The organism is Nocardia jinanensis (assembly GCF_014645735.1).
Lineage (GTDB): Bacteria > Actinomycetota > Actinomycetes > Mycobacteriales > Mycobacteriaceae > Nocardia > Nocardia jinanensis.
This window is the reverse complement of the sequence record NZ_BMMH01000035.1, coordinates 1-43,833: the sequence shown is the minus strand read 5'-3', so window position 1 is coordinate 43,833 and position 43,833 is coordinate 1. Positions and strand designations below refer to the sequence as shown.

The 43,833-nt window shown below is 67.8% G+C and carries 45 protein-coding genes; 22 read left to right on the top strand and 23 right to left on the bottom strand.

The features are described from left to right. Positions 1–526: 526 nt before the first annotated feature. Positions 527–1,195, top strand: a complete 669-nt coding sequence (locus IEY68_RS33790; protein WP_189094658.1) for a hypothetical protein — start codon at positions 527–529, stop codon at positions 1,193–1,195. Between the two features lie 746 nt (positions 1,196–1,941). Here the strand turns inward: IEY68_RS33790 and IEY68_RS33785 are convergent. From IEY68_RS33785 to IEY68_RS33770, 4 genes are all read right to left on the bottom strand, one after another. Then, entirely contained in the window at positions 1,942–2,319 is a 378-nt protein-coding gene (locus tag IEY68_RS33785) for an ASCH domain-containing protein (RefSeq protein ID WP_229719202.1), read from the bottom strand. A gap of 32 nt (positions 2,320–2,351) precedes the next feature. Then, complete coding sequence (locus IEY68_RS33780; protein ID WP_063916461.1) at positions 2,352–3,284, bottom strand: recombinase family protein; 933 nt, start codon at positions 3,282–3,284, stop codon at positions 2,352–2,354. Continuing rightward, on the bottom strand, positions 3,281–3,547 hold the full coding sequence (locus tag IEY68_RS33775; protein ID WP_063000670.1) for a hypothetical protein: 267 nt from the start codon (positions 3,545–3,547) through the stop codon (positions 3,281–3,283). Before IEY68_RS33775 ends, IEY68_RS33780 begins: the two co-directional genes overlap by 4 nt. 151 nt (positions 3,548–3,698) lie before the next feature. Continuing rightward, a complete protein-coding gene (locus IEY68_RS33770) occupies positions 3,699–4,295 on the bottom strand; it encodes a hypothetical protein (RefSeq protein ID WP_189094657.1) in 597 nt (198 codons plus the stop codon). Between the two features lie 432 nt (positions 4,296–4,727). Between IEY68_RS33770 and IEY68_RS33765 the strand changes: the two genes are divergently transcribed. The 5 genes from IEY68_RS33765 (at position 4,728) to IEY68_RS37355 (ending at position 8,291) form a co-directional block, all read left to right on the top strand. Next, the gene (locus IEY68_RS33765) at positions 4,728–5,573 is read left to right on the top strand and encodes a hypothetical protein (RefSeq protein WP_229719201.1); all 846 of its coding nucleotides are present in this window, start codon (positions 4,728–4,730) and stop codon (positions 5,571–5,573) included. A 99-nt stretch (positions 5,574–5,672) separates the two neighbouring features. Continuing rightward, on the top strand, positions 5,673–5,891 hold the full coding sequence (locus tag IEY68_RS33760) for a hypothetical protein (protein WP_063000666.1): 219 nt from the start codon (positions 5,673–5,675) through the stop codon (positions 5,889–5,891). A gap of 76 nt (positions 5,892–5,967) precedes the next feature. Further along, positions 5,968–6,543, top strand: a complete 576-nt coding sequence (locus tag IEY68_RS33755; RefSeq protein ID WP_063000664.1) for a hypothetical protein — start codon at positions 5,968–5,970, stop codon at positions 6,541–6,543. 689 nt (positions 6,544–7,232) lie between these two features. After that, positions 7,233–7,463, top strand: coding sequence for a hypothetical protein (locus IEY68_RS33750; protein WP_189094656.1), 231 nt, complete (start codon positions 7,233–7,235; stop codon positions 7,461–7,463). A 495-nt stretch (positions 7,464–7,958) separates the two neighbouring features. Next, a complete protein-coding gene (locus IEY68_RS37355; protein WP_229719200.1) occupies positions 7,959–8,291 on the top strand; it encodes a hypothetical protein in 333 nt (110 codons plus the stop codon). A gap of 72 nt (positions 8,292–8,363) precedes the next feature. Here IEY68_RS37355 and IEY68_RS33740 read toward each other — a convergent pair whose 3' ends face one another. Then, positions 8,364–8,735: a hypothetical protein gene (locus IEY68_RS33740; RefSeq protein WP_189094654.1), complete on the bottom strand. Its 372-nt coding sequence runs from the start codon at positions 8,733–8,735 to the stop codon at positions 8,364–8,366. Between the two features lie 372 nt (positions 8,736–9,107). Here IEY68_RS33740 and IEY68_RS33735 point away from each other — a divergent pair, with 372 nt between their 5' ends. Beyond that, positions 9,108–9,287, top strand: a complete 180-nt coding sequence (locus tag IEY68_RS33735; RefSeq protein WP_063916460.1) for a hypothetical protein — start codon at positions 9,108–9,110, stop codon at positions 9,285–9,287. 67 nt (positions 9,288–9,354) lie between these two features. Here IEY68_RS33735 and IEY68_RS33730 read toward each other — a convergent pair whose 3' ends face one another. Genes IEY68_RS33730 through IEY68_RS36625 form a run of 8 tightly spaced genes read right to left on the bottom strand, consistent with a single transcriptional unit; the run spans position 9,355 to position 18,183 of the window. Continuing rightward, on the bottom strand, positions 9,355–11,529 hold the full coding sequence (locus IEY68_RS33730; protein ID WP_189094653.1) for a hypothetical protein: 2,175 nt from the start codon (positions 11,527–11,529) through the stop codon (positions 9,355–9,357). A 49-nt stretch (positions 11,530–11,578) separates the two neighbouring features. Beyond that, positions 11,579–14,611 (bottom strand): toprim domain-containing protein, encoded by a 3,033-nt coding sequence (locus tag IEY68_RS33725; RefSeq protein WP_189094661.1) that lies wholly within the window; start codon positions 14,609–14,611, stop codon positions 11,579–11,581. After that, positions 14,608–15,360: a DUF4913 domain-containing protein gene (locus tag IEY68_RS33720; RefSeq protein WP_063000653.1), complete on the bottom strand. Its 753-nt coding sequence runs from the start codon at positions 15,358–15,360 to the stop codon at positions 14,608–14,610. Before IEY68_RS33720 ends, IEY68_RS33725 begins: the two co-directional genes overlap by 4 nt. A gap of 4 nt (positions 15,361–15,364) precedes the next feature. Continuing rightward, the gene (locus IEY68_RS33715; protein ID WP_063000651.1) at positions 15,365–17,152 is read right to left on the bottom strand and encodes a type IV secretory system conjugative DNA transfer family protein; all 1,788 of its coding nucleotides are present in this window, start codon (positions 17,150–17,152) and stop codon (positions 15,365–15,367) included. Next, positions 17,152–17,472 (bottom strand): WhiB family transcriptional regulator, encoded by a 321-nt coding sequence (locus IEY68_RS33710; protein WP_063000649.1) that lies wholly within the window; start codon positions 17,470–17,472, stop codon positions 17,152–17,154. The genes IEY68_RS33715 and IEY68_RS33710 overlap by 1 nt, the downstream gene beginning before the upstream one ends. Further along, on the bottom strand, positions 17,469–17,702 hold the full coding sequence (locus IEY68_RS33705; RefSeq protein ID WP_063000647.1) for a hypothetical protein: 234 nt from the start codon (positions 17,700–17,702) through the stop codon (positions 17,469–17,471). The genes IEY68_RS33710 and IEY68_RS33705 overlap by 4 nt, the downstream gene beginning before the upstream one ends. Continuing rightward, positions 17,702–18,010, bottom strand: coding sequence for a hypothetical protein (locus tag IEY68_RS33700; RefSeq protein ID WP_063000645.1), 309 nt, complete (start codon positions 18,008–18,010; stop codon positions 17,702–17,704). Before IEY68_RS33700 ends, IEY68_RS33705 begins: the two co-directional genes overlap by 1 nt. Next, on the bottom strand, positions 18,010–18,183 hold the full coding sequence (locus IEY68_RS36625; RefSeq protein ID WP_229719199.1) for a hypothetical protein: 174 nt from the start codon (positions 18,181–18,183) through the stop codon (positions 18,010–18,012). The genes IEY68_RS33700 and IEY68_RS36625 overlap by 1 nt, the downstream gene beginning before the upstream one ends. Positions 18,184–18,445: 262 nt before the next feature. On the opposite strand from IEY68_RS36625, the gene IEY68_RS33690 reads away from it, so the two are divergent. From IEY68_RS33690 to IEY68_RS33675, 4 genes are all read left to right on the top strand, one after another. Further along, on the top strand, positions 18,446–18,853 hold the full coding sequence (locus IEY68_RS33690) for a GntR family transcriptional regulator (RefSeq protein WP_063000641.1): 408 nt from the start codon (positions 18,446–18,448) through the stop codon (positions 18,851–18,853). Between the two features lie 236 nt (positions 18,854–19,089). Then, positions 19,090–19,992 carry a hypothetical protein gene (locus IEY68_RS33685; protein WP_229719198.1) on the top strand — a complete coding sequence of 301 codons (903 nt, stop codon included), beginning with the start codon at positions 19,090–19,092 and terminating at the stop codon, positions 19,990–19,992. After that, a complete protein-coding gene (locus IEY68_RS33680) occupies positions 19,989–20,579 on the top strand; it encodes a cysteine hydrolase family protein (protein ID WP_229719197.1) in 591 nt (196 codons plus the stop codon). Before IEY68_RS33685 ends, IEY68_RS33680 begins: the two co-directional genes overlap by 4 nt. Positions 20,580–21,287: 708 nt before the next feature. Beyond that, on the top strand, positions 21,288–22,394 hold the full coding sequence (locus IEY68_RS33675; protein ID WP_063000635.1) for a hypothetical protein: 1,107 nt from the start codon (positions 21,288–21,290) through the stop codon (positions 22,392–22,394). A 24-nt stretch (positions 22,395–22,418) separates the two neighbouring features. Here IEY68_RS33675 and IEY68_RS33670 read toward each other — a convergent pair whose 3' ends face one another. Beyond that, positions 22,419–22,850, bottom strand: a complete 432-nt coding sequence (locus tag IEY68_RS33670) for a hypothetical protein (RefSeq protein ID WP_063000633.1) — start codon at positions 22,848–22,850, stop codon at positions 22,419–22,421. Beyond that, a complete protein-coding gene (locus IEY68_RS33665) occupies positions 22,847–23,662 on the bottom strand; it encodes a ParA family protein (RefSeq protein ID WP_189094651.1) in 816 nt (271 codons plus the stop codon). Before IEY68_RS33665 ends, IEY68_RS33670 begins: the two co-directional genes overlap by 4 nt. 323 nt (positions 23,663–23,985) lie before the next feature. Here IEY68_RS33665 and IEY68_RS33660 point away from each other — a divergent pair, with 323 nt between their 5' ends. The 3 genes from IEY68_RS33660 to IEY68_RS33650 all read left to right on the top strand — a co-directional run bounded on the left by IEY68_RS33660 (position 23,986) and on the right by IEY68_RS33650 (position 27,059). After that, the gene (locus IEY68_RS33660) at positions 23,986–25,188 is read left to right on the top strand and encodes a coiled-coil domain-containing protein (protein WP_189094650.1); all 1,203 of its coding nucleotides are present in this window, start codon (positions 23,986–23,988) and stop codon (positions 25,186–25,188) included. Further along, positions 25,185–26,489 (top strand): hypothetical protein, encoded by a 1,305-nt coding sequence (locus IEY68_RS36620; RefSeq protein WP_063000625.1) that lies wholly within the window; start codon positions 25,185–25,187, stop codon positions 26,487–26,489. The genes IEY68_RS33660 and IEY68_RS36620 overlap by 4 nt, the downstream gene beginning before the upstream one ends. 63 nt (positions 26,490–26,552) lie before the next feature. Then, complete coding sequence (locus IEY68_RS33650) at positions 26,553–27,059, top strand: DUF4326 domain-containing protein (RefSeq protein ID WP_063000623.1); 507 nt, start codon at positions 26,553–26,555, stop codon at positions 27,057–27,059. A 72-nt stretch (positions 27,060–27,131) separates the two neighbouring features. On the opposite strand, the gene IEY68_RS33645 is transcribed toward IEY68_RS33650, so the two are convergent. After that, positions 27,132–27,368 (bottom strand): hypothetical protein, encoded by a 237-nt coding sequence (locus tag IEY68_RS33645; protein WP_063000621.1) that lies wholly within the window; start codon positions 27,366–27,368, stop codon positions 27,132–27,134. Between the two features lie 285 nt (positions 27,369–27,653). Between IEY68_RS33645 and mobC the strand changes: the two genes are divergently transcribed. The 4 genes from mobC to IEY68_RS33625 all read left to right on the top strand — a co-directional run bounded on the left by mobC (position 27,654) and on the right by IEY68_RS33625 (position 31,531). Continuing rightward, positions 27,654–28,070 carry a plasmid mobilization relaxosome protein MobC gene (mobC, locus tag IEY68_RS33640; RefSeq protein WP_063000619.1) on the top strand — a complete coding sequence of 139 codons (417 nt, stop codon included), beginning with the start codon at positions 27,654–27,656 and terminating at the stop codon, positions 28,068–28,070. 6 nt (positions 28,071–28,076) lie between these two features. Further along, positions 28,077–29,906 (top strand): relaxase/mobilization nuclease domain-containing protein, encoded by a 1,830-nt coding sequence (locus tag IEY68_RS33635; protein WP_063000617.1) that lies wholly within the window; start codon positions 28,077–28,079, stop codon positions 29,904–29,906. Positions 29,907–30,442: 536 nt separating this feature from the next. Then, entirely contained in the window at positions 30,443–31,219 is a 777-nt protein-coding gene (locus IEY68_RS33630) for a hypothetical protein (protein ID WP_063000674.1), read from the top strand. Between the two features lie 42 nt (positions 31,220–31,261). Further along, positions 31,262–31,531, top strand: coding sequence for a hypothetical protein (locus IEY68_RS33625; protein ID WP_063000615.1), 270 nt, complete (start codon positions 31,262–31,264; stop codon positions 31,529–31,531). Positions 31,532–31,601: 70 nt separating this feature from the next. Here IEY68_RS33625 and IEY68_RS33620 read toward each other — a convergent pair whose 3' ends face one another. Both IEY68_RS33620 and IEY68_RS33615 read right to left on the bottom strand, forming a co-directional pair. Continuing rightward, positions 31,602–33,194 (bottom strand): DNA cytosine methyltransferase, encoded by a 1,593-nt coding sequence (locus IEY68_RS33620; RefSeq protein WP_063000613.1) that lies wholly within the window; start codon positions 33,192–33,194, stop codon positions 31,602–31,604. Beyond that, positions 33,191–33,982, bottom strand: coding sequence for a hypothetical protein (locus IEY68_RS33615; RefSeq protein WP_189094649.1), 792 nt, complete (start codon positions 33,980–33,982; stop codon positions 33,191–33,193). The genes IEY68_RS33620 and IEY68_RS33615 overlap by 4 nt, the downstream gene beginning before the upstream one ends. A 120-nt stretch (positions 33,983–34,102) precedes the next feature. On the opposite strand from IEY68_RS33615, the gene IEY68_RS33610 reads away from it, so the two are divergent. Further along, positions 34,103–34,300, top strand: coding sequence for a hypothetical protein (locus IEY68_RS33610; protein ID WP_063000609.1), 198 nt, complete (start codon positions 34,103–34,105; stop codon positions 34,298–34,300). A gap of 81 nt (positions 34,301–34,381) precedes the next feature. On the opposite strand, the gene IEY68_RS33605 is transcribed toward IEY68_RS33610, so the two are convergent. The 3 genes from IEY68_RS33605 to IEY68_RS33595 are packed head-to-tail and all read right to left on the bottom strand — an operon-like array spanning position 34,382 to position 35,313. After that, complete coding sequence (locus tag IEY68_RS33605; RefSeq protein WP_063000607.1) at positions 34,382–34,696, bottom strand: hypothetical protein; 315 nt, start codon at positions 34,694–34,696, stop codon at positions 34,382–34,384. A 45-nt stretch (positions 34,697–34,741) separates the two neighbouring features. Continuing rightward, positions 34,742–34,945 carry a hypothetical protein gene (locus tag IEY68_RS33600; protein ID WP_189094648.1) on the bottom strand — a complete coding sequence of 68 codons (204 nt, stop codon included), beginning with the start codon at positions 34,943–34,945 and terminating at the stop codon, positions 34,742–34,744. 41 nt (positions 34,946–34,986) lie between these two features. Further along, complete coding sequence (locus IEY68_RS33595) at positions 34,987–35,313, bottom strand: hypothetical protein (RefSeq protein ID WP_063000603.1); 327 nt, start codon at positions 35,311–35,313, stop codon at positions 34,987–34,989. 22 nt (positions 35,314–35,335) lie between these two features. Between IEY68_RS33595 and IEY68_RS33590 the strand changes: the two genes are divergently transcribed. After that, on the top strand, positions 35,336–35,515 hold the full coding sequence (locus tag IEY68_RS33590; protein WP_189094663.1) for a hypothetical protein: 180 nt from the start codon (positions 35,336–35,338) through the stop codon (positions 35,513–35,515). A gap of 88 nt (positions 35,516–35,603) precedes the next feature. Continuing rightward, on the top strand, positions 35,604–35,786 hold the full coding sequence (locus IEY68_RS33585) for a DUF6011 domain-containing protein (RefSeq protein ID WP_063000599.1): 183 nt from the start codon (positions 35,604–35,606) through the stop codon (positions 35,784–35,786). Between the two features lie 29 nt (positions 35,787–35,815). Here the strand turns inward: IEY68_RS33585 and mobF are convergent, their stop codons facing one another. After that, positions 35,816–40,510: a MobF family relaxase gene (gene mobF, locus IEY68_RS33580; RefSeq protein ID WP_063000597.1), complete on the bottom strand. Its 4,695-nt coding sequence runs from the start codon at positions 40,508–40,510 to the stop codon at positions 35,816–35,818. Between the two features lie 355 nt (positions 40,511–40,865). Beyond that, on the bottom strand, positions 40,866–41,510 hold the full coding sequence (locus IEY68_RS33575) for a hypothetical protein (protein WP_189094646.1): 645 nt from the start codon (positions 41,508–41,510) through the stop codon (positions 40,866–40,868). A 112-nt stretch (positions 41,511–41,622) separates the two neighbouring features. On the opposite strand from IEY68_RS33575, the gene IEY68_RS33570 reads away from it, so the two are divergent. Next, a complete protein-coding gene (locus IEY68_RS33570) occupies positions 41,623–43,068 on the top strand; it encodes a 3'-5' exonuclease (protein WP_189094645.1) in 1,446 nt (481 codons plus the stop codon). Positions 43,069–43,833: the final 765 nt, after the last annotated feature.

Here is a 43,833-nt window from a genome sequence, read left to right as displayed (position 1 = left end):
GCTGATCATCGCCCGACTGGCATCTGTGCTGCTGACTCGCGGATACGGTAGCTAGCCTTCAATTCCGCGTGTCTTCAGGGAGTCCGGTGGGCGGGGGTCGCTACCCCGGTCACCGGCTCCACCTGGTTTTTCTGCTCGGTTCTGAGCAGAAAACTAGCGCGTTTCGGGGTGAAATACCACATCTTGTGTCGAGCGGGTTGCTTAACCCCTCCGTCGCCTGGGTGATGTGCAGCACTTCTGTGTTGGTCCCCATCTGGGCATATTCCGACCCTTCAACCGGCATTAATGCATGGAAGCTATTACGCGGGATGATGCAGATCACACCCCGAAAATTTCGTGTCCGGGGTCACACAAGGGTGGTAGCTCGGCCCGCATCCGGCCTCGCGTACGACCGCGGACCGCCGAACCGCGACCCCATGTCATCACCGCCGCCCGCGCCCGCCTGATTTCCCCGCTCGGGTCGGGTGCACGGCCATATCCTGTTGGGAGCCTGCACGTTTGGCGGATCAGCTACCAGGAGGCGCCGATGGACCACGTGGACCGAATCCCCGACCACCGCCTGTTCCGGCTCCCGCGCGGGCTCATACGTCTGGGTATGGCGCTCATCGTCGTCGCGGGGACCACGGCGTTCTCCTTCACGGCCACCCTGGCGCGGGTGGCCGGCGTCCCCGAGCCGCTGGCGTGGCTGTATCCGGTGACCGGCGGTCTCGTTATCGCGGTGATCGCCTACTCCTGGGTCGCGCTGTCCCGTTCACCCTACAAACGGGTCGCCGCGATGGCCTGGCCGTATCTGGGGCTGCTGGTGGTGTTCTTCGGGGGCAGCGTCGCCGGGAACGTCTTCGTCATCACCCGCCCACCGACACCGATGGACACCCTCGAAATCGTCATGATCGTCTGGCTTCCCCCGCTGTGCGTGCTGGGCTGCCTGTTCAACCACGCCCTCCTCGCCACCATGCCCGCCCGGGCCAGATCCTCCATCCGTGAGGACGGGCTGCGCTCTCAGGCCGCCTTCATCGGCACGATCAAGAAACCCCCTTCCACCCCCACACCGGGCGACCAGGAGGAGGAACAGCCCTGGTGGAACCGGTACGGCTCGACCGACGACCCGGAAAGCGTTGCGGGGGCGCCGGCCCCGGATACGGGTGCGCAGCCTGAACCCGGCGAGCCCGGTACCGCCCCGCGTGTGCAACCCTGAAAATGCGAGAACCGGCCGGATACTGGCCGGCCGGTTCTCGTTTCTCTCGCAGGTATCAGGCGTCCAGCAGCCAGAACCCGTTTCGCGGTCGTCGTGAAGACGATCCCGCGGGCGTCCGCTGGCCACCAGGATGTCGTCCACCCGGCGAGTCAGGCCGTGGTCGATCGCAGCGTCTGCGAATAGGCCTGCGGGTTCGACGGAGAACCGGCCATCGACCTCCATCCACAGGATCGCGTCGATACGCGGGTCGAGATCGTGGTCGGCCAGCAGCCGGTACGCGGCGGCGACACCGTTCCCGCTGGCACCCATGTTCCCTCTCAACATGTCGTGGTTCCAGGTCAGATGCGCCGGATCGCCGTCGATCAGCTCCGGCCAGTCGATCCGATGCTCGGTGCGGGCCCAGTTCGGCCACGGGCCCTCGGGCAGTTCCAGCGGCACGCCGGCCAGCGCCCCGGCCAGCGGGCCCGGCATCTCGAGCAGCAGCTCCACCGGCAACAGGTACCGGGCACCATGCCCGCACGCCGCACCGTCCTCGGCACCGCCGAACGCCGCGATCCGCAGAGCGTCGGCCCACCGCACCGTCTCGCGGGGGAAGTAGGCCCGGCACTCGTCCCAGTCGCTCTGCGCGATCTCGACCACCTCCGGGTCGGCGGTGGCGAGATTGCTCTCCCAGTTCATCACTGGTTCTTCCTTTCCTTTCGGATCTCCGGCGCCCGGTCGAGCGCCGGTAGTTCTACGGGGCGGGGCTACAGCAGTGTGAACTGCTCCACCTCCGGTTCCGGGTCGAGATAGCTCCACTCGATGCGGGTGACCTCGCTGTCCGGGGTGCACCCCTTGTGGCTGCCGCAGAAGAACTCGACGAATTCGGGCGGGCTCATCTCCGGGAAGCCTTCAGCCAGGACCTCATCGGGAGTGATCTCGTCGAGGCGTTCCCGGCGGACCGTCAGCACCCGGACGTCGACGATCCGGACCAGCGGTTCACCGCGGTGCCGGCCCATCACCTTGCGGCACAGGGTCAGCCGGTCCCCGGGTTTGAGTACGTGCCACCCCATGCGCCGGGTGACGGTTTTGCTGCGGGCCCGGACCTGCGGTTCGGTCAGGGCCACCGACATCAGTCGTGCCATCTTTCTCGTTCCAATCGGTTCCCAGCTCCTGGTCAGAGCCGGACGTATTCGCGGAGCTTGCCCTTGACGTGCGGGCGTTCGTCGCCGAGCTGCAGCCCGAGGGTGGGCAGCTGCTTGGCGATCTGGATATCGGTCAGGGGCGCTGTGAGCGGGACATCGGCGTAGCCGCGGTCGTCTTCGTGCCACTGGCCGGCGGGGTCCACCGCGCGGACCCGGGCCACGACCCCATCGACGATGTAGACGATCGCCTTGAGCTTCGACCGTCGCGTCGGGGCGATCGGCCACCATTTCCGGTCGGCGTCGAGCTGCACGGCCTCGGACTGGCCGGTCTCGCCGTAGCGGCGGTTGGTGTCGGGGTTCACCTTGGTCTTGCTGCGGCGGTAGACGATCAGGGCGCAATCGCCCTCGTAGGTGCCGAGCTGGCGGTAGAGGGTGGAGCGGCCGACCTTGAGCGCGTCGGCGATCTGGTCCACGGTGAGCTGGTCCTCGTCGTACATGCGCTGGGCCTGGTCGAGCTGGATCTGCGACAGCGCCCGCGGTCGTCCGCCGACCCGGCCGCGGGCCTTCGCGGCCGCCAGCCCGTCTTTGGTGCCCTCGACGATGAGTTCGCGGTCGTACTCGGCCAGCGCGGCGAGGAAGTGGAAGATCAGGCGCCCGCCGGGGGTGGCGGTGTCGATGCCCTGCTCCAGGACCACGAAGTCGATATCGCCCTCGCCGAACTGGCGGACCAGATCGAGCAGGTGCGCGTGGCTGCGCCCGATACGCCGTAACCGGGTGACCACCACCTGATCCCCGGGCCGCAGCGTCGCCAGCAGCTCATCGAGCTTCGGCCGCGACGACAGCTTGCCGGAGATCTTCTCGACGAACAGGTCCTCCTCGGCGACGCCGGCGGCGAGCAGCGCGTCGATCTGGTGGTCGGTGGACTGGTCGCGGGTCGAGACCCGTGCGTACCCGTAGCGGGTCACTGGAGACCGCCGATATCGCCCTCGCCGAGCTCGCGCCAGTTCCGGCCGGACAGCTCGTTGAGCAGAGCCGTGTTCCCGGTGCTCATCGCGCAACGCAATGCCATGCCCTGCAGCGCATCGGCGAGTGCGGCCAGGTCGTCCGGGGCGTACCCGTCCGGCTGCATCGACAGCGCGGTCATGCGCTCGCCGAGCAGCCGCAGCTGCCCCGCGGTGCGGAACGAGAACCGACCGAGGTCGTCCACCTGCCCGTCATCCTCTGACACTGAGAGTCTCCAAACTCGCAAACACCGTATACGGAACGATGATTTAGGGATTGAGTTACAAGACTCATTCTACCTGGAAGTTCCCGTACGCGTGGATGGTTCGCAAAAACGATCGTTTTCGGAACCCATACCACCCTGCTGAACTTGGTGATCAACGCCTTCGTCGGCTTTGCTCGAGTTGGGCGTGTGTGCGGTATTCGCCCGTATGGACCCAGCGCTGCATGGACAACTCACAGCCGGTGACCAGGGTGATGCCATCGGCGCGTCCGGTGTGAGTGGCTTTACCGCCGCACCCGCAGTAGCACCGGCGGCGTGACCGGTACCGCGGCGGCATCAGCGCACTGGTCCGGTCCCCGGCTGCTGCTGACCCCACTCGCCCGCCGGTCTCGCTGCTTGCGCCGGTGGCCCAGTTGTAGATGGTGTCCCAGTCCAGGTTCGGCAGGTGCTTGCGCAGCATCCCGTGGCGGCCGTCCTCGGTCGGTGCGTCGCTTGCGATCGTGGCCTTGACCCATGCGCGGGCGCGCGCGTCGTCGGCGCCTCGGGTGAGGGTCGCGATTTCCCGCAGTGACGTGCCCTGCCGGCGTGCGAGCTGCCGCACGTTCGAGTCCTGTTCGGCTTGCCGCCGTTCGGCCCACATGGCAACGGCTTCCTCCATCGCCAGCGCGATGAGAAGTAAGTCACCCACCAGCTCCGGGGTCAGCATCATCGCTCGGCGCTGCTCGTCTCGGGTGTGATCTTCTGGATTCATCAGCGTTTCCCCAGTTCAAAGGTGGACGTCCACCTTTGATTCTACCGCTATCGACGGGTGGACGTCCACCGTGAGATGATAGAGAAATGCCTAGTCAGCACCGATTTCCGGTCATGACCGTCCGAGCGGACCCTGAGCTACACGAGCGGTCGAAAGCGGCTGTCGCTGCCATCGATTCGAACCTGAACGCACACGTGGTGGCGTTCCTGCGCTGGCTCGTCCACGACACCGATGAGTTCCCGACTCGGCCAGCGGAACCAACCTCATGAGATGGCACAGCTAGGCGCAGCACGGCGAGCTACCAGTATCGAGACAGGATTACGCGACCTCTCCGGCCGGGGTCGGGGGTGAACCCGCACTGCTGTCTCGAAACCTTGGTTATGAGACGAACGCCCAGAGCAGGCCCGCCCTGCTCTGGGGCATCATCGATCCGTGCTCACGTCCGATTACTTCATCGCCGATGGGTTCGGCTCCGGGTTCGGCGGGACCCAGCAGACTCGCTTCAACCAGAAACTGGTGGTGGCTCTTCGCCGCGGCCCGCTATCCGATCGTCCCGATATCGAAGCGGCCATCCCACTGCTGGATCTCGTACACGATGAGCTGCTGGCCTTCGGCACCCGCGGCGGCGAGCAGCTGGACGACTCGGAACTCGAAGCCGCGCTCTTCGCTCTGCGGGCTGTCACCCAGCGTCTCGGCGTCGACTTCGAACCACCGTTCCGGAACTTCACCACGTTCAAGACGTACTGGATACGCAACGACGCCAGCGGGTCCTGGCACGCGCGACGCATAATCCTTTCCGATCTGTTCGAGCCGGCGCGGGTCAAACTCGTCGCTCTGGAAGAACGCAGCCTAGATGCTCTCGCGGATCCAATATCCCCTCGTCCGCTCACCGGCTGGCCGCGGGTGGACGAGGAGATCCGCGAACTGCGCCGGCGGTTCCAGACGGCTACCACCCCACAGGACTACCGGGCGATCGGCGCTCACTGTGTGGGCGTGCTGGAGGCGCTGTCCCGCACCGTTTACGAACCTGCTCGCCACCTCCGTGACGGAGAAACTGAGCCACCCATCGACAAGACCAAGATTCGGATCGGTCGCTTCATCGACGACTCCGCCCCCGGACCGGGTAACGCCGAGGTCCGCGGCCTCGCAAACAAGGCAGTTGAGCTGTCCCATCACGTCAAACACTCGTCGACGGCGACCCGCCGCTCGGCCGGGATCGCTGCTGACGCCGCTATCCTGCTCGCAAACATTCTGCGGCGACTCGCCGAAGGCACCTGAACTGCACTGGTTGCTGATCACCCCCGGCTTCGAGCACGCGGTGGATAGCATGCGCGATGTACATGGCGAGTTGCAGCCCATCGTGAAGGAGAACTTGGAATGACGGACCTCAGCACTCGGCTCGAACTCGTCCACGAAGGCATTCAGAACTGCAAGAGTGCGACTGCGAAGGTCTCTAGGCTTCGGTCCCACAACGATCCGGCCGTCCAGGAGCTCGCGAACGCGATCCACTTCTTGTCGTTCGGGGTCCAGCAAATTGGCCTCGCGCTCGCCGACCAGGGCCGTGGTGACGATCTCCCGGTCCAACGGCGCCAGTAGCGGGTCGCCCGGTACTGGGTCTCACTCGGTCGCCGACCGGGAGCGCTGCGCCGGCGGTGCGGATACCGTCGGCGCCATGAGTGTGGCAGGTTTCGACGATCTTGAGTTCGCGCGTCAACAGCTGCGTCTCGCTATCGACGAGTTCGCCGATTCCGAGATGACGCCACAGGTGCGGGTTCGGCTGGGCTTACTCGCCTCCCAGGTCGCCCTCGCCGATCTACTGTCGGGCCTTCTCCCCGGTGCCGCGTCCGATAATTCCGATACCGTGGAACCTGAGCTGGCCGCCGATGACCCCGACGAGGTCGTGCGGTGGACTCCTGCACTGTGTGAGCGGATCCTGCGAACTTCGGCGGCCGCCGGGCATCGGCTGGTGCAGGCCCTCGTCGCCGAGGGCGGCTCGGCTTCTGTCGCACGGCTCACCGAGCTGACCGGTGACCCGCTGCTGCGCGCGGCGACGCAGACGCTCAACATGGCGGCTCGGCGAGAGGGCGTCGGGCACGCACTCCCCGATCGGCGGTTGATCCAGGCCTACCGCTACCCGAATCCGGTCACCTCCAAGGTGACCGCCTACTCCTTGCCCGCCGATTCGCTCCCGTCGTTCACCACCGCGGTGGAACGTCTGGGCGAGCTGCACCGCCGACTCCACGAATAGCCGGCGCGTGGGGCGGGCGAGGTGGTGCTCACCAATGTCGTCATCGTGATCCGTCTGGATATTCGAGGGCTACGACAACGAGGTCTACATTCGGTGAAGGTCTCCGAGTTGGAGGAGCTGGCCGGTTTCAAGTCCGCCACCCGCCCCCGGACCCGGATCCAGCATGGCAGCCAGCGTCTGCTTGTACCACCCGAACTGGGATATCCACGACACCGATCACAACCCCCTACGCAGGGCAGATCTTCGTATCGGGTATCCGGAGTCGTCGTACTGTTCACCGGTTCCGGCTGGTGACGAAGTACGTCTTCGGCAAGCGGGTCAACGGTGACGGCTACCAGATCGTCTACAGGTGGTCTACAAATTCCGCACCGAGCCAGGGCGATTCGGTGAGCTTTCGGAGGCCGGTTCATCCCCCGGTGAGCTGGCCTTATGCTCGAATCGGCCGATTCGCGGTTGGGATCGCCTGGCGGCTGGGCCGTCTCGCGGAACCCCAATGACGGTATTCACCGGGGGTGTGTCGCGAGGGTGTCGGGCCGGACGGGGTAGTCTCTCCGATTGTCGCTTCGTGCTGATCTTCGCAGCTCGGACACCGCTGAAGTACAGGCATTCCCGGTCACCCGGCCGGGATCGGGAATCTCCCGATCGCCCTGCCCCTCGTGGGTATCGGTATCTGTACCAAGGCAGGTTCGATGAACGATGAGCACGATCCGGGTACCCCGAAGGTTGCGTCCGTGTGGACGCGCATGAGGGGTGCGGCCGTCGACGTGTGCACGATCGGTTCGTTCGCGTTGGAGATCGTCAGGCTTCTGCAGATTCTTGCCGAGGTCGACTCCAGCCGGGCGGCAATCTCGGTGATCGTCGCCCGGCTGGTGGTCAATGCAGTACACGCGGTGCTGGTTGGTAGCCGTCATACCGCGTAGTTAGACCCGAGGTCCGGTAGCAGGGTGGGCGCCCAGCTGCCGGGCTTTTCGGTATCTGGCCCAGGCTGTCTCCAAATGGAATTACCCAAGCGCAGGACTCAACATAGCTCCCTGCTTGAGAGACAATACACGGGGGACGTGGCTTATGTGACTGACCTCACTAGAAAATCTGTGTGTCAAATCCGTCGGCAAATCGGCAACTATACGCCGTTGTACTGGGGTTTTATCTCGAGGTCGCCCAGATGCACCCTGGCGAACTTCTTTTCGTCGCCTGAGCCGACAGCGGGGCTGCCGAGTCGGTCGGAGACTCCAAAAGCTCTGGAGTGGTGCATGTTTGAACAAAATTTGGCCTCCTCTCGACGGTGGTGCTCCAGTCTTCGCGGGGTTCGTCAGCGTCTCTGGTCCTTCAATGACCTGTCCCTGTAGCGAAACATCTTGATAGGCAACGACTCTGATATCTGCTCGCATGTCGCTGCCTCGAGTCATACTCCGGTCATGGGGATCGAATCGCCGAGGATGCACGCTCGCGGGGGACGCCTGGGCGGGACCAACGTGAAGGCCTACACCCGCTTCACCGACCGGCCCGCACCTCGCCGGGGTGGCGGCCGGTCGCCGTACTATCCCGGATCCCGCAGCGCCTCGGTCATGCCGACCCTGTGGTTCCTCGGGGCGCTGCTGGTCGCCGGGATTCTCGTGCTGGTCGTGCTGACCATCACCCACATGGACGTGCCCACCGAGGAAACCGGGACGCCCGCGGTGCCCTCGCCGGTCGTACCCGCGCAGCCGGCGGTTCCACCGGAACCGTGCTTTCCGCTGGCGCCCTGCTGACCCATGACGGGGTAGGTCCGCTGCCACGCCAGCGGGACCGAAACTGCCTCGGGTGTCGCCTGGGGTTATTCGTTATCTGAGCATGTCGAACTCGGCGAGCCACCGGCGGAGCGTTTCGTTGTCACTCAGTTTGGCGAGTGCATCCGTGTCTCGGGTCGTCGCTTCCACCACGAAGGTCCTGTGACCGTCCTCAAAACCTTGGTAGGGCAGGAATTCGTGATAGATGTCGGTCACCGTGACCGTTAGCCGGCACTCCGAACCGTCGGGGTCGAAGACGAGGTGATCACCGACTCGTGGCAACGTCAGCAGGTTGGCAGTGAACGCGATCTCTTCGTCGATGCTTTTGCCTCGCACCGCCATGAGGCTGGCCCGCCGGATCGCGATCACGCACTGCAGCGGGCCGGTCACGGCAGGGATCGAAGAAGTGGGTTTCTCGGAGGTCACTGTCGGGCTCCCCTTCCAAATCGTCCTGCGCGACGGCCGGTTCGCCGAATCACCCTACTGGGAAACTGTTGCACAGCAATGGTTTACCGTCGACAAGGCCGATACCGCCGGATCCGGCGAATTAGTCTCTACCCCGATCCCACGGCTCGCGCAGATCCCCGCTATCGCTTGCGTGCAGTTCCAGCGCGATGGCCCTCACGCCGTTGCGTGGATCGGGGCGCGGATGCGTGGCCATCCTCCACACCGCGGAGACGATCGCCTGACCTCAGCCGAGAATGCAGTGTGGCCCGGCGGAGAACGGCTGCTGTGCAGCCCAGGGCGGGCGGGTGTATTCCGGAGAGGGGGACTTGAGGGAACTGGAAGGAGCTCGCGATGTCGAAATCAGGCGGCAGAGGCCACAGTGGCGGCAAGATGACCAGTTCGGCCGCATCCCGGATCCAGTCGGCGGCCGACAAGAATCCCGACAGCAGCTCAGCGCAGTCCGGATTCGCCTCACGCGCCCAATCGAGTGCGGCGAAGAGCGAGAACGAGACCAGTTCGGACAGGAAGTAGGTTCCGGGACACAGCGCAGCCCTGGCGGGTAACGGTCGCCAGGGCTGCGCTGTATTTCGGGAGTGGGTTATCGACCCAGGTCGCTGTGGAGTTGTCGACGGCCCGCAGCGCGGGCCGGTGCCGGGGTGCTGCGTTGCGCGGGCCGGTCTCCGCGGCTGGCGCAGTTCCGGCTTTGGCGGGGTGCCCGGCCGGCCGCGACAGCGGCGCGTTGGGCGTTGCCGTCGTTGCGTACAGCGATGACCGCATCGGTGCGGGCGGTCCACCGCTGCGCCCGTCCGGCCGCGGTGCGGCCGAGTTTTCCGGCGTCGCGGGCCCGGTCGTCGACCAGTGCCCGGACTTCGAGTTTGGTGTCGCGGTCGACCCCGGCGTTGGCCAGCGCTTCGCCGAGGCGACCGCGTTTGTCGGCGAATTCCCTGCGTGCGTTGTCGACCCCGAGGGACGCGCCGGCGGCGACGCTGAACAGGGTGTCGCTCATCGAGGACAGCGCGTGGTCGAGCACTCCGGCCTCGCGGTCGCGGCGTTCGAGGACGCCGGTGCGGTTGAGCACATCCCGCATCGCCGCCTCAGCGGATTGAGAGAGTTCACCGGCGGGCGCCATGCTGCGTCGCTGGTCGACATCGGCTTTGTTGCGTTCGTCGGTCCACAGCAGTTCCGGGAGCTCCTTGTCGTTGCGGATCCGGCCGGCGTCGAGGTCGGTGAGCACCGCCGCCAGCTGGGCCCGCTCCAGCGTGGTCAGCCCGTTCGGGCCGGTGGCGACGGCGTGCAGCTGTTCACGGCGGGTGGCCATCCGTTCGAGGCGCGGGCCGAGTTCGTCGCCGACACCGAGCTGTTCAGGGGTTTCGCCGCTGATGTCGTGTTCGGCGATGTAGTCGGCCTGCTCGCGCTGTTCCTCGACGTCCATCGCGTACAGGTTCAGCTCCTCGGCGACCTCGTCGCGGTCGACGTACTCGGGCCACACCCGGTAGTCGACGGCCTCCCCGGCGGCGATCGCCCGGCCGACGGCGCGGACGGCCTCTTGGTCGGCGTCGGTCATCACCGAGATTTCCTCGGCGATCTCGCCGGGAGCGATCCGTTTGGCGGCGAAGTGTTCCAGCAGTTTCGGTATCCGCCCGCGGACTTCCTCGCCGGGGTCGACCAGGACCGGGGTGTCGAGCAGGTCGGTGCGGGAGATATCGGCGCGCAGGTAGTCCACGATGAACTCGACCCGCGCGCGGTCGGTGTCGTTGAGCTGGGCTTCGGCCAGGTCTTGGCGCAGCTGCTCGCGGCGTTGTTCCTGGGTGGCGATGTAGGTGCGGGAGCTGTCGGGTTCGCCCCAGCTGTGGGTCCAGCGGATCAGTGCGTCTCTGGCCGCGTCTTTGGCTGCAGGGGTCATCGGCGCGTCGGTGACGATATCGAAGGCGGCGTCTTCTCGGGCCCACACTGCGGCGGCTTCCTCGAACTGCTGCATGGCGGCGGGGTCGAACTGCGGGTCGATGCTGACGGTGAGTGTGTCGGGGTCGATGATCACTCCCCAGTCACCGTGGTAGTTCTCGACGATCTCACCGGCCAGCGCTGCGGCGCGGGGGTCGTCCTCGCGCCAGAGCAGGCCGGTCGCCAAGGCGAGCGCTTTGCGTTCGCGCTGGTCGAAGAAGGCGGCGGCGTGGCGGCTCAGCACCGGCTCGGCCTGCTCGCGCAGTTTCTGCAGCGCGGCCACCGCCTCTTCGCGGCCGCGGTCGGCTGCGTCGCGGAGACCGTGCAGTTCGGTGCGGGCGTGGCGGGCCTGGCTGGTCGCGGCGACCGCATGCAGGTAGGTGATGCGCTGTCCGTGGCCGGCCGGTGCACCGAGCAGTTCCTGAGCTTCGGTGAGGGTGGCGGCTTGTTCGTCGTCGATGAGGCCGTGGGCCTGCAAAACACGTGCGTCGGGGTGCAGTTCGGTGTGCTGGTTCATGGTGGTGTGCTCCTGGAATGTGGGTCCGGCGGTCCAGGCCGGGCCCGGGTCGGTGCTCTGGTGGAGTTGGTGTCGCGGGATCCCGTGGCGTTCGGCGGCGCGGGTCTGGTGCTCGGTGGTGGCCTTGCGGATCGCGGCCAGCTGCAACGGGGACGGTGTGCGTTTGGGTTTGGCCTTGCGGATGTCGAATAGGTGCGCGATCAGTTCGCGGCCTCGGCGTTTGCCGACCATGTAGGCGGCGATGTCCTGGCCTCCGGGACAAAGACCCGCCGACCTGAGCTGTCGGCGGGTCTTGTACTCCGGTGGCGCAGTCATCCACGCGTACGTCGGTGTTCCGGTCTCGGGGTCGTGCGCCATCACAGGGTCAGCGGCCGTACCCGGGTTCACCGCGGTCGTTGTTGCGGTGATGCACCCGGTGCACACCCGAACCGGGCGAGGTGCGCCGCGATCCGCCCTGCCCCGGTGCCCGTTTCACCGCCGTCGAGGGAGGATTCGCGCGGCCGGACGCGGCGGCCATACGCTGGGCGACCTGGTCGGAGTCCAGCCCGTCCGCTTCCAGGGCCGCCTCCATTTCAGCCTTGTGCTCGGGAGAGTTGAAGGCGGGTTTGGCCGGGGTGCGGGCGGCGATGACCGCATCGGTGCGATCGGCCCACCGGTCCCGGATCCGCTGGGCCTGTTTGCCGTCGATCGCGGCGTTGCCCGCAGCGTCGTCGATATGGTTGATCGCCCGGTTGCGCAGGGGTTCGGCGATACCGGCGCCGGCCATCGCGACCGCCAGCCGGTCCTGGCTGCCGTGTTCGCCGTAGTCGCGGTAGCTCATCCGGCCCGCCGCCAAGTGCACCTGGTCCTCCATGACGCGGTCGATATCGGCGCGCACCGCCCGGACCGCCTGGTGGTCGACCTGGCTGGTGGACAGGATCTCGGTCAGCTGTTTGCGGTGGATGCGGGTGGTTTCGCGGGCAAGGATGTCGGCGCGTTCGGAATCGACGGCCGCCGCGCTGCGGTCATCGGCCCACAACATCGCCGGGGCGCTCTGGCCGGCGTCGACATCGCGCAGCACACACGACAGCTGGTCGCGCTCCAGATCGTGCAGGCCCTGGCCCTTGGTCAGAGCGGCCACGATCTTGCGCCGGTACTTGCTCGCGTTCTCGCGCAGCGCGGTGGCCTCACCGGCGCCGTAGTCGCCCGCGGTGACCACCGCCCGGTCGGCCTGGGGACGCAGCGCGGCATACATCTGCACGGTGGTGGTCAGCTCGTCACGGTCCACGTGATCAGGCCACAACGGCTCGAACTTCGCGGTGGGGTCCTTGCGGATCTGGACCCCGCGGTCCCGGGCGATCTTCTGATCCTCCGGGGTCAGCATCGCCACCGCCTTGCCCAGCGCGCCGCGGGTGCGGTCGGTGACCATCCCGGCGCGCAGCTGATCCTGGTAGGAGACGAGCATCTGGTCGACGCGGGGCTTGGTCTCCTCGCCGGGGTCGACCAGCGGGGCCTCCATCGACCGCAGCAGGTGGGTGCCGGTCAGCGACGGGGCGCGGCGGTCGCGGTCCTCGTCGCGTTCGGCGGTGTGCGGGGCGAGATAGACCGCGGTGAACCGGATCTGGTCGCGCACCCGATCCGGAACCTTCGCGGCCGCGAGCTTCTTACCCAGGTCGTCGAGGGTTTTCGGGTTCGGCGTGGTCGCCCATTCGCGGATATCGGCGTAGAGCTGTTCACGCACCGACTGATCGAGGCCTTCGACCGCCGCGACCTGCTGCACCATCCTGTCCTGGGCCTTGCGGGTGCGTTCGGAGGTGGCCCGAAACTGCTGCTTGGCGGCGATTTCGGCGCTGACCTCGGCCGGGCTGCCCTGGGTCTGGACCTCGTCGTTGTCGTTGACGTAGATGCCGTATTCGCGGAACAGGTGCTGGCGCAGGCTGTACCAGGCCTGCTGAGCGGGTTCGGAGTCCGGCGCCCAGGCCCGGGCGTCGGTGATCGCGGCGGCGAGTTCTTCGCGGGAGGCGGTGTGCCAGCCCTGCTCCTTCATCGCCTGCAGCCGGGTCTCGACGGCTTTGCGCTCGGCCGCCAGGCGCTCCTCGTCGGCTTCACGCTGCGCGGCTTCGCGTTCGGCCAGGGTCTCCAGGTCCTTGCGTCGCTGCTCGGCCAGCTTCTGCGCGTAGGTCAGCAGCTGGTTGAGCAGCAGCCGCCAGAACATCGACAGCTGCGCGCCGGCGTGCTCGATATCGGAACTGTTGTCGGCCGGAGCGTCGTCCAGATCCGGCGCCATCATGTATTTCGGCATTTCTGCGGTTCCTCCCGGGTGCGGAGATGACGCCGCCGAGACCGGTTCGGTCTCGGCGGCAGGGGTGTGCGTGCTCTGTGACTGCTGCGGCCCGGCGTCGGCGCCCGGTCCGGAGCGGGCGGTCGGGCGGGTGTAGGGATCGAGGTAAGGGATCGGGCACAGCTCGCCGATCTCGTGCCCGCACTGCAGGTGGTCGGTGAGGTCTTTGCCGGTGGCGGCCTCCACCACCCGAACCCGCTCCACCAGACCCGACAGGCTGGTGGCGACCTTGTCCGCGCGCCGGTATCCGGCGGTGTCGCGGTCGGCGACGATGACGACCGTGCCCGCCCCCTCCAGCCATTTGGCGTGCCCGGGAGTCCACGACAGTGCTCCCCCGGCGTTGCAGGTCGCGACCAGCCCGGCGGCCTCGGCGGAAGCGACGTCCTTCTCCCCTTCCACGACGTAGATGACGCGGCCGTTGCTGATGGCGTCCAGCACCATCGGCAGCTGGTACGGGATGGCCTCGAACCCGCCGGCCTCCATCCGGCCGGTCTTGGAGTTCCACCGCTTCTGGTGGAACTCCTTGTCGCGGCCACGTTCGAACTCGGCTTCACGCCGGATGACCTCACCAGCGACGGTGCCGTCGGCCCGCATATACGGGTAGGTCGCGACCTGCTTCCACGGCGTCTTCTTGGCCCCGTGGTCGGTCTTCTTCGCCTGCACCAGCGGCATCCCGGCGGCCTTGAGCGCCCGGTCGGCGCGCGAGACCTTCTTCGCCGGAAGCCGCGGCCGCTGCCGCCCAGGCCCGGCGCTGTAGGTGCGCTGGCCGCGCTGGCGGGGTTCGTCGTAGAGGTCGGAGACCTTCAGCCCGACCGCGTCGAGGACCTGCTCGTCGGGGCAGCCCGCATGGCACATGACCTTGGTGCGGCCCCGGTCGGGCAGATACTTCGCCGACAGCGACGGCCGGTGACGGCGGCCGTCGTTCTCGTGCACCGGGCAGCACCACTGGGTCCACGACCCCGCAGTGCGCCCCGGGCCCATCGCATCGTCGAGGGCGGTCGAGATCCGCTCCCACGACCCCTGATCCCGTGGGCCCGCCGCCTGCTGGGGTCGGCGGGCTCTGGCCGGCGCGTTCATTCCGGCCACGCCATGACGGTCTTGGCCCGAGACGGTGTACCTTCGGGCCGCCACAACGTCGAGGCGGCCGCGGCCTGCTCGTAGTTGCCGTTCGGGGCGGTCGACGCCACCGCGGTGACCGTGGGCAGCGCGACCAGCCGGTTGCTGTGTCCCTTCTCGTTGGTGCAGTACTTGAAGGGCCCGTCCGGGCTCAACAGGATCGCCATATGCGGGTCGATGTGGTTGAGCCACAGCGTCGACATCTCCTCGCCATCGCCGTGGCGCAGGTGCTCGAACGCGAGCCACATCGCCTCGAACCGGGCCATGGCCTCACCGTGCAGCCACCAGTGCGGGCACCAGCGGCGCTGGCGCTCGGTGCCCATCGCGGTGGTCTCCCGCCGATACAGCTGCGCGATATAGCCATCCACGAACGCCGCGACCGTCTCGTACTCCAGCTCCCGCTCCGGCTCCTCCTCGTCGGCCTCCCCACCCGCCGGGCCTCCGGCGGGCCCGGTGGGGGCCTCGCTGGTGTTGTGGTCGAGGGTGGTCGCGACCTCGCGTTCGGCGGCTTCGCGCATCCCCTCCACGACCTCAGGCGTGAGCATCCGCTCGACCACACCAGCGGCGATATCGCGAGCCTGGGCAGCGATCTTCGTGCCGACCGCCTTACGGACCGCGTCGGCGAGGGCGTCGGTGACCTCGGCCGCCGAGATCACCGGCGTGCCGGTTTCCGGGGTGGCGCCGTTGGTGGTGTTTTCGGTGGTGGTCATGGCTCTACTCGCCTTCTTCGGTGGGGGGAACCAGATGCAGGGGGGTCTCGCCGAAACCGCGGGCCCGTATCGCCTTGTCGACCTGGGAGGCGTAGGCGCGGTCCATCCACGGCACCGCGACCGCCAACGTGGGGCGATGCCCCGACACCGACACGACGATGCGGCCCTTGGGCAGCGCCGCCAGATCGCTGGGGGTCAGCGTCTTTTCGGTGGTCCGGGAGATGGAGTAGGAGCGCCCGCCGTTGCTGCGCGAGGACGACACGGTGCGCTCGTAGTGATCGCCGATGATCTCGGCGCGGTCGCGCAGGAACCCCGCGTCATCGAGACCGGCGCCCAAGACCTTGACATTCGCGGCCGACCACAGCGCCCGCATCCCGTCGTGACCCCAGCAGCGCTCCCCCTGCGCCCAGCTCTGCAGGATCGTCATCACGACCATCCCGCGGGAACCGAAATGCGAGTACTGCTTGGGCAGCTGCGCCCATTTCACGATGTTGGCGGCCTCGTCGAGGATCATCGTCAACGGCACCGGCAGCCGGCCACCGTGACGCACACCCTCCTTCTCCGCGGCATCGGCGACCGCCGCGCACAACGCGGTGATCAGCGGTCCCGCAGACCCGGTGCCCTCCTTCGACAGCGGATACAAGGTGTCCCGGGAGGTGACGAACTGGGCCACATCGAACGACGTCCGCGGCCGCTCACCCTTGGCCGGCGGTGTCACCCACGGCCGGATCCGCTCATATTTCAAGCAGGCGGCCATCTTCTTCGCGGTCGAGAACACGCCGGACCGCTGCTTTTCGGGGGCGGTGTACTGGTCCGACAGCGCGGCCGCGACCATCGAAAACCCGTGCTGGGTCAGGATGTGCACCGGCTCGTCGTCATGCGACCGGGTCACCCACTCGAACGCCGCCGTGATCGGCTTCTTCGCCAGCGCGGCCGCCAGGAACAGACCCGCCAGCAGGTCCTCCCCTTCCGGGTCGAAGAACGCGTCCTTGGACGAGGCCTCTCCACCGGCCGCGAAATGCCCGGCCAGCTCCGCCGCGCGCTCCTGCGCACCGGCGCCACCCTCCTCGCCCAGGACCCACGCCACCGGATCCCAGAACCAGGTCGGCTCCTTGCCGACCACGCCCTGCGGGTCGAACACGTGGGTGTTGCGGTTACGGGTCGAGCGCGGACCCTCGGTCGCATCGACCACGTCCCGCTTGTTGCTGGTCACGACCACCGCGCCGGGGGCGTCCATCACCGCCGGGATCACCCGCGAGGTCGTCTTACCCGACCGCGGACCCCAGATATCGAGGTGCAGGTCCTCGTAGGAGCCATACAGCGGCTTGTTCCCGACCACCGACCGCCCGATCAGCACACCCGGCTCATCGTCGTCGGCCAGCTGCACATTCAGCCGCGCCGCCGTCGCGGCCACGGCCTTACGGGACAACCCGCGCAGCTCTTTGCCGCGGGCCATGTACTTCGCGCGCTCATCGACGGTTTCCTTGCGGGTCCGCAACCGGCCCGCCACGACCGCGCACTTGCGGCACCCCGCCGCCACAGCGCCCGCACCGACCAGCAGCGTCACCGCGCCGCCGGTCGCCGCACCCGTCCACGCCACATCGCCGGTGACCAGGTTCAGCGCCAGGCTGATCGGGTTCACCGGGACCGCCTGATCCGGGCCACCGTAGAGGATCTCGCCCAGTTCCAAGCTCGCGTAGGTACTCAGGCCCACCGTCCCGGCCGCACCGACCGCGATCAGCTCTTTCCACTCGTTCAGCCCGGTCCCGGGCTGTCGCACGCTGCGATCCATCACGCAGCTCCCTTCGTAAAGTCATGGGTCCGGGTCGCTGAGATCCGGCGGGAGATGCCGCGCAGCACCGCGGCTGTCTTCTCGAACTCGTCGAAGGACTTGCGCCGGGGCGGCACATGCACCGCGGCGATCACGCAGTCCTCCAGGTCTTTGCGCGCCACCAGCGGCGCTGCCCAGGCCGCGCATTCGGCCAGCACTGGGCACCGGGCACAGATCCCCTGCGCCCGGGCGACGGCCTTGGGCTGCTGCGCGGACGGGAAGAACACGTCCTGCGCGACGTTGTTGCAGGCCCGGTCCTTCCGGGCAGCGGGGTCACTCATCGCGCGACCTCCCCCGCCGGGTGAGCCGCGCTGGTAACGGCGCAGAACGGCTCACAACTGGACTCGGGGATCTGGGCGCCCTCACCGAAATCGGCGCAGGACACGGCCGCGCACACGATCACGGCGAACACGACGACCCCACCCAGCAGGGCGAAAATCGACCCGACAACACCGACCCCGGCACCCGGCCCGACCGGCACGTAGATATCGAAATGGCGCTCGCGGGACATCACGCCACCTCCGCTGGCATCGCTGCGAAACCGCGGGCTTCCGCAGCGGTCAGACCCAGCAGGCCCGCCCACCGCTCGACCTCCAGCCGCTCCGGAGCGATCGCGATCTTCATCGCAGCCCGCGCCTGCGTGCGGGTCAGCTGCCGCCCCGGCAGGTAAGAAACATGCCAGCGGTCCAGGCCTACGTAATCCGCATGATGTGCGGTGGCCTCGCTGACCAGGTGCCCGTCCCGCTCGATGACCGCCGGGATCGTCGGATTAGCTGCCCGGCGCCAGGTCTCGCGTGTCCAAACAGTAGGGATCTGCATCACGCACGCACCCCCAGCGCCGCCGCGTCGGCGGGGACCTCTCCGGCCTGGCAGCGGAGCACCGCGTCCAAGGCGTCCAGCCCGAGCGTCTGCGCCTGGAGTTCGATCATCCGCCAAGCCATTCGAGTGTTCGGGGTGTCGAACCACAGCCCCCGGCCCCACCTGGCGGACAACTCCGCGATCGTCAGGCCAGCTACAGCCGCGCGTGCCGAAACCCGGACACCCGGCCACAGCGTGATCCGAAAACGGCCTGGCGCAACTTCATACGCGCAGTGGGCGGACCTCTCTGCGGTCAACCACTGTCCCTCACGCCTTATCGCCATGAGGACTCCTCCTTCGCTCAACCAACGGTCTATCTGATTGAATCAAACAGAGTTGATAGAGTCAATGCGCGAAGGTGATTGACTTAAGTGACTCAAGGAGACTTACTCTTAGATGGTGAGCAAACCGCGATACGCCCTGATTGCTGATGACATCCGGGCCAGGATCAGCAGCGGCGACTACGCGCCCGGCGACCAGCTGCCGACTAAGGCCCAGCTGATGGAGCAGTGGGGTGCTGCGCTCAATACCGTCGCAAGAGCGATTACCGAGCTGCAGAACGAAGGCCTGGTCGAGACCTTCCACGGCGTTGGGTCATTCGTTCAAACGCCGTCGCCGGCGCAAGCGGAAGAGGCTGAGGGCGACGAGGTCGCTCAGCTGCGGGCCCGCGTCGAGCAGCTGGAGGGCATGTGCGCCCGCATCGAGCAGCTGGAAGCGCTGATGATGGAAGTGTTTTCTAACCTCGGTCTCGCCTATCCGTCCGCGCCGAACACGACAGACGCCACCTCGCGGGAGGCGATGTGAACGTCCGTCGTCTGCCCACGTCGGGTGGAACCGTCACGGGACTGCACACCCGCAGGTCCAGCTACCACCCTGACTACGCTGTCCTCGCTCGCGGCCGCGTCTCGATGGCCAGGGCTTCTGCTGGTATGTCCCCCGTCGAATTCGCCGCGGCACTGAGCGATCTGCTTGGTCGTAACATCCAGCCAGGGCATGTCACCTCCTGGGAGAACAGGGCAACTCCTCCTGGAGATGTGCTGATGGCTATCACTGCCCTGGCCCCGACGAACTCCAGCACTCTCGGGGTTCGTTCACACAAGTTCATTGCTGCGCACGTCGGACACGCCCGCGTTCAGCAGCTGGTCGACAGCCTGGAGTTGGAACGCGTAACCGGGTACCTGGGCCGGACCCCCTGCTGGATCGGGCCCATCCCCGAAATCGGCGACCACTGTTCAGTGTCGTTATTTCCCTTCGGAACAGCCATCATCCATTTGCTGGAAGATCTCGACCTGCCCGACGTCACCTCGCTCGCCTACTGGCGGTACCAGTCCTATCCGGAGAACCTCCAGTGGGCCGGGCAGTACCTGACCGAAGCAGCAGGTACGGAGATCACCGCCTCATACGTTCTCAGCACCTACTGGGTCTACGCCGCCCCGTGGGCCGGTCAGACCCTCGACACCGGACTGCGGCTGATTTGCGCTCCTCGGGTCCTCGTCGACCGTGAGGTCACTCCAACCGCTCAAGCTGCCAGCGAACGCACCGAACACGACCTGCTCGGTGCGGGATACCACCCGCCTGAAATGCGCAGTTTCGGCAGCCCCGGCGTTTCCAGCGCGTGGGCGAGCTGGTCAGGAGTGGTCTACCACCCACACGACCCGCTCCGCGGTATCGCCGAGAACGACCTGGTCCAGTTCGAAATCGGAGTGCAGGCTATCTGGGCGTTCACCGCCTACATCAACGAGCAGATCGAAACTGGCGTAGACCCCGATATCTCGCCGGAACACGGTGGTCGCTTCCTCCGGGCGATGCGGCTGCTGCTGTTCAACCCTCGACCGCAGGAAACCGGACAGTACCAGCAGATGAGGGAAGCGGTCGTCACCTCCAGCGGCCTGCCGTCCCAGCTTGAACTCGCCATGGAGGCACTGAAGGAGGCCGGCCAATGATCGACTTGGACAAAGCAGCGCTGCTCGTTGTCGACGTCCAGAACGGGTTCGTCAACGAGTTCTCAGCCCACGCGGTCCCGGTGATCGTCGACCTCGCAACGCGCTGGGCCGAGGCCGCCCGTCCGACGGTGTACACCCGGTACTGGAACTACACCAACAGCCCGTGGGAGCGCCTGATCGGCTGGAAGGCGCTGTACGGCCCACCCGAAACGGACGTCGTTGACGAACTCGCGGAGCTGGCCAGCGCGCCTGGATCGCACCTTCTCGACAAGACGGTCTACACCGCACTCACCCCCGAAGGTCTCGACCTGCTGCACAGCCTCGACGTAACTGACCTCGTCATCTGTGGAATCGCCACCGACGCCTGCGTTCTGAAGACGGCGCTCGATGCCTTCGAGTTCGGGTACACACCCTGGATCGTCCGAGACGCCGTAGCCTCCAACGCAACCCGACACCGCGCTGCCGAAATCCACGAGTCAGCGCTACTGCACATCTCGCGGTTGGTCGGCGCCAACCAGGTGATTGACTCCCCGCGAGTCCAGGAGTTGCTGACCGAACGTGCAGCTGCCGCTTCCCCCAAGCTCTAATTCACCGTTCTACATGCACATTGGTAACTCAACGGGTCAATGCCTGCGCGAGTTCGTAAGGCCAATGCGGAACCTGGCCGGAACTCACAATTTTCGTGGGAAACCAAAACCGGCGTGTCGGAAGGCGTTAACAGTTTGGACATGGAAGGCTGTCGCGCATGGCTCAGCTACCTAAGGGAGAGCGAGCCCAGGTTGGCCCACGCCTGGCGCTCGAAGTATTCGAGGCTGTGCGCTTGCTCGCCGAAGAAAACCGGATGTCCATGTCTCAGTACGTGGCGGACGTAATGGCCCTCCACGTTGATCGACCCGACCTCGTCCTGGAGCTCAACAAGCCGCGACATGTGCCGCGGCGGGCTCGGCCGAAAAAGGGCCGCAAACGGAAACCCGAGAAGACGAACCAGCAGGAGTTGCCACTGGCGGGATAACGCCGGCGGGCCCTGACCCGCGCCAGACAACCTCATAAAAGCGGAAAGCCCCCGACGTTGCAGGTCGGAGGCTCCGCGAAAGCGACCCTTAAAGGATCATGTCTTGCACGACAGATCTCAGGGTAACGCACGCCCAGATTCTCCCGGGCGTGAACACACCCGACTTTGTAATGACATTCCGCACAGCCGCGCTGACCAGGCGAGAAGTCGCCAGGACAAGCCCCGGGCGTACCGCCTAAGCCACGCGCCGGTGGCGGCGCTCTTCGCCCCTCCCCCGCTCCGTTTGGAGCTGTCGGAGGACGTCTACGCCGACGTTCCTTCGTGCTGGCTGTCCCGCGAACGGTGGGTCGCGCTGTCCCTTGCGCTGTACGACCTGATGTACCGCGACCTGCGCGCCACCCTGCGCGCACCCTCGGTATCACGGGACACCTTCGAAGCCTGGGCGATCGCCGAGTCCGGCTGCGCTGACACCGCCACCGGCCGCAACTGCCGCCCGTCGGTACGCCACCTCATCAAGGCGATCACGCGCAGCCGGCGCACCGTCCAGCGCTGCCGGGAACTCGCCAAGATCCTCGACCTACGCCAGGTCGTGTTCCGCGGGCGACAGCGCACGAAGCTCGAACGCCTGGAGTCCTGGGCACGCGAGGACCGCCACCGCGGCTGGACCGCCGTCGCTGCCCTCATCGACTCCCCCGGTTATGCACACGCTGTGGATAACTCGGCTGTCGAATCCATTCGTAACCAGGTCTTTGGCGCCCCTCCGCCCCGAAGGGGGGGTTCCGTTTCTATCTCCAGTACCAGCGTGGTTACTACAGAAAAGAACGTGAGGAAACGACGCGCTCCGCGCGACCCGGACAGGAAGGGGCGCACCAAGAATAGCCGCAGCTACGCCCAGGAAGCCCTATTGCTGGCCGCCAGAACGCGCGAGGACGAACGTTTCCCCGGCTGGCTACGCCGACTAGGGGTCAAGGGCCTGGCGGGCGTCCTGACCCCGTACGCGCTCGGCGGCTGGCACGCCGACGACGTGTTCGAGGCGATGGAGGACGTGCACCGCTCCGGCCAGCGCATCCTCACCACACCCACCAACCCGCACGCCTACCTGGCCTGGCTGCTGAAGTTCACCGACATCGCCGCTCCCCCGGCTGCCCACGACCGGGCCCGCGAGGACCAAATCGAACGGGAACGCCGCGAACAGATCCGGCAGGAGGCCGACCAGCGCCGCGCCGAGGCGATGGCCGCGGTTCCGGCTGGTCCCGACTCCCCCGGCCGGCGGGCCGCGCTGGCGGTGGCGGCCGCAGCAGGGCAGCACTCGATCAGCTCGACCTCTCGTGCGCGTTCCGGCGAGCGCATCGCTCTGCAGGAACGGGCTCGGCAGCACTGGACCGGGTGACCACACAAGGGTGGTCTGGACGGGCTACTCCGCCGGTACACCGATCGCAGCCTGGAATCGCTCGGGCAGCATGTCCAGCTCGACGCCGTGCCGCTGGCATGCCTCGGCGGCGAAGGCGTGCAGAACGGCCGGGTCGGTGCCGCGCTGGAGCGCCGCGTCGATCTCGGTACCGCACTCCTGCAGGCGCAGGACGGCTTTGCGTTCGGCGGCGGCCCAGGCGAATATCGCGCTGCGGACCCGGTTGCGGCCGCGGGCCTCGTCCAGATCGCGTACCTGTCCTTGCTCGGCGGCCGCCGGCGCGGCGGGCCGAGTAGGTGGATTCGCCACGGGCGGCGCGGGAGCAGGGGTGGGCACCGGTGCAGGTCCGGGTGCCGCCGGCGGGACCGCGGGTGCGGTCCACATGTCGTCCTCGCTGAGTGCGGACTTCTTCCGCGTTTGTGGTTCCGGGCTGGTCATGCGGGCACCTTGAGTAGGGCGGCGGCCATCGGCCGGAACACGTCCTGGGAGAGCACGCGGAGCTTGGACTTCTTGGACTCGTCGAGCGCCAGGCCGTTCTCGACCGCTTCGGCGATATCGACCCACTGGGGGATCCGCCAGTCCAGCCAGATCGGGACGCCCGGGAAGTGCCGCGCGATGCCCTCGGCGATTTCTGTCTCGGCCGCCCGGCTGAAATTCGTGTCCCGCCACTGGTTCACGACCACACCGGTGATCTCCAGCTGCTGGTTGTGGTAGCTGCGGATTCCGTTGATCGTCTTGCCCAGCAACGCCAGCCCATCGCCGGACCACTGCGACGCCTCGGTCACCAGCACCGCGGCGTTGGCGGCCGTCAGCGAGTTGGTCAGCAGCTGACCAAGCAGTGTCGGTGGGTTGTCGATCAGGACCAGGTCGTAGTTGTCGAGTTCCGGGGCCAGCTGCTCGCGCAGTTTGTGCTCGCGCCCGAATTCGGCGGCCATCAGCGCCCGGTCGGCGACCGACAGCGTTGCCCGCGCAGGCGCGAGGTCCACCCCGCCCCACACGGTCGGGCGGATCACGTCGCGCAGCGAGATCCCGGTCCCGGGAGTCAGCGCGTCAGCGAGAGTGACCTCATCGGAGGGGATCGGCTCCCGGACCAGCGACGAACTCACGTTGCCCTGGGGGTCCATGTCCACCACCAGCACTCGCGCACCGTGGTAGACGGCCGCGGCCCGGGCCGTGCACATCGTCGTCGTGGACTTGCCCACTCCCCCTTTTTGGTTTGCGAACGCGACGATCCGGGCTTTACCGCTCATACCCCGCACCTTGGCACACTCCGGCTCCCATCGCGAGAGGGCGCGCGGACGCGCGAGCGGAATGCGCGCGAGATCGCCCGCTCCCGCATGGGCGCGGCCGCGCTCTCGCAGTCGCGGGATCGCGCGGTGGTGCGGGCGCCCGGTAGCGCGCTCTCGCGGTCGCGGGATCACGCGCCCTCGCGTGTGCGCGCATGTGAGCGCGCGGGCTCGAGCACGCGAGCACGCGCGTACCCGAGAGCGCGCGAAAAGAGTTACGTTGTGTTAAAACGTTTTTACGAAAACAAATATACATAAAACATAAACGAATATGGTAGAATCGAGAGGTGACGCAACCAGAGAACAACCCCGGCGAGACCGGCGTTGAGCAGCACGTTTGCAAGTTCCCAGTCGGCTACGACCCGGAGAACCCGGACGATCCCTTCGTGCCCGCCGGGCATGCGATGGAGGCTCCGGCCCGGCGGGGCCGTGGCCGCCCATCGGAGTACTGCGGTGAGGAAAGGGTCGATCCGGATGGGGTGCGCCGGCGCCACGACCGGGCCACCGCGTTCCAACGGCGCCGGGAACTCGAACTGGAGGCCGCCGGGCAGGCGCCCCGCAGGACCGGCCCACCACCGCGACCGGTGACGAGTTCGCGCGCCTCCCTGCGTGAACTGCTGGCCGAGATCGAGATGACCACGACCTCACACCGCGAGCAGATGGGTCAGCTGCTCGATCGGGTCACCGACGTCGTGGCGACCGCGGGGGATCCTGACGCCGCCGTCGCGGAGGTGGCCCGCATCCGCGCAGAAGCCCAGGCCGAGAGTGACGCCGCCGCAGCTCGCGCCGCCGACGCCGAACAGGACGCCATCATCGCCCGCCGGGAACGTGACCGCGCTCTGGAAGACAAGACGCTGGCCGAAGGCGCCGCCGAAGACGCACTCGCTGCCCGTGACGAGGCCATCGCCGACCGTGACGAGCAGGTAGCGGCCGCTCGCGCCGACGCCGAACAGGCCCGCCAGGACGCGGCCGAAGCCCGCGCAGACCGCGACACCGCGCTCGCCGCAGCTGAGCAGCGCATCGCCGACACCGAAACCGCAGCCCAGGAACGGATCCGGACGGTGACGGCCGAGGCCGAGGATCGCATCGAGCAGGCACGATCCGATGCTCAGGCTCGCGTCGACCGGGCCGTCGAGCAGCTGCAGCAGGCGACCGTCGACCGCAACGCGGCGATATCGGAGCGCGCCGGCGCCGAGCAGGCGGCCGCCGATGCCCGCGCCGAAACCGAGCGGATGCGCCGTGAACTGGTCGACACCCAGGCTGCACACCGCGAAGAACTCGCACAGGCCCGCCGAGATATCGCCGCGGTCCGTGCCGAGGCCCGCGAGGATCGCGAGCAGCAGCGCAGCGACCACGCCGCCGAGGTCGCCCGCATCCACGAATCCACCGCTGCCCAGGTCAACGCCCTGCGTCAGGCCCTGTCCACCGCCGAATCCGCCAACTCCCGACTCGAATCCGAGATCGCCCGAACGAAAGGTGCCCCCCAGTGACCACCACCGACCACCAGCCGCCGACGCGCACCCACCGCGCTCACGACCACCGGGCCGCGCTGATGTCGCTGAACACCAAACGCGACCAGGTCCGCTACGCCTGCTCCCAGCTGCCCTCGCCGACCGGCGGCGCGGTTCAGAACTGGCTGCGCCACTACGGCATCGACGCCGGACGCACCCTGGCCGCCACCGAGGCCACCGCCTGGCGCAAGCAGAACGGCATGGTGAACACCGGCGACCTGCAGGCGCTCACCGCCGAGGTCATCGCCGGACTCGACGCCGAACGCGCAGAGAAGACCACAGCAACCGATGGGCACACCCCCGAAGCGAACAGCGAACACGAGCCGGTGAACACCGAACAGCCGGAGAGAGCCGACCTGCCCGACCTCCCGGCAGCGGTCACCACCGCGGTGAACACCGAACACGACTACGGCAGCGAACAGCCCGAGCGAACAGCGAACAGCGAACAGGTGGGCCTGGAACCGGTGAACACCCCGACGGTGAACGAACACCCCACCGGCGAACAGGTCGCGGCGAACAGCGAACACACTGCCGTTCCCGTGAACACCGAACAGCGGACGAGCGGCGGTGAACAGGTGAGTCCTCCGGCCGCGCCACCGATGTTCGGCGCTCCGCAACTGGCCCCGGCCGAACACCGCACCGCGGAACCGGTGAACACCGCGCCGGATATCGAGATGCGGGCCGAAGGCGACGAGGACGAGCCTGCCCGCACCGATCCGGTTGTACCGGAGGCGGACGCGCCGGCGGAGGAGCGCAAGCCTGCCGCGCCGCTGGTGGTGTGGCCGGTGCTGCTGATGGCGATGGCTGCCTTCGTCGCGGTATGGAGCGGCTGGGTCGGCCTGGGCGAGATGACCGGATTCGGTGAGGTCCGGCCGCTGCCCGGCATCGCGGACAGCTTCGTCATCAACTCCGCGATCACCCTGCCCATCGGCGTGGAGGCCTACGCCGCGTACGCGATGTATGTCTGGCTGTCCGGGCGCTGCCGCAACGACTCCACCGTCTCGTTCGCGAAATGGTCATCCATCGGCGCGTTGCTGCTGGGCGCGGCCGGCCAAATCGCCTACCACCTGCTGGAACAGGCGCAAGCCGACGAGCGGTCCGCCGCCCAGGCGGTCGCTGCCGCTGCCGCGGCCGCGTCCGGCCAGATCGCCGAGCGCGTCGTTCTCGGCGCACCCTGGTGGATCACCACGTTCGTGAGCTGCCTGCCCGTCGTCGTGGTCGGCCTCGGTGCCGCTCTGGCCCACATGGTCCGCAGCGAACGCGAGAACGAGGGCGCATGACCTGTTCACCGAACACCCCGCCGGTGAACACCGAACACTCGGAACGAACAGGAGGCTTCTCCGATGACAGCGAACACCGAACACCGAACAGGCGCCAGCGGTGAACAGTCGCCGGTGAACAGCGAACAGCGCCCGTTCACCCAGGCGAGCGGAACCGAACACCGAACAGCCACCCTCACGCCCACCGAACACTCGGCGAGGGCTCACCGCTCACCCGGGCGAGCCGGTTCCCAGCAGCGAACACCGGTCCGTGTTCAGCGGCGCCGGGTACGCGGATGGCGGCGGCCGGCCACGGGCGTGATCGTCGATCGCACCTCCCGGTTCGGTAACCCGCATACGGTCGGCAACCAGCCTGGGAGCCCGACCGAACAGCACGCTGCGGCCGTTCGGCGCTACGTTCAATGGCTCGACGGCGAAGGACCGGACGTCATCGAACAGCGGAGTCGTCGATTCGACCGGCGTTGGGTCCTCGCGCACCTGCCAAACCTGCGCGGCCGCGACCTGTGCTGCCCGTGCGAGCCGGGATTGCCCTGCCACGCAGACGTGCTGTTGCACCGGGCGAACGCCTGACCACAACGCAATATCTCGACAGAGCGAAGGACCTGGCGGCCGTTAAACGCCAGGTCCTTCGCGTGTCCGAACCTACCCGGCCCGCTTCTCTTGGTTGACCTCGCCCAGTGCGAGTGTCGCGTGGATCTGGGCCTGGGTCTGTAATGCGGTGACCCGCTGCCACATCACCCTGTCGGCGGCCTCCCGTCCGCTGCTGTAGCTCAGCCACCCGCCGTCACCGGGTAGATCGGTCGTCGAATCGAGCGCGGCCTGCAGCTCCCGCCCCGCCCGTGCCGCGAGATCCGCGGCGAGTTCTGCGTGCATCCCCATGCCCGGAACCGTAGCGACAGCCGTCCGCCGGCGGAGCCGAATTTCCTTGATGTGGTCCCGATCCGAATGTCCTCACGCGCCGTACTGCTCCGGTACCCTGGTAGGTGAGAACGATCGCAGCGAGCTAGTGGTTATGGGCCACAAGTGGCCTCACCCCGGGGACGGGGTGGCGCTGCGCTGAGCCGGAGGAGGGTTGCGGTGGCAGGGGAGTCGCGAAGCCGGCGGGCGGCCGCGAAGCGGATTCGCCAGTCGAATGTCGATGGCGGTCGACCACATCGGATCAAGGTGTCGCTCACCGAAGCCGAGTACGCGGAGTTCACCGACGCGGCAGCCAAGGCGGGAGTGAGCGTGCCGCGACTGCTGGTGGAGTCGGCGAAGTCGGAGGGCCAGGTGGAGGCCGGCCGCGCGCACGCGGTGATGGGTCTGCTGGAGGTCGACGAGCAGGTCCGGCGCGAGCGAAACAACCTGAACCAGCTCACGCGGTATGCCCACCAGCACAAGGACGCCCCGGCGTTCCCGGAGGAGCTGGTCGCGCGTCTGCTGGACGCGCTGCACGCCAGCACCCGGGCCTCGCTCGGATTGGAGTCGGCGGCGCGGTGGGTGATGGGGTTGAACCCGGCGACGACGGCCACCTCGGTCGATGTCGATGAGGATCTCGCGTTGGGCAGTGAGTGGGCCGAGGCCGATCACGCGGGGCGGTGACCGGCGATGATGCCGAACATCAAAAAGGGCAGCTACATGTCCAACCTGCTGGTGTACCTGGCCGGGAAGGGCCGGGCGAACGAGCACCGCGATCAGCGGGTGATCGCCGGGGATGTGGTGGTGGAGGCGATCTACGGCGGCCGGCCGTTGTCGACGATGCAGGCGGCCGAGCTTGCGCGGCTGCTGGATTCCCCGCGGCAGCTGATCCTGCGCGGTGCGCCGGTTCCGGCGGTGGACCGGGCGAAGGCCCAGGTGCTGATGGATCGGGGGCTCCCGCGGGCGGAGGCGATCGCGGAGGCCACCAGCGATCAGAACACGTGGCACTGCTCGTTGAGTCTGGCGCCGGAGGAGGGCACGCTCAGTGACGAGACCTGGCGTGCGATCGCGCATGACTTCATGGCCGAGATGGGGTTCGCGCACCGCGATGACGGGGTGCCCGATAACCGGTGGTCGGCGATCCACCACGGCCTCAACGCCGGCGGTGGCGATCACATCCATATCGCGATGGCGGTGGTGCGCTCGGATGGGTCGTGCGCGAGCCTGTACCGCGACCATGTCCGGGCGCAGCGGGCGTGTAACCGGCTGGAGCACAAGTACGGGTTGCAGGTGCTGGCGTCGCGGGAGGAGGGCGGTACCGAGCGTGCCACCACCCCGGCCGAGCGGGCCCGCCAGGAACGCGTCGGTGCGCCGGAGACCGACCGTGAGGCGATGGAGCGGCGGGTGCGCGCGGTCGCGGCCGCCGCGGGCAGCGAAGCGGAGTGGCTGCGGGAACTGCGCGCGGTCGGGATCCTGCCGCGCCCCCGCTGGGAGAAAGGCGGGCAAGAGGTCATCGGTGGCTACAAGGTGGAGATGCGGCCGCAGCGCAACGCCGACGGGAAGCTGGAAAAGGCGTTGTCGTTCAGCGGCGGGTATCTGGCCAAGGACCTGACCTTGCCCGCGCTGCGGCACTGGGCCGGGTGGGATCAGTCGCCGCAGGCGCAGTCGGAAGCGCTGGCCGAGTGGCGCAAGGGCGTGGATCAGTTCGGGCGGCCGAAGATCGGTTCGGAGCTGGACGAGCGGCGGGTGATCGACGAGCTGGCGCGGTTCAGCGCCCATGCCCGCACCATCCCCGCCGCCGATCGTGACGAGTGGTGCCGTGCGGCGTCGCAGGCCTCGGGGATGTTCGCGGCGTTGTCGGTGAACACCGAACGCTCCCCGGGCCCGGTGCATCAGCTGGCCCGCCAGCTCGGACGCGCCGGTGACCAGCCGGCGTCTCAGCGGCGGCTGCGGATCCCGACCGGGCCGCAGCGCGAGCGGGAGCGGGGGTTGCGGCAGATATCGCGGTGGTTGTGGGCGACGCAGTCCCCGGTCACCGCGAACGCGGCACTGCTGTACGCGTTGACCGATTGCCTGCTCGCCGTGCAGGAAACACTGGCGGCGGGCGATAAGGAGCGGTTGGCGGCGGCGATGGCGTTCAAAGCGCGCCAGAGCCTGACCGAGATCCACATGCGCCGCGCCGGAATCGATCCGAAGCGGGAGTACGACCGCAGCGACGGCTCACCGGCGTGGGTTTCGGCCATGCGGGCCAACGCGATGGTCGACCGGGGCCCGGCCGGTGAGATCGAACCCGAACTCGCCCTGGCCAGTCAGGCATGGCAGGCCCGAAGGTCCGCGCTGGCGGGCCGGAGCGGCTACGACGCGGTCGACGAGTTCGGGCACATCACCCGCAAGGCCAGCGACCGGAAAACCGCGCCTCGGCCGACGAAGTCGAGCGTGGTCGGACAGCGGGCGGGCGGCGTGCGCGGGCGGCCGCGTCCCCGGCCGGAGCAGCAGAGCGACCGTGACTTCGATCGCTGACCCTGGGGTTCGGAGCCGAAGACGGGGCCAGACGATATTTCGGCTGGCCCCGTGGGGTTGCACCCGCGATCGGTGCCTATGCACACTGAGGGGAGCCCGCGCCGTTGCACCGGCAAGGGTTCCCCTCAGCTAGTGAGGTTCGAGCGTGATCGAGATGGACCCGCGGGTCCATTTGATCGTGATTCGTACGCCACGCTTCACGAGCGAAACCTCCTTTCTGAGGAGTGGGTTACAGGGGAGAGGGCGCTACCCGTCCGGAATCCGCCCTCCCCCTGATCATTCCGTCTCCCACCCTCGCCATCAAGAGTGCCCGAGGTGCTACTGGAGCGGGTGCTAGACACCATACTGGCACCCTGAAGCCACCTTACTGGCGCACTGGAAACCCATTTAACCAGTTTGTCGGAACCATATCAGCGGTCTAAAATCCGGGGTCTAACTGCATGAACGCGACGAGGCCTTGACTACTTGACTCCATGACCCCCGGAGTACCGCTGAGGCCGCTCAAACGGTCATGCCAAATTGCTATGGGAGGCGCGATGGGGCGAGTGACGGTAACGGCCAAGGAGCAACTGGCGGAGGCGGTTAAGCGATCGGGTCGCCGATCCACTGTGCAGCTACCTGAGGAGTTCGCCCGTATCCAGGACCCCGGTGACACGTCGACTCCCTTGTCCTCCCTGTTCCTTCAGGGGGAAGTCGCGTTGAAGATATATCTGACCTTGGTGATGCTGACCGCCGCCGAACCCCACAAACTCCGTCGCGTCGTGCCAGATCACTACTGGGCGGAACTTCTCGGATACGAGGAGCTGAACCCCGCCGATCCGATCGCCGGGGCGGGGACTCGGCGGGTCAGACGGGCGATGAAAGCGCTTGGAGCCGGTGGGCCCGAAGGAAAGGGCTGGGTCACCCGTACCCTCGACCGCGGTCGCGGGTACGCGATCACCGTTGTACATCCCGATGGCCCGAAACGAGCGCCGTACATCACCATCCCCCTCGAGTTCTGGTCCCGAGGCTGGATCAACGTTATTTCCGCTCGTGGCCTGTTCGTCTATCTCTGCCTTCGGCTCGTCCTCGCCGGCAAAAAGGACCATGAGGGGGCCCACGTGTCCACCACCGACCGAGCTCGCTTCCTCATCAAGGACGACACGTGGCAGCGGGGTGTGAGGGAACTCGAGGAACTCGGGCTTGCCAGGAGCGAGACCACCCGGGCTGCACCCGACAGGTGGTCGACCGACCTTCGCATCCGGAAGGTCTACTACCTCAACACCGAGTTCCTCAAGGAGAATGACAGCCGCCTTGAGCCCGTGGTGTTGTAGCGGTCGCGCCCGGAAGTCGGTGCCCAGGGCGATGATGGAGGTATGGACCGCCTGAACCCGCTGCGCTACGACCTGGGCTACCCGTGCCGTAATCCGCGGTGCTACGCGGCGGTGCACGTGTCGCCGAACTGCCCGGTGCCGCGCTACGACCGGCCACGGTCGGCGACGCCGAGTGAAGTGCGCGGCGCGCAGCGGCTGGTGCAGCTGCAGCGTGAGGGCAAGGCACCGGTCGTGAAACCTATCCCGATGTGGTGGGTGTGGCTGGTCCCGCCGGGGGTGGTGATTTTCGGGCTTCTTCTGCTGTTCGGCTGAGCGGGTAGTTTCGGAGAGGCGAAGGACCCGGCAGCTACCGACTGCCGGGTCCTTCGCTTCGTGGTGGGGTCTATGCGGGGGCGTAGCGCTCGATGTCGCGGCCGGTGATGGCTTCGACCAGGGCGCAACCGAGCACTTCGGCGCTCGGCGGGGTCACCGCGTTACCGAACCCGCGGGCTTGAGTGCGCTTGGCCATGCCCGGGGTGATCCGGTAGGTATCGGGAAAGGCCATCCCGCGGCGGATCTCCGAGGTTTCGAGCATGCGGAACGTGCACGCCTCGATGATCCGCTCCGGGTCCACACCGAGCAGTCCGTGACGATCCCGGGTGGTGACGGTGCCCATCGGCTCCGATACCGGCCGCGCCATACCGGTGCGGTGGTAGGGCACCAGCATCTGATCGCGCACGTCCTCGGATCCGGGCGGCTGCACCAGGCCGTGATGGAAGCCGTTCGCGGAGAACGTGGCCAGCGGGTCGCCGATCCCGTAGGAGGAGGCCTTGGAGCCGCCGCCGCGCAGGGTGGTGAGAAACGGTGGAATCACCATTGCCAGTTCACGCCGTGTGGTCTGGGTCGGCATCAGCGCGTGCACGGTGCGCGCGATCTGGGTCGAGCGCTTGCTGGTCTGCACGACCATCGGCGGCAGCACCAGCCCGTCGGATTCGCGGGTGGTGCGGGTGGGCATCGGCGCCGACAGCGGTGTCGGGTCGGTGCGCCAGGTTCCGCCGGCGGGCGCCAGGAACGGTTCGCGCGCATACCGTTGCAGGCCGAGCCGGATCCGCTCCATCGTCGCCGGTGCGAGCGGATCTTCGCGCTCGCCGATCCGTTCGCCGGGATCGATGCTCCAGTCGATCGCATCGGAGGCGGGCGCGGTGATCGGCTCCACGATCGCGAACCGGCAGGACTTGGACGGGCAGCGGTAGATGTACTGGCCGTGACGGTGCCCGTAGCGGCCCATGTCGATTCCGGGTTTCTTCCAGGTCTGGACCGCGTCCACGACGGTGTCGCACTGGGCGCACCAGGCCTTGGGGCGTAGCCATTTGTCCCAGTCCGGGCGGCGGCCGAGGGCTTTGAGCCAGTAGGCGACGTAGAGCCGGTCTCGTGATTGCGGGGCGGTCAGGGCGGTGCGGGGGACCACATGCGCGGAGTTCAGCGCGATGACCCGGGTTTCGTAGCCGATCTCCTCGATTTCGGATATCCAGCGGTTCCACTGGTCCCAGCGGCGGCACTGGATGACGTTTTCCATGATTCCGGCGAGCACCGGGGTGCCGCGGCCGGCCATCGATCGCAGGTAGCGCGGGATCTGCTCGATCAGTGCTCGGGACCGGTTCTCGTTGGGGTCCTCGGTGACGCAGCCGAGTTCGTCGTCGCTGAGGAGGCTGTACTGGTTGGACTTGTCGAAATAGCGTTTCTTGCCCTTGGCGTCGGTCCAGGCCGGGCACGCCGGCGAAGCCCAGAACAGTTCGCTGTAGGGCAGTTTCGCCAGGTCGATATCCTCCACATCTCCCGGCGGGAGGTGGTCGGCGGTGGGGAAGTTCAGCGAGTGGATATCGACGCATTCGGGGTTGTGGTTGGCCGCCAGCGCCAGTTCGATACCGGGGACTTCCTCCCAGCCGAGCGAGTCGCCACCGAATCCGGCGAAGTACACCGTCGATCGCAGGCTCATGACCGGACCTCGTCCCGGGCGCGGGCGATCCAGCGGTCCAGCACGGCGATCAGCCGGGCGGGCCGGGGGTCTTCCCACTCGCTGAGGTCGAGCCACGCGTGTGCCAGGGTGTCGGTCTCGCTGGGGCGCAGCGGGTGGGTCGGGACGAGTTCGGCGACGGAGGTGGTGGCCTCGGTGCGCATATACAGCCCGGTGCGGGCTTCGGTGACGCCGACGTAGTTGTAGTAGCCCTGCGCCGACAGGATCGGCCCGTACAGGCCGTCGTGTCGCTGCTCGTCGAGCGCGGCCAGCGCGGCGGCTTTGGTGGGGTCGATGCCGTAGGACAGCAGGTACTGGCGCAGACGCCGGGCGCCGAGCAGTCGGCCGTGCCAGGCCCGGGCGGCCCGCAGGTACCACTCGGTGACCGCCGGGGCGGGGCTGAGCAGCTGCTCGCGCAACCACAACAGGCGGCAGTGCGCGCGGGCGACCAGGATCTCGGGGGTATCGCCCCAGATCGGGGCCACAGTGATCGGCTCGCCGGCCAGGACCGCGCGCAGCGCCGACAGCTCGACGGTCAGCAGCTCGGGGCGGCAGGTCCGCGCCGAACGGTCCGCGACCGCGGCCATGCGGCGGGCCCGCCGGTGGTGCCCGAGGTTGCGGGCGTACACCGCTTCCAGGGCGAAGGTCACCGCGAGCGCGATATCGGCGTGCTCCTCGCGCACGATCCGATCGCAGAGGTTCGGCGCAATAGGCGCAGATACGTAATAGCGCGGCTCGGTGGGGGTGTAGTGGGGGGACGTGGTCGTCATCGAGACTCCAAACCAGAGGCGAATTAAGTTCGCGAACAAAGTTCGCGTACTCAATTCACGTTAGGTAGGGTCTTCGAGCATGTCAACAAAGTTCGCGAACAATATTGCTACGGTGGTGGCATGACCGACGCCGACGACCATCTCGCCGCGATCCGGACCGCCCGCGGCCACTACGTCGAGGCCCGGACCGCCCTGTTCGACGCAATCCGCGCAGCGCTCGCCGCCGATGTCGGCCCGTCGGCGATTGCGCGAGCTGCGGAGTTCAGCCGCGAGTACATCGCCAAGATCCGGGACGGCAAAGGCCCCAAAGGCGTGTGAAGTTGCAGCGCCGCGAGCCGGGCCCCAAACGACTGTGCCCCCGGAGGAATCCTCCGAGGGCACAGTTGCGTTCGTGGGCGGCTACAGGTCGAACCGTGCGCGGAGTCCGACGCGGACCTGCTCCATCACCTCTGGTGGTAGAACGCTGCTCTGTTCGGTCAGGCTCTCTTTGGGCAGGGTCGCCAGGTCGTAGAGCGCGACCACCTCGTCAGCGCCGAGGGCGACGGTGAGCAACTGGTGGCGGGAGGGGACCTCGCGGGCGGGGCGGACCGGTGCGACGACGAGCATAGGGCGTTGGCGGATGACCACATCGGAGTCCAGGAGCACGACGGTGGTGGTGCGTCCGGACAGGCGGCTGGTCGCGGTCCAGACCTGGCCTTGCTGCGGTTCAGGCACCGGCGGCCTCGGCGTCGAGTGCGCGTTCGAGGATGGTGGGCGCGCTCACCGCGCCTCGAACAGGGACTCGGCGGACTGTTCGGCCTCGGCGTGCCAGTCGGCCTCGGCGTCGGGCAGGGCCCGCAGTTCGTCTTCGACCATGCGGGCGCGGATCGCGCGGGCGATGTATTCCGATGGCCGACCGTCGCTGGCGGTGCGGAGCCGGTCCGCGAGGTCGTCATCCAGAGAGATATTCATGCGCACACTCATACACCCAACTTTACAGCGGACACGGTGCATAGCCAGCTGTATCAGCGTGCGGGGTTCTCGTTCGGAGTCAGCGCGTGAGCGGGGCACCACTGCCTAGTTTCGACGTATCCGCTGCGATTGCCGGTGGGGATCGCGAGGTGGACGAGCCCGATCCAGCCGCCGGTGATCGTGCGTGCCCAGGCGTGCAGCAGCCCGGGCACGGTGGCGGTGGTGTCCAGGCCGGCGGTCTTGGTGCGCATCGAGACCTCATCGCGGCGGTATCCGGGGGCGGGTGCGAGGACGGCGGTCAGGTCCACCAGGACCGGGGCCGGTGGATCCAGGACACGCCGCAGCGGGGCCGAGAACTCGTCGCTCCAAGATTCGAACACATGTGCGAGTATGCTCCTGTGTGTGATCGAAGTCGGCGACCAGGTAAGGATCGGCCAGTCCGGTGTGTCGATCTTCGTCGTGAACGAGATCGACACCGTCGAGGGCCGGGCCGTGATCGAGTCGGTAGAAGAATCCGCCCCTGGTAGATACCCCTTCACCATGCCGCTGACAGCCTTGTCGAAGGTGGAACCCGGCGACTGACACCACCCCGTCCCGGCTCGAGACGGACGGTGGTTGTCGGGGTGGCATGCGATCCTCACGGCAGAGCTGACCTGGCCGGAGGAGAAAGATGGCCGATACCGATGAACGGCCCACCGTGAAACTGGTGGTCCACTGCCGCCGCTGCCACGGATGGCTCCTGTCACCCCGTTCGATTGCCGAGGGCATCGGGCCTACCTGCGCGATCCGTGAGCGGGCGGAACAGCGTGCGGCGGCCGCAGGCGAGTGGGCGTTGTTCGATATCGCAGCGTAGCTCGGGGCTACGCGAGCGGGCCGGCGGGTCTACATGCCGAGCCCGCCGCCGCGGCTGGGCCCGCGCGACATTCCGGGTTGGTGGAAGTCGCGGTAGTGGCTTCGTTCGCGGCGTTTGACCTGGGCGGGGGTTTCGGGCGGCCGGAAGTCGTAGCCCCACTGCTTGTCTTGGCGGTCGGTGGGGTCGGTGATCTGTTGGCGGGCCTGTTGTTCGGCGGTGCGCATGGGGCCGGGTAGGTCGGTGCGGCGTTGCTGTTCGGTTTCGAGGGTGTCGAGTTGTTCGCTGATGTGGGTGTTGCGCTGGTCGAGGCGTGCGATTTCTTTCTCGTGGTAGGCGATGGTGTCCTGCACGGCTTCGAGGTCGTCGGTGTAGTTCTCGATAGCGGTCTCGGCCTGGGCCAGGTCGTGGGTCCATCCGCTCGGGTAGCCGCCAGCCTTCTGTGCGGCCGCATCGACGCGGGCGGTGGCCGCGGCGAGTTCGGTTTTGGCCTGGTCCCGCTCGGTCTCGGCGGTGCGTAGCTTCGCGGCGAGCTGTTCGCGTTCGATCCAGTGCCAGCGGCTGGTGGTGTTGTGGGTGCGTTCGGCGTCGAGGTAGACCCGTTGCGCGGTCCAGTAGTCGCGTTCTGCCTTGGCACGGGCGTTCTCGGCGCGGATGGCTTCCCGGAGCGGTTCGAACACTGTCTTGCTGTGGTTGTAGCGGTCGGTGAGCTTCTGCATCCGTTCCTGGGCGTCGAGCAGTTGGCTGCGGGCGCCGATGTTGACTTCGGCCGGGTCGTTGAGCTGGCTGCGGCGCCAGGCGGCGGCCTGCTGCAGCTGCCGGTCGTCGAGGCGGCGGACCGGGTCCTCGCGCAGGAAATCGCGGATCCGTTCGGGGTCACCGGCTTCGCCGAGGGGTTCGGTGAGCCGCCAGTGCAGCGCGGCCGCGGGCTGCTCATACGGCAACGGCCGCTCGGCGGCAGCTTCCCGGGCCGCGGTGTCTACGTCGTGGCCGGCGGCTTCGGCGTGGGAGAGCTGTTCGGCCAGGTCCGGGAAGTACGGGTCACCGGTGATCCGCTCGTCGACACCGCGGGCCAGCGTCGACCACCGGCGGGTGTGCGCATCGAGTGCGCCGATCCGCTCGGCGACCGCGCGGTCCAGGCGGTCCTGGGCGGTGCGTTCGTCGACCGGGTAGCAGCGCGGGCCGGTGGGGCGCCGGTCGGGATCCGGAATCGCGTGGGCGGCGCGCCATACCGCCAGTTCGCCGGTGAGCTCGGGGTCGATCCCGTGCAGGCGGGTGGCCCACACCGGGGCGGTCTCCCGCGTCCACGCCTCGACCTCGTGGGTGATCCGGGCGGCCATATCCCGGATCTGGGTTTCCCGACCCCGTAGATGTTCCCCGTAGGTCGGGTCGTCGCGGAGCCGGTCCGGGACGGCGGGCAGCCAGGCCAGGGGTCCGGCGCCGGTGCGGTAGCCGATGCGCCAGTCCAGCACGGCCGCTTTGTCGTCGGCGGTGCCGAGTTCGCGGGCGCGCACCGCCTGGTCGAGCGCGGCAACCGGGTCCGCGCCTTCGAGTGCGATCAGGTTCAGGGTTTGGCGCAGGACCGGCCAGGCTTCCTCGTCGGTGATCCCGGGTACGAGCCGTTCGGCGGCCTCGGTGATCTCGGCGCGGTGGGTCTCGCCGAGGATCGCTTCGGCGGTGACGCCGAGTGCGTCGAGGTAGGCGTCGACCTCATGAGCGAGTTGGCGGTGCGGGTCGTTGGCTTCGCGTTCGGTGGTGGTCGCCGAGGTCTGGGTGCCCTCGCGGGCGAGGATCTCGGTCAGCATGTCCAGCGCGGTCGGCGGGTGCAGGTTGCGCCAGGTGTGGGTGTTGCCCAGGTCGTCGCCGGTGTCGGCGGTCGCCAGGTACAGGTGCGAGCCTGCCCGGGCACGGGTCGCGAGGACGTAGAGCTGGGCGCGGGACTCCTGCCCGGTGAGCACGCCGTGGCAGGTGTCGACGGTGAGGCCCTGGGCGGTGTCGATCGTGGTCGCGTAGCCGAGATCGACATGCTCGGCGACGTAATCGGCGGGCAGCGTGACGAGCTTCCCGGATCCCAGGTGCGCGGCGGTGATCCGGCCGTCGTCGTGCACAGTGCGGACCTGCCAGCGGTAACCGTTCCTCACATGGTCGGTCCGCGAGAACCACAGCCCGTAGTGGTTGCGCCGGGTGGTGATGATGTCGCCGGCCGACGCTGCCAGTCCGTCGCCGAGCTGGACTTCGGGCCCGGCCGGTTCGCCGGTGCGGGTGAGGCGTTCGGTCCGGGCGAGGGCGTTGAGCTGGGAGACCAGATCCCGGGTCGGGGCGAGCAGGATGCTGTCGCGGCCTTGGACGGTATCGGCGCGCCAGCCCCGCCACGCCGAGGTCACCGCATCACCGAGGGCACCGACGTGGATCCGGTTGTGGTCGGCGTAGTAGGCGATGGCAGCCGGATCGCCTTCGCGCAGTGCGAGGCTGGCGGCCTGCTCACCCGGGTCGGCGAACCGGACCACGCGGGTGAGGGTGGACGCTCCGGCGTGGTGGACGATATCGCGGATCACTCCACCGGCGGCCACCGATGCCAGCTGCCGGTCATCGCCCACCGCGCGGATACTGGCGCCGCGTTCCAGCAGCCAGGAAACCGCCGAGTCCAGGGCGAGGGTGGGGGTTTTCGCGGCCTCGTCGAGCACCACCAGCGTGTCCGGGCCGATCACGCGCACCCACTCGGGTAGGTCGGATTCGGGCCGGTCGGTGCGGGTGAGGGTGAGCAGCATATCGACGGTGGCGCAGTGATGGCCGAGTTCGTTTTGCAGGTTCGCGGCCGCGGAGCCGGTGGGGGCCAGGCCGACCACGGTGGCGCCGTCGCCGGTCCAGGCGCGGGCCAGGGTGGCGACTGCGGTGGTTTTGCCGGTGCCGGCGGGCGCGATCGCGACCTGCAGCCGGGCTCCGGATCCGGCGAGTTCGCGCACCATCGCCTGCTGTTCGGGGTTGAGTTCGGCGCCGTCGTGGTTGGCGGCGAACTCCACCAGGGCGGTATCCACCGCGCTGGCGGGGAGGGTGCGGCCGCCTGTTTGCAGGCTCGCCGCGATCAGCCGCTGTTCGGCGGCGACGATTTCGGGGCTGGTGTAGAGCTGGGCCTTGGTCGTGGCGTACACGCTGGTGCCGTCGCTGCGGGCCAGCACCCCCGGCGCGGTCCCGGGGTCGTGGGTGCCGCGCGGGATCGACAGTGGTGGTGCGAGCGCGGCAGCCAGGACCGCATCGGTGGTGGTGGCCCAGTCGTGCGGATCGACGCGGCCGCGGAGTTGGCGTTCGGTTTCCGCACGGATGTGGTTGATTCCCCAGGTCGCCCGGGTTTCGGCGACTACCGCCACCACCTGGGTAGCGACAGTGCCCGGGTCCACTGGATCCCGGGGAGGGGCCGGGCGGTGCAAGGCCTCGGCCAGCAGCTGCGAGATCGTGGCGGGCCCGCCGAGGATCTGTTCGGCGTCGCGGCGCCACTCTTGTCGTTCCTCGGCGCGGGTCCGGGCGTCGGGTTTGTGACCTCGGGTTTTCAAGGTGGCTTCTTGGGCCAGGTCGTACAGGATCTCCGGTGTCGGTTCGCGGCCGTGATCGGCGAGGAACTGCGCGGTGCGCCGGGTGAGTTCGGCGTCGATGGCCGCCGAACGTTTCGACCATGCCTCGGTCAGTCGCAGATCCACGCCCTCGACCTCGCGGACCGCCCGCTTACCGCGGCGCGCTGTCCGTTCGGTGAACCGCATCCCGAGCCGGAGTTCGAGGTGATGCTCCAGCCGCGAGTTGTACAGCTCGGAGGCGGTGACCTTCCACTTGTACATGGCCCGTCCGTCGATGCAGCCCCACTGCCCGTCACCGCGTTTGACCAGGTTGGACACGACAACGTGGGTATGCAGTAGCGGGTCACCGGCGCGGGACGAACGGTGATCGAACGCCGTGGCCATCAGGCCGGCGACCTCGACCTGGCGCACGCTGTGGCGGCCCACCCTCGTGCGCAGGACATCGCGCTCGATGAACGCGAGCGTGTCGGCGATCGCGGCATGGTGGGCGGCCTCGATCTCGGCCGCGTCCTGCTGAGACGCCAGGGCCCACACCGCCGAAATGCTCTTGACCGGGGTAAACGTCAAGTCGAACCCGGCCACGGTCTTACGTGCGGGCTGCGATGCCCGTGCCACCCAGCCCGACAGTTCCCGCTCGTTCAGCGGCGCCCGCCCGGTTTCCTCGCCGAACATGCCCACCGCGACCTCGGTGGCGATCCGGTCGCGCTCTCCGGCCGGGATCGGGGCGTAGTCGACGCGGCCGCGTTCGGTGTTGTAGGCGGCGTAGGCGCGAGTGCATTCCGCGCGGTAGGAGTAGTCGGCCTCGCTGTGAACGCTGAACCGCGGGCCCAGCCGGGCCTTCCGGATCGCCGAACTCTTCGCCACCTGATACGAGCTGCCGTCGGCCATCAGCGCGTCGATCTCGGCGGCGATCATCGCCTCGGCATTCGGATGGAACCCGTGACCGAACACCGCGCGCATCTGGGCTTCGGTCACCGGCTCGCCCTCGGCGATACCGACCTCATCCAACCCGGATCCGAGCCAGCGGCCGGGAGCCTCACCGCGCTCGCTGTAGTAGCCCGACAGGTTCTGTGTGGGGCCTCGGTCGTCGATGTCGTTGGTCGCGATGTTGCGCAGGTAATAGCGGAAACCGTCTCCGGTACCGAGTTTCGCCAGCGACATCACAATTTCGACGCTACGCCCGAAATCGGGCAATTCGCCGTGATCTTCTCGTGACCTGGGAGCACCAGGTGTGAAAGAAATTTGTGAGGAGAGGGTGAGAGTGGTGGTGGGAGAGGGAAAGTGAGTGGGCGGTGGTGTGGTGAGGAGGTGGTGAGAAATAGGGGGTTGTGGTGGTGGAGGGGTGTGAGGAATGGGAGAGCGAGAGGTAAATGAAGTGGTTTCACACCCGCCCGCGATTCCGGCCGGCCGCGTGGTGTCGGTGGCAAGCGGGCGGAGCCCGTGCGGCAGCACATTCGGACCGGACCCCGCCCAGAACTCCGCGAGCCGGTCTCAGTTTCCATATGGATACTTCGATTCAGGTGGGGTGGGTGTCGGCGATTCCCATGTCGGCGCGGGCGCGGTGGACCTGGGTGTGGTGGTAGCCCCCGTAGGCGACAGCGTCGGCGATCACCGCGGTGGGGGAGCGGCGCGCCCAGCGGTCGATCGCGAGTCGGGCGACGGTTCCGGCGGGCAGCTTGTAGGCCTTGGACGGCAGACCCGGTTCGGTGAGCACTCCTTCGCGCGCCGCGTCGAGCAGGTCGCGGTGGTGCTCCTGGGCGTCGGCGAGCATCGCGTCGAGCCGGGCGGCGTATCCGGCGGGCAGGTAGAAGGAGACCACCGACACCGCCGGGGCCCCGCGGCCGCGGGTCGCGGTCATGGCCTTGCGGATCCGGTCGCCGTAGCGGATCAGTTCGAGATGCGTGGGTTCGGCGCGGTCGAGCAGATCGGTGACTGCGGCCGCGAGGCAATCCGAACTCGACGCCGGCGGGCGGTGATCGCGAGTGGGCCAGCGCGGATCCATCACGGTGAGCTGGCGGCGCCAGCGGCTGAGCACCCGCGCCTGCGCGGCGGTGAGCCTGCCGGTCGAGTAGTGCCGCGCGGGGTTCGGCGGCTGCTCGGATTCGTCGTCCGGATCGGGTTCCACGGGCTCGTCCGGCGCCGCTCCGGCGTTAGTTTCCATATGGATACTTTACCTTGTTTCTGCTGGTAGACAATAGTTTTCGTGTCGTAGTTCTGTGGTTTACTGTGCTCGTGAGCGACCCAGAATCCGCACCAGTGAGGGGATATCCGCGATGACCACATCGACAGCCGATCAGCCACCAACGGCCGGGGCCGTAGCACCGGTGAAGAAGGAGCATCCGGTCGGCGCGGTCCGCTGCGCGGCGCGGTTGGCCGAGCGGACCGGGCTGGCGGTGGAGGCCGCCGATATCGACGCGCTGCTACGCGCCGGTGCGCTGCAGGTGGCGGATGTCTACACCAAGCGCGGGCGCCGCTACGACCTGTTCCGGCCCGAACACATCGATGCCCTCACCTCGGAACAGGTCACCCCGGTCATCGACGAGCGGCTGGCCTGGGTGGCGGCCTCGCTGGCGCCGGAGGACGCGGCGGCCGCGGTCGGTATCGGAGTGCGGGAACTGGCGACCGTGGCCCACGATCGGCAGATCGAGCGCGGCCGGTTCGGCCGGTACGCCCGCGCCGATATCGAGGCCCTGGCGGCCGAGGAGGACCTGGCCGAGCAGGTGCGCCTGGACCGGCTGGTCACCGCCGACCAGGCCGCGACCGAACTGCTCGACTGCGCCCGCCGGCACTTCGATATCGCTGTCGAGGCGGGCTGGGTGGCGCCGAAACTGCACCACCACAAGGAGGTCGGCCGGTATCGCACCGTCGCGGTGCCGCTGTACCGGACCGGGGACGTCGAGGCCCTGCGGGAACTGCCCGATATCGACTGGGAGCAGGTGCGGGCCTGCCCCAAGGGCGAGAAATCGCCGCTGCTCGAGATCGTCGGCGGCCGCAAGGCGTCCCGGGCGCAGGTGATCCGCGCCTTCCTCCAGGGGTTCGGTGCCGATCACCACATCGAGATGTGGGGATGGTGGGTCCAGGGTCCGGACGTGTGGGAGATCGACTGGGAACGCATTCCCGGCGGACCGACCAAGGCCGATGTCGAGGCCGCGATCGAGGCCAACCCCGTACTGCGCCAGCACCGCGACGTGATCCAGCTGCACTCCGATGTCGGTGCCGCGATCCGGTTCGCCCGGGCCATGCTCGCCCCCGGCGCCGCGGTCATCCTCGATACCGAGACCACCGACCTCTACGGCGCGGTCTGCGAAATCGCCGTCATCGACGCCTGCACCGGCAAAACCCTGCTCGACACCCTGGTCAACCCCGGCCGCCCGATCGAACCCGGCGCCGCAGCGATCCACGGACTGACCGACGAACAGGTCACCGCCCCCGGCGTTCCCACGTGGCCGGCGGTGTACAAGCGGCTGCTCCGGATCACCAAGGGCCGCACCATCCTGGCCTACAACGCCAACTACGACCGCCACGTCATCGCCGCCGACTGCGCCCACCACGGCATCACCCGCACCCGACTGACCCGCTCGGCGCACTGGGCCGACGTGATGATCCCCCGCACCGAACACGCCCGCAGCTACCGGTGGCTACCCAACGGCGGCGGCCACCGCGCCCTCGGTGACACCCTCACCACCCGCGAACACCTGCAGAGGATGACCGCACCCTGAATCCATCCGCACTGGCTGGGAGGGTGCGTTCCGCTGCGCCTGACCGCCCTTGAAACGTGATACGGATCATGTGCGACAGCTCACGGCCAATGCTCAAAAGCTATGAATTTCGGGGTTTTGGGCAATTTTGTCGCAAGGACCACAGAGCCCTCGAATGGGCATCGTCGGGCCCGGTCAACGGGTAAAGCCGTCGTAGACGAGGCGGCCGGGGTATTGGTGTGACCGATCTGGTTGTGTAGCAGGCACTGTGATTTCTCGCTCACAATTTGCCAACCAGTAGCCCTATTGGTGTATGTACCGGGGTGGTCGGGCTTTACGGATTGCCATACCGCTGTCGTAAGCTTCTGTGCGTTCGGTTCGAGCGAGCATCCAACGCCCGGACGCACTTTCGGTTAGGAGCTCTGGACTCCCGCGGGGTCGAGAAGATCCCCCGCCCGCCTGCTGCGGGCGGTGTCCAAACCGAAAGGAGTCCAATGGCCGGAGAACCCCTCGTACCGGATAGTCCCAAAGCCCCATCCCGCTGGGTGAGGTGGTGGGCCGCAGTTGTCGACGGGTGTTCCGTCGGATCGTTCGTTCTGGAGCTCTTCGGGCTCTGGTATGCCGTGAACACGGATGCCAGCCAGGCAACGATCCTGCTGATCATCGCCCGACTGGCATCTGTGCTGCTGACTCGCGGATACGGTAGCTAGCCTTCAATTCCGCGTGTCTTCAGGGAGTCCGGTGGGCGGGGGTCGCTACCCCGGTCACCGGCTCCACCTGGTTTTT

What these genes read in the sequence shown, in the direction of transcription:
- IEY68_RS33575 (WP_189094646.1), bottom strand. Translation starts at nt 41,510, where the DNA reads ATGGAAACTAACGCCGGAGCGGCGCCGGACGAGCCCGTGGAACCCGAT.
- IEY68_RS33735 (WP_063916460.1), top strand. Translation starts at nt 9,108, where the DNA reads ATGTCGAAATCAGGCGGCAGAGGCCACAGTGGCGGCAAGATGACCAGT.
- IEY68_RS33700 (WP_063000645.1), bottom strand. Translation starts at nt 18,010, where the DNA reads ATGCAGATCCCTACTGTTTGGACACGCGAGACCTGGCGCCGGGCAGCT.
- IEY68_RS33645 (WP_063000621.1), bottom strand. Translation starts at nt 27,368, where the DNA reads ATGGGGATGCACGCAGAACTCGCCGCGGATCTCGCGGCACGGGCGGGG.
- IEY68_RS33615 (WP_189094649.1), bottom strand. Translation starts at nt 33,982, where the DNA reads ATGACGACCACGTCCCCCCACTACACCCCCACCGAGCCGCGCTATTAC.
- IEY68_RS33635 (WP_063000617.1), top strand. Translation starts at nt 28,077, where the DNA reads ATGATGCCGAACATCAAAAAGGGCAGCTACATGTCCAACCTGCTGGTG.
- IEY68_RS33680 (WP_229719197.1), top strand. Translation starts at nt 19,989, where the DNA reads ATGATCGACTTGGACAAAGCAGCGCTGCTCGTTGTCGACGTCCAGAAC.
- IEY68_RS33685 (WP_229719198.1), top strand. Translation starts at nt 19,090, where the DNA reads ATGGCTATCACTGCCCTGGCCCCGACGAACTCCAGCACTCTCGGGGTT.
- IEY68_RS33620 (WP_063000613.1), bottom strand. Translation starts at nt 33,194, where the DNA reads ATGAGCCTGCGATCGACGGTGTACTTCGCCGGATTCGGTGGCGACTCG.
- IEY68_RS33585 (WP_063000599.1), top strand. Translation starts at nt 35,604, where the DNA reads ATGGCCGATACCGATGAACGGCCCACCGTGAAACTGGTGGTCCACTGC.
- IEY68_RS33665 (WP_189094651.1), bottom strand. Translation starts at nt 23,662, where the DNA reads ATGAGCGGTAAAGCCCGGATCGTCGCGTTCGCAAACCAAAAAGGGGGA.
- IEY68_RS37355 (WP_229719200.1), top strand. Translation starts at nt 7,959, where the DNA reads ATGGGGATCGAATCGCCGAGGATGCACGCTCGCGGGGGACGCCTGGGC.
- IEY68_RS33760 (WP_063000666.1), top strand. Translation starts at nt 5,673, where the DNA reads ATGACGGACCTCAGCACTCGGCTCGAACTCGTCCACGAAGGCATTCAG.
- mobF (WP_063000597.1), bottom strand. Translation starts at nt 40,510, where the DNA reads ATGTCGCTGGCGAAACTCGGTACCGGAGACGGTTTCCGCTATTACCTG.
- IEY68_RS33690 (WP_063000641.1), top strand. Translation starts at nt 18,446, where the DNA reads ATGGTGAGCAAACCGCGATACGCCCTGATTGCTGATGACATCCGGGCC.
- IEY68_RS33570 (WP_189094645.1), top strand. Translation starts at nt 41,623, where the DNA reads ATGACCACATCGACAGCCGATCAGCCACCAACGGCCGGGGCCGTAGCA.
- IEY68_RS33730 (WP_189094653.1), bottom strand. Translation starts at nt 11,529, where the DNA reads ATGACTGCGCCACCGGAGTACAAGACCCGCCGACAGCTCAGGTCGGCG.
- IEY68_RS33750 (WP_189094656.1), top strand. Translation starts at nt 7,233, where the DNA reads ATGAACGATGAGCACGATCCGGGTACCCCGAAGGTTGCGTCCGTGTGG.
- IEY68_RS33790 (WP_189094658.1), top strand. Translation starts at nt 527, where the DNA reads ATGGACCACGTGGACCGAATCCCCGACCACCGCCTGTTCCGGCTCCCG.
- IEY68_RS33670 (WP_063000633.1), bottom strand. Translation starts at nt 22,850, where the DNA reads ATGACCAGCCCGGAACCACAAACGCGGAAGAAGTCCGCACTCAGCGAG.
- IEY68_RS33720 (WP_063000653.1), bottom strand. Translation starts at nt 15,360, where the DNA reads ATGACCACCACCGAAAACACCACCAACGGCGCCACCCCGGAAACCGGC.
- IEY68_RS33725 (WP_189094661.1), bottom strand. Translation starts at nt 14,611, where the DNA reads ATGAACGCGCCGGCCAGAGCCCGCCGACCCCAGCAGGCGGCGGGCCCA.
- IEY68_RS33715 (WP_063000651.1), bottom strand. Translation starts at nt 17,152, where the DNA reads ATGGATCGCAGCGTGCGACAGCCCGGGACCGGGCTGAACGAGTGGAAA.
- IEY68_RS33600 (WP_189094648.1), bottom strand. Translation starts at nt 34,945, where the DNA reads ATGAGTGTGCGCATGAATATCTCTCTGGATGACGACCTCGCGGACCGG.
- IEY68_RS33625 (WP_063000615.1), top strand. Translation starts at nt 31,262, where the DNA reads ATGGACCGCCTGAACCCGCTGCGCTACGACCTGGGCTACCCGTGCCGT.
- IEY68_RS33710 (WP_063000649.1), bottom strand. Translation starts at nt 17,472, where the DNA reads ATGAGTGACCCCGCTGCCCGGAAGGACCGGGCCTGCAACAACGTCGCG.
- IEY68_RS33650 (WP_063000623.1), top strand. Translation starts at nt 26,553, where the DNA reads ATGACAGCGAACACCGAACACCGAACAGGCGCCAGCGGTGAACAGTCG.
- IEY68_RS33705 (WP_063000647.1), bottom strand. Translation starts at nt 17,702, where the DNA reads ATGTCCCGCGAGCGCCATTTCGATATCTACGTGCCGGTCGGGCCGGGT.
- IEY68_RS33610 (WP_063000609.1), top strand. Translation starts at nt 34,103, where the DNA reads ATGACCGACGCCGACGACCATCTCGCCGCGATCCGGACCGCCCGCGGC.
- IEY68_RS33755 (WP_063000664.1), top strand. Translation starts at nt 5,968, where the DNA reads ATGAGTGTGGCAGGTTTCGACGATCTTGAGTTCGCGCGTCAACAGCTG.
- IEY68_RS33785 (WP_229719202.1), bottom strand. Translation starts at nt 2,319, where the DNA reads ATGGCACGACTGATGTCGGTGGCCCTGACCGAACCGCAGGTCCGGGCC.
- IEY68_RS33770 (WP_189094657.1), bottom strand. Translation starts at nt 4,295, where the DNA reads ATGAATCCAGAAGATCACACCCGAGACGAGCAGCGCCGAGCGATGATG.
- IEY68_RS33630 (WP_063000674.1), top strand. Translation starts at nt 30,443, where the DNA reads ATGGGGCGAGTGACGGTAACGGCCAAGGAGCAACTGGCGGAGGCGGTT.